General features: G+C 67.2%; 44 protein-coding genes (2 of these 44 cut by a window edge). 29 read left to right on the forward strand and 15 right to left on the reverse strand.

Annotated elements, in window-relative coordinates:
* The 15 genes from fabD to SPHPH_RS0103770 form a co-directional block, all read left to right on the forward strand.
* Positions 1–389, forward strand: the 3' end of a protein-coding gene (gene fabD / locus SPHPH_RS0103700) for an ACP S-malonyltransferase (RefSeq protein WP_028965471.1). The gene continues 571 nt to the left of window position 1, outside the view; only the last 389 of its 960 coding nucleotides appear in the window; its start codon lies off the left edge, out of view; it ends in the stop codon at positions 387–389.
* Positions 390–423: 34 nt separating this feature from the next.
* A complete protein-coding gene (locus SPHPH_RS0103705) occupies positions 424–849 on the forward strand; it encodes a GxxExxY protein (RefSeq protein ID WP_028965472.1) in 426 nt (141 codons plus the stop codon).
* Positions 850–852: 3 nt separating this feature from the next.
* Positions 853–1,596: a 3-oxoacyl-[acyl-carrier-protein] reductase gene (gene fabG / locus SPHPH_RS0103710; RefSeq protein WP_028965473.1), complete on the forward strand. Its 744-nt coding sequence runs from the start codon at positions 853–855 to the stop codon at positions 1,594–1,596.
* Positions 1,597–1,705: 109 nt separating this feature from the next.
* The gene (locus SPHPH_RS0103715; RefSeq protein WP_028056834.1) at positions 1,706–1,942 is read left to right on the forward strand and encodes an acyl carrier protein; all 237 of its coding nucleotides are present in this window, start codon (positions 1,706–1,708) and stop codon (positions 1,940–1,942) included.
* Positions 1,943–2,107: 165 nt separating this feature from the next.
* Positions 2,108–3,364: a beta-ketoacyl-ACP synthase II gene (gene fabF / locus SPHPH_RS0103720; RefSeq protein ID WP_028965474.1), complete on the forward strand. Its 1,257-nt coding sequence runs from the start codon at positions 2,108–2,110 to the stop codon at positions 3,362–3,364.
* Positions 3,365–3,374: 10 nt separating this feature from the next.
* Positions 3,375–4,343, forward strand: coding sequence for an endolytic transglycosylase MltG (gene mltG / locus SPHPH_RS0103725; RefSeq protein WP_028965475.1), 969 nt, complete (start codon positions 3,375–3,377; stop codon positions 4,341–4,343).
* A 141-nt stretch (positions 4,344–4,484) separates the two neighbouring features.
* The gene (locus SPHPH_RS0103730) at positions 4,485–5,810 is read left to right on the forward strand and encodes a chloride channel protein (RefSeq protein ID WP_028965476.1); all 1,326 of its coding nucleotides are present in this window, start codon (positions 4,485–4,487) and stop codon (positions 5,808–5,810) included.
* A gap of 72 nt (positions 5,811–5,882) precedes the next feature.
* Entirely contained in the window at positions 5,883–6,788 is a 906-nt protein-coding gene (locus tag SPHPH_RS0103735; protein WP_037488030.1) for a dihydrodipicolinate synthase family protein, read from the forward strand.
* On the forward strand, positions 6,788–7,783 hold the full coding sequence (locus SPHPH_RS0103740) for a 4-hydroxyproline epimerase (RefSeq protein ID WP_028965478.1): 996 nt from the start codon (positions 6,788–6,790) through the stop codon (positions 7,781–7,783). Before SPHPH_RS0103735 ends, SPHPH_RS0103740 begins: the two co-directional genes overlap by 1 nt.
* A 146-nt stretch (positions 7,784–7,929) precedes the next feature.
* Positions 7,930–9,345, forward strand: coding sequence for an amino acid permease (locus SPHPH_RS0103745; protein WP_028965479.1), 1,416 nt, complete (start codon positions 7,930–7,932; stop codon positions 9,343–9,345).
* Positions 9,342–10,574, forward strand: coding sequence for an NAD(P)/FAD-dependent oxidoreductase (locus SPHPH_RS0103750; protein WP_028965480.1), 1,233 nt, complete (start codon positions 9,342–9,344; stop codon positions 10,572–10,574). Before SPHPH_RS0103745 ends, SPHPH_RS0103750 begins: the two co-directional genes overlap by 4 nt.
* 212 nt (positions 10,575–10,786) lie before the next feature.
* Complete coding sequence (locus SPHPH_RS0103755; RefSeq protein ID WP_028965481.1) at positions 10,787–11,452, forward strand: GntR family transcriptional regulator; 666 nt, start codon at positions 10,787–10,789, stop codon at positions 11,450–11,452.
* 254 nt (positions 11,453–11,706) lie between these two features.
* A complete protein-coding gene (locus tag SPHPH_RS0103760; RefSeq protein ID WP_238302868.1) occupies positions 11,707–14,583 on the forward strand; it encodes a TonB-dependent receptor domain-containing protein in 2,877 nt (958 codons plus the stop codon).
* A gap of 66 nt (positions 14,584–14,649) precedes the next feature.
* Complete coding sequence (locus tag SPHPH_RS0103765; RefSeq protein WP_028965483.1) at positions 14,650–17,742, forward strand: glycoside hydrolase family 2 TIM barrel-domain containing protein; 3,093 nt, start codon at positions 14,650–14,652, stop codon at positions 17,740–17,742.
* Positions 17,739–19,988, forward strand: a complete 2,250-nt coding sequence (locus tag SPHPH_RS0103770; RefSeq protein ID WP_238302870.1) for a S9 family peptidase — start codon at positions 17,739–17,741, stop codon at positions 19,986–19,988. The genes SPHPH_RS0103765 and SPHPH_RS0103770 overlap by 4 nt, the downstream gene beginning before the upstream one ends.
* Before the next feature lie 209 nt (positions 19,989–20,197).
* Here the strand turns inward: SPHPH_RS0103770 and SPHPH_RS0103775 are convergent, their stop codons facing one another.
* Positions 20,198–22,867: a DUF5695 domain-containing protein gene (locus SPHPH_RS0103775; RefSeq protein WP_028965485.1), complete on the reverse strand. Its 2,670-nt coding sequence runs from the start codon at positions 22,865–22,867 to the stop codon at positions 20,198–20,200.
* 80 nt (positions 22,868–22,947) lie between these two features.
* On the opposite strand from SPHPH_RS0103775, the gene SPHPH_RS0103780 reads away from it, so the two are divergent.
* The 5 genes from SPHPH_RS0103780 (at position 22,948) to SPHPH_RS0103800 (ending at position 30,403) form a co-directional block, all read left to right on the forward strand.
* A complete protein-coding gene (locus SPHPH_RS0103780; protein WP_028965486.1) occupies positions 22,948–25,314 on the forward strand; it encodes a glycoside hydrolase family 127 protein in 2,367 nt (788 codons plus the stop codon).
* Positions 25,311–26,336 carry an Ldh family oxidoreductase gene (locus SPHPH_RS0103785; RefSeq protein WP_028965487.1) on the forward strand — a complete coding sequence of 342 codons (1,026 nt, stop codon included), beginning with the start codon at positions 25,311–25,313 and terminating at the stop codon, positions 26,334–26,336. The genes SPHPH_RS0103780 and SPHPH_RS0103785 overlap by 4 nt, the downstream gene beginning before the upstream one ends.
* On the forward strand, positions 26,333–28,096 hold the full coding sequence (locus SPHPH_RS0103790) for a DUF885 domain-containing protein (protein ID WP_028965488.1): 1,764 nt from the start codon (positions 26,333–26,335) through the stop codon (positions 28,094–28,096). Before SPHPH_RS0103785 ends, SPHPH_RS0103790 begins: the two co-directional genes overlap by 4 nt.
* 163 nt (positions 28,097–28,259) lie before the next feature.
* Positions 28,260–29,630 (forward strand): Gfo/Idh/MocA family protein, encoded by a 1,371-nt coding sequence (locus SPHPH_RS0103795; RefSeq protein ID WP_037488038.1) that lies wholly within the window; start codon positions 28,260–28,262, stop codon positions 29,628–29,630.
* The gene (locus SPHPH_RS0103800) at positions 29,627–30,403 is read left to right on the forward strand and encodes a 3-keto-disaccharide hydrolase (protein ID WP_037488040.1); all 777 of its coding nucleotides are present in this window, start codon (positions 29,627–29,629) and stop codon (positions 30,401–30,403) included. The genes SPHPH_RS0103795 and SPHPH_RS0103800 overlap by 4 nt, the downstream gene beginning before the upstream one ends.
* A 74-nt stretch (positions 30,404–30,477) precedes the next feature.
* Here SPHPH_RS0103800 and SPHPH_RS0103805 read toward each other — a convergent pair whose 3' ends face one another.
* Positions 30,478–31,053: a DNA-3-methyladenine glycosylase gene (locus tag SPHPH_RS0103805; protein WP_028965491.1), complete on the reverse strand. Its 576-nt coding sequence runs from the start codon at positions 31,051–31,053 to the stop codon at positions 30,478–30,480.
* Positions 31,054–31,136: 83 nt separating this feature from the next.
* Between SPHPH_RS0103805 and SPHPH_RS0103810 the strand changes: the two genes are divergently transcribed.
* Complete coding sequence (locus tag SPHPH_RS0103810; RefSeq protein ID WP_028965492.1) at positions 31,137–31,958, forward strand: D-alanyl-D-alanine carboxypeptidase family protein; 822 nt, start codon at positions 31,137–31,139, stop codon at positions 31,956–31,958.
* A 42-nt stretch (positions 31,959–32,000) separates the two neighbouring features.
* Here the strand turns inward: SPHPH_RS0103810 and SPHPH_RS0103815 are convergent, their stop codons facing one another.
* Both SPHPH_RS0103815 and SPHPH_RS0103820 read right to left on the reverse strand, forming a co-directional pair.
* Positions 32,001–32,351: a response regulator transcription factor gene (locus SPHPH_RS0103815; protein WP_037488043.1), complete on the reverse strand. Its 351-nt coding sequence runs from the start codon at positions 32,349–32,351 to the stop codon at positions 32,001–32,003.
* A 130-nt stretch (positions 32,352–32,481) separates the two neighbouring features.
* On the reverse strand, positions 32,482–32,958 hold the full coding sequence (locus SPHPH_RS0103820) for a GAF domain-containing protein (protein ID WP_162143913.1): 477 nt from the start codon (positions 32,956–32,958) through the stop codon (positions 32,482–32,484).
* Between the two features lie 277 nt (positions 32,959–33,235).
* Between SPHPH_RS0103820 and SPHPH_RS18865 the strand changes: the two genes are divergently transcribed.
* The 4 genes from SPHPH_RS18865 (at position 33,236) to SPHPH_RS0103840 (ending at position 38,863) form a co-directional block, all read left to right on the forward strand.
* Positions 33,236–35,302 carry a putative bifunctional diguanylate cyclase/phosphodiesterase gene (locus SPHPH_RS18865; protein WP_156025815.1) on the forward strand — a complete coding sequence of 689 codons (2,067 nt, stop codon included), beginning with the start codon at positions 33,236–33,238 and terminating at the stop codon, positions 35,300–35,302.
* Between the two features lie 177 nt (positions 35,303–35,479).
* Positions 35,480–36,613 (forward strand): fumarylacetoacetate hydrolase family protein, encoded by a 1,134-nt coding sequence (locus tag SPHPH_RS0103830; RefSeq protein ID WP_028965495.1) that lies wholly within the window; start codon positions 35,480–35,482, stop codon positions 36,611–36,613.
* The gene (xylB, locus tag SPHPH_RS0103835; RefSeq protein ID WP_028965496.1) at positions 36,610–37,362 is read left to right on the forward strand and encodes a D-xylose 1-dehydrogenase; all 753 of its coding nucleotides are present in this window, start codon (positions 36,610–36,612) and stop codon (positions 37,360–37,362) included. Before SPHPH_RS0103830 ends, xylB begins: the two co-directional genes overlap by 4 nt.
* A gap of 58 nt (positions 37,363–37,420) precedes the next feature.
* Positions 37,421–38,863 carry a sugar porter family MFS transporter gene (locus tag SPHPH_RS0103840; protein ID WP_420329298.1) on the forward strand — a complete coding sequence of 481 codons (1,443 nt, stop codon included), beginning with the start codon at positions 37,421–37,423 and terminating at the stop codon, positions 38,861–38,863.
* 316 nt (positions 38,864–39,179) lie between these two features.
* Here SPHPH_RS0103840 and SPHPH_RS0103845 read toward each other — a convergent pair whose 3' ends face one another.
* From SPHPH_RS0103845 to SPHPH_RS0103875, 7 genes are all read right to left on the reverse strand, one after another.
* Positions 39,180–41,807: a M1 family metallopeptidase gene (locus SPHPH_RS0103845; protein ID WP_028965498.1), complete on the reverse strand. Its 2,628-nt coding sequence runs from the start codon at positions 41,805–41,807 to the stop codon at positions 39,180–39,182.
* 245 nt (positions 41,808–42,052) lie between these two features.
* Positions 42,053–42,868 carry a tryptophan 2,3-dioxygenase gene (gene kynA / locus SPHPH_RS0103850; RefSeq protein ID WP_028965499.1) on the reverse strand — a complete coding sequence of 272 codons (816 nt, stop codon included), beginning with the start codon at positions 42,866–42,868 and terminating at the stop codon, positions 42,053–42,055.
* The gene (gene kynU, locus SPHPH_RS0103855) at positions 42,865–44,058 is read right to left on the reverse strand and encodes a kynureninase (RefSeq protein ID WP_028965500.1); all 1,194 of its coding nucleotides are present in this window, start codon (positions 44,056–44,058) and stop codon (positions 42,865–42,867) included. Before kynU ends, kynA begins: the two co-directional genes overlap by 4 nt.
* A 130-nt stretch (positions 44,059–44,188) precedes the next feature.
* Positions 44,189–45,733: a DHA2 family efflux MFS transporter permease subunit gene (locus SPHPH_RS0103860; RefSeq protein WP_028965501.1), complete on the reverse strand. Its 1,545-nt coding sequence runs from the start codon at positions 45,731–45,733 to the stop codon at positions 44,189–44,191.
* Between the two features lie 342 nt (positions 45,734–46,075).
* Positions 46,076–47,239 carry an HlyD/EmrA/EmrK family protein gene (locus SPHPH_RS0103865; RefSeq protein WP_028965502.1) on the reverse strand — a complete coding sequence of 388 codons (1,164 nt, stop codon included), beginning with the start codon at positions 47,237–47,239 and terminating at the stop codon, positions 46,076–46,078.
* Positions 47,236–48,699, reverse strand: coding sequence for an efflux transporter outer membrane subunit (locus SPHPH_RS18870; RefSeq protein ID WP_081668491.1), 1,464 nt, complete (start codon positions 48,697–48,699; stop codon positions 47,236–47,238). The genes SPHPH_RS0103865 and SPHPH_RS18870 overlap by 4 nt, the downstream gene beginning before the upstream one ends.
* Positions 48,690–49,163 carry a MarR family winged helix-turn-helix transcriptional regulator gene (locus tag SPHPH_RS0103875; RefSeq protein WP_051272816.1) on the reverse strand — a complete coding sequence of 158 codons (474 nt, stop codon included), beginning with the start codon at positions 49,161–49,163 and terminating at the stop codon, positions 48,690–48,692. The genes SPHPH_RS18870 and SPHPH_RS0103875 overlap by 10 nt, the downstream gene beginning before the upstream one ends.
* A gap of 151 nt (positions 49,164–49,314) precedes the next feature.
* Here SPHPH_RS0103875 and SPHPH_RS0103880 point away from each other — a divergent pair, with 151 nt between their 5' ends.
* The 3 genes from SPHPH_RS0103880 to SPHPH_RS0103890 all read left to right on the forward strand — a co-directional run bounded on the left by SPHPH_RS0103880 (position 49,315) and on the right by SPHPH_RS0103890 (position 53,017).
* Positions 49,315–52,155, forward strand: a complete 2,841-nt coding sequence (locus tag SPHPH_RS0103880; RefSeq protein ID WP_037488050.1) for a M16 family metallopeptidase — start codon at positions 49,315–49,317, stop codon at positions 52,153–52,155.
* Between the two features lie 11 nt (positions 52,156–52,166).
* Entirely contained in the window at positions 52,167–52,466 is a 300-nt protein-coding gene (locus SPHPH_RS0103885) for a hypothetical protein (protein WP_028965505.1), read from the forward strand.
* A gap of 131 nt (positions 52,467–52,597) precedes the next feature.
* Entirely contained in the window at positions 52,598–53,017 is a 420-nt protein-coding gene (locus tag SPHPH_RS0103890) for a Dabb family protein (RefSeq protein WP_238302872.1), read from the forward strand.
* A 119-nt stretch (positions 53,018–53,136) separates the two neighbouring features.
* On the opposite strand, the gene SPHPH_RS0103895 is transcribed toward SPHPH_RS0103890, so the two are convergent.
* On the reverse strand, positions 53,137–53,898 hold the full coding sequence (locus tag SPHPH_RS0103895; RefSeq protein WP_028965507.1) for an ABC transporter permease: 762 nt from the start codon (positions 53,896–53,898) through the stop codon (positions 53,137–53,139).
* Complete coding sequence (locus tag SPHPH_RS0103900; protein WP_028965508.1) at positions 53,895–54,824, reverse strand: ABC transporter ATP-binding protein; 930 nt, start codon at positions 54,822–54,824, stop codon at positions 53,895–53,897. Before SPHPH_RS0103900 ends, SPHPH_RS0103895 begins: the two co-directional genes overlap by 4 nt.
* Positions 54,825–55,067: 243 nt before the next feature.
* On the opposite strand from SPHPH_RS0103900, the gene SPHPH_RS0103910 reads away from it, so the two are divergent.
* Entirely contained in the window at positions 55,068–55,841 is a 774-nt protein-coding gene (locus SPHPH_RS0103910; protein WP_028965509.1) for a PEPxxWA-CTERM sorting domain-containing protein, read from the forward strand.
* Between the two features lie 92 nt (positions 55,842–55,933).
* Here SPHPH_RS0103910 and SPHPH_RS0103915 read toward each other — a convergent pair whose 3' ends face one another.
* Complete coding sequence (locus SPHPH_RS0103915; protein ID WP_238302875.1) at positions 55,934–56,644, reverse strand: DsbA family protein; 711 nt, start codon at positions 56,642–56,644, stop codon at positions 55,934–55,936.
* A protein-coding gene (locus SPHPH_RS0103920) for a M48 family metalloprotease (RefSeq protein WP_028965511.1) crosses the window boundary here: on the reverse strand, positions 56,641–57,671 show its 3' portion. 319 nt of this gene lie beyond the right edge of the window; the window shows 1,031 of its 1,350 coding nt (coding positions 320–1,350); the start codon falls outside the window, past its right edge — the gene reads right to left on this strand; the stop codon is at positions 56,641–56,643. The genes SPHPH_RS0103915 and SPHPH_RS0103920 overlap by 4 nt, the downstream gene beginning before the upstream one ends.

A 57,671-nucleotide genomic window follows, 5' to 3' on the forward strand; every position in this document is an offset into this window, starting at 1 on the left:
GACTGGCCAAGGAGATGGGGGCGAAGCGGGCGGTGCTGTTGCCGGTGTCGGCGCCGTTCCACTGCGCGTTGATGGAGGATGCGGCGCGGGTGATGGAGGGCGCGCTGGCGGAGGCCGATCTGCGCGCGCCGCTGGTGCCGGTGTTCGCCAACGTCGATGCAGTGGCGGTGGCCGATCCGGGGGCGATCCGGCGGCTGCTGGTCGAGCAGGTGACCGGGCGCGTGCGGTGGCGCGAGTCGGTGCTGGCGATGGTCGAGGCGGGGGTGACCGAGTTCGTCGAGTTCGGCGGCAAGGTGCTGTCGCCGATGGTGAAGCGGATCGCGCCGGACGTCGAGGCGGTGAGCGTGGTGTCGATGGACGATGTCGAGGCGGTGCTGAAGAGGCTGTGATGTTCACGCGGAGGCGCGGAGACGCGGAGAAGAGGTGAGAGATATCGACGCCATCAGCGGTGACGTTCTCGATCTGGCGTTGCGGCTCCACCGTGAACTCGGCCCCGGGCTGCTGGAGAGTGTGTACGAGACCGTGCTGGCCGGACGCCTTGCGGCGATGGGCTATTCCGTCTCCCGGCAGCATTCGATGGACATTCGCTTTGATGGTCAGATTTTTCCGGCGGCGTTTCGGATCGACCTGTTGATCGACGACCGTTTGGTCGTCGAGGTGAAGTCGGTCGACAAGTTGCTGCCAGTGCATGGCAAGCAATTGCTGACGTATCTGAGGCTTACCGAGCAGCCCGTGGGGCTGCTCATCAATTTCGGAGGTGAGACGTTGAAGGAAGGCGTGCGACGGGTCGTCAACAACCATCGTCCCTCCGCGTCTCCGCGCCTCCGCGTGAACCAACCTACGGAGTAACCAATGTTCGACCTTACAGGCATGACCGCGCTGGTGACCGGCGCTTCGGGGGGGATCGGGTCGGCGATCGCGAAGGGGCTCGCGGCGCAGGGGGCGCGGCTGGCGGTGTCGGGGTCCAACGTCGCCAAGCTGGAGGCCTTCCTGACCGAACTGGGCGGGGAGGGGCATGTCGCGGTGCCGTGCGACCTGTCGGATGCCGCCGCGGTGGACGCGCTGGTGCCGCAGGCGGTGGCGGCGCTGGGCGGGCGGATCGACGTGCTGGTCAACAACGCCGGTGTCACGCGCGACAATCTGGCGATGCGGATGAAGGACGACGAATGGGATCAGGTGATCCGCGTCAACCTAGAGGCCGCGTTCCGGCTGATCCGCGCCGCGGCCAAGCCGATGATGAAGCAGCGCTTCGGCCGCGTGATCTCGATTACCTCGGTCGTCGGGCAGACCGGCAATCCGGGGCAGGCGAACTATGCCGCGTCCAAGGCCGGGCTGGTCGGCATGTCCAAGGCGCTGGCGCAGGAGCTGGCCAGCCGCAACATCACCGTCAATTGCGTCGCGCCCGGCTTCATCCGCTCGGCGATGACCGACGGGCTGCCCGAGGCGCAGAAAACGCAGTTGACGGCGCGCATCCCGGCGGGCGATCTGGGGACGGGCGAGGACATCGCCGCCGCGGTCGTGTATCTGGCGTCGAAGGAGGCCGGCTACGTCACCGGGCAGACCATCCACGTCAACGGCGGGATGGCGATGGTTTGAGCCCCTCGCCCGGCAGGTGCCGCACGCGCGGACTTGTCAGGCGGGTTAACGGGCTCTACCTGCGTTCAGGAAATTTAAATCACCCCCCCAAATCGAAAGAGGGAAAGTTATGAGCGAGACCGCCGACCGCGTGAAGAAGATCGTCGTCGAGCATCTCGGCGTCGAAGCCGACAAGGTGACCGAGGACGCCAGCTTCATCGACGATCTGGGCGCGGACAGCCTCGACATCGTCGAGCTGGTCATGGCGTTCGAGGAGGAATTCGGGGTGGAAATCCCGGACGATGCCGCCGAGAAGATCTCGACCGTCAAGGACGCGATCACCTATATCGACGAGCACAAGGGCTGACGCCCTGATGCGCCGGGCGGCGGGGCTTCATGCCCGTGCCGACGCCCGGCCGTCGAACAGATTTGAGCGGCTTCCCGTCCTTCGCTAGAGGATGGGGAGCCGTTTCGTTTATGAAGACCGCCGGATGCGTGGGAGAGGCGCAAGGGGCGGGAAGAAGGGAAGCCTATGCGTCGCGTCGTCGTCACCGGACTTGGCCTCGTCACCCCGCTCGGGGCGGATGTAGAAACCGCCTGGGCGAACCTTATTGCCGGGAAGTCGGGTGCCGGCCCGATCACGCGCTTCGACACCACCGGGCAAAAGTGCCTGATCGCGTGCGAAGTGAAGCCGAAGGACCATGAATATGGCTTCGATCCCGACAAGCGCGTGGACCACAAGGTCCAGCGGCAGGTCGACCCGTTCATCGTCTATGGCATCGATGCCGCGGGGCAGGCGCTGGAAGACGCCGGGCTGACCGAGATGGACGAAGAGATGCGGATGCGCGCGGGCGTATCGATCGGTTCGGGGATCGGCGGCTTGCCGGGGATCGAGATCGAATCGGTCAACCTGCACGAGCGCGGTCCGGGCCGGGTGAGCCCGCATTTCGTCCACGGTCGGCTCATCAACCTGATTTCGGGTCAGGTTTCGATCAAGTACGGCTTGATGGGGCCGAATCACGCGGTGGTCACCGCCTGTTCGACCGGCGCGCATTCGATTGGCGACGCCGCGCGGATGATCCGCGACGACGACGCCGACATCATGCTGGCGGGCGGTGCGGAGAGCACGGTCAATCCGCTCGGCGTCGCCGGCTTCGCGCAGGCGCGCGCGCTCAACTGCAGCATGAACGATCGTCCCGAGCAGGCCAGCCGCCCCTATGACAAGGATCGCGACGGCTTTGTGATGGGCGAGGGCGCGGGCGTGATCGTGCTCGAGGAATATGAGCACGCCAAGGCGCGCGGCGCGAAAATTTATGCCGAGGTGGTCGGGTACGGCCTGTCGGGCGACGCCTATCACGTCACCGCGCCGCACCCGGAGGGCAAGGGCGCGGAGCTGGCGATGCGGATGGCGCTGCGCAAGGCCGGGATGACCCCGGCCGACATCGATTACATCAACGCGCACGGCACCTCGACGATGGCCGACACGATCGAGCTGGCGGCGGCGAAGCGCGTGTTCGGCGACGATCTGTCGGGCGCGTCGATGTCGAGCACCAAGTCGGCGATCGGGCATCTGCTGGGCGGCGCGGGCGCGGTGGAGAGCATCTTCTGCATCCTTGCGCTGCGCGACCAGATCGTGCCGCCGACGCTGAACCTCGACAATCCCGACGAGGGGACCGAGGGCGTCGATCTCGTCCCGCATCAGGCCAGGAAGCGTGAGGTGCGCGCGGTGCTGAACAATTCGTTCGGCTTCGGCGGCACCAATGCGTCGCTGGTGATGAAGGCGATCTGAGGCGTCGGTCATGCGCAGGCTCGGCTGCTTTGCTCTTGTCGCCGGCCTGCTGCTGATCGCGGCCGGCTTCTGGGTCGGATACGGCTGGAAGGGCGCGGGGCCGTTGCCGCGCGCCGCCAATGTCGAGATCGCCGAGGGGTCGAGCCTCGCCGCCGCGGCGCGGACGCTGGAGAAGGCCGGGGTGATCGGTTCGGCGCGGAAATTCCGCGTGCAGGCGCGGATCTTCGGGTCGGACGCGCCGATCAAGGCGGGCGAATATGCCTTCCCCGAACACGCCAGCGCGGCGCAGGTGCTCGCGATCTTGCAGGGCGGCAAGGCGGTGCAGCGGCTGGTGGTGGTGCCCGAGGGGCTGCCGTCGGTGATGGTGCGCGATGCCTTGATGAAGGCCGAGACGCTGACCGGTGACGTCAAGGTGCCCGCCGAGGGATCGGTGCTGCCGGACGGTTATGCCTTCGAGCGCGGCGAGCCGCGCGCGGCGGTGCTGGCGCGGATGCAGGCGGCGATGAAGACGTATCTCGCCGCGGCGTGGAAGACGCGCAAGCCGGCGGCGGTCGTCACGACCCCGGCACAGGCGATCATCCTCGCCTCGATCGTCGAGAAGGAAACCGCCAAGCCCGAGGAGCGGCGGACGGTCGCGGCAGTCTATGGCAATCGCTTGCGGCTGGGCATGCCGTTGCAGGCCGATCCGACCGTGATCTACCCGATCACCAAGGGGCGGCCGCTGGGGCGGCGTATCCGGCAGTCGGAACTGCGCGCGAAGAACGGCTATAACACCTATGCTTCGCCGGGGCTGCCGGTCGGGCCGATCGCCAATCCGGGGCGGCTGTCGATCGATGCGGTGCTGAACCCGGCGCAGACGAAGGCGCTGTATTTCGTCGCGGATGGCAGCGGCGGGCATGTGTTCGCCGACACGCTGGCCGAGCATAACGCCAATGTGAAGAAATGGTACGCGATCCGCCACGCGCGCGGGGAGATGTAGGCGGGCGCTTCCTTCGCAACGACGGAGAGCGGAAGCGAGACCCCGGGGTGACGGATCGGGCGTCGCGCCCACGCCTTAAGGGAGAGCTGCCGTCCGGCTTCACGCTGGCCTTTCCGCGTGACTGGCGTGTAAGGCGTCGGGATGACGGAGCAATCTTCATCGCGCGGCGGGCCATTCGGATGGACGCCGACGCGGATGCGGGCGTTGCTCCGCTCGCAACGGCCGCGGGCGCGCCGGTTGCGCGCGCGACTGGCGATCCTCGCCGGGGCGGTGGCGATCGGGCTGGCGGCGACGGTGTTCGCGCTGGCGGCGGATGCGTGCGGCGAATTGTTCGCAGGACTGGCGCGGCGCTATCGGTGGTTGCCGCTGGTGACGACGCCGCTGACGTTCGGGGCGCTGGTGTGGCTGACGCGCCGCTACGTGCCGCTGGCGCGCGGGTCGGGGATCCCGCAAGTGATGGCGGCGCAGGCCGATCCCGAAGCGGCGACGCGGTCGCTGGTGTCGCTGCCGACCGTGATCGGCAAGGCGGCGCTGACGCTGGCCGCGGTGCTTTCCGGCGCGTCGGTGGGGCGCGAGGGACCGACCGTGCAGATCGCCGCTGCGGTGATGGGCTTGACGCACCGTATCCTGCGCGTGCCGTTGCGCGCCGGGGTGTTGATCGCCGGCGGCGCGGCCGGGGTCGCGGCGGCGTTCAACACGCCGCTGGCGGGATTGCTGTTCGCGATCGAGGAACTCGCCTCCGCCTATGAGCAGAAGGTGACGCTGCTGGTGGTCGGCGCGATCGTGATCGCCGGGATGGTCGCGCAGTCGGTGCAGGGCGACTACCTGTATTTCGGGCTGGTCGGCGCGCACATGCCGATCGGATCGGCGCTGGTCGTCGCGGGTGTCGCGGGGTTGGTCGGTGGGCTGTCCGGCGGGGCGTTCGCGCGCGTCATGCTGATGCTCGCCAATGGCGCCCATCCGCTGGCGGCTTGGAGCAAGCGCCGGCCGGTCTGGTTTGCGGTCGGGTGCGGCATGGTGGTCGCGGTGCTGGGATGCGGCACCGGGCTGACCTGGGGCACCGGATATAGCGCGGCGCGGGCGATGATCGGAGGGGTGGATGCGCCGCTGTGGTTCGGACCGGCCAAGCTGCTGGCGACGCTTGCTACCGCTATCGCCGGGTTGCCGGGCGGTATCTTCGCGCCGTCGCTGGCGGTGGGGGCGGGGATCGGCAATCTGCTCCGGCCGATCTTCGCCGACTCGCCGGCCTCGGCGGTCGTGATCCTGGGGATGGTCGGCTATTTCGCCGGCGTGGTCCGGGCGCCCTTGACGGCGGTCATCATCCTGGCCGAGACTACGGGCAGCCGGGGGCTGATGCTGCCAATGTTCGCCACCGCCTTCGTCGCCGACGGCGCTAGCCAATTCATCTGCCCTGAGAAATTGTACCACGGCCTCGCGCGCACCTTCGCGCTGCCCCTGCACAAATAGCTTGGTGAACCTGACTTTATATCGTATACGAATACCATTGATCAGGAGGATGATGTGGTTTCAGGTTCGAGCATGTGGACAGGCGTCTATCCGGCAGCGACGACGCAGTTCGCGGCTGATGGTTCGGTCGATATCGATGCAACGCAGCGCGGTCTGGTAGCGCTGGTCGAGGACGGCGTGGACGGGCTGATCCTGCTCGGCACCTGCGGCGAGAACAACTCGCTGGACGTCGCGGAAAAGCATGCGGTGCTGCGCGCAGGCGTCGAGGCGGTCGGCGGGCGCGTGCCGCTGGTGTGCGGCGTGTCCGAATTCACGACGCATCGCGCGGCGACCTTCGCGAAGGAAGTCGAGGAGATCGGCATCGACGCGCTGATGCTGCTGCCCGCAATGGTCTATGTCCCGACGCCGAACGAGCTGGCGACGCATTTCCGCACCGTCGCCGAGGCGACCGGGCTGCCGATCATGCTCTACAACAACCCGCCCGCGTATCGCGTGTCGGTCGACTTCAACACGCTGGAGCTGCTGGAGCCGGTCAAGAACATCGTCGCCGTCAAGGAAAGCGCGCCCGATCCGCGCCGCTTCACCGACGTCATCAATCGTTTCGGCGATCGCTATATCGTGATGGCGGGTCTGGACGACGTCGCGCTGGAGGGCATGTTGCTCGGTGCGAGCGGCTGGGTTTCGGGGCTGACCAGCGCCTTCCCGCAGGAGTCGGTGGCGCTGATCGCGGCGGTCTATCGCGGCGACTGGGAAGAGGCGCGGCGCATCTATCGCTGGTTCATGCCGCTGCTCCACCTCGATGCCGAGCATGATCTGGTCCAGTCGATCAAGCTGGCCGAAGAGATCATGGGCCGCGGGTCCGAGCGCGTGCGTCTGCCGCGTCTTCCGCTGGAAGGCGCACGCCGGGCCGAGGTGATCGCGATGGTCGAGAAGTGTGCGGCGACGCGGCCGGTCCTCAAGGAAGCAGTCGCGGCCTGATGCGCCACACGTTCTTCTGCATCGACGGCCACACGGCGGGCAATCCGGTCCGTCTGGTGGCCGGGGGCGCCCCGCTGCTGCGGGGTGCCAGCATGGCGGAGCGGCGGCAGGATTTCCTGGCGCGGTTCGACTGGATCCGCACCGGCCTGTGCTTCGAGCCGCGCGGGCACGACATGATGTCGGGCGGGTTCCTATACCCGCCGTGCGGCGATGCGGATGCGGCGATCCTGTTCATCGAGACCTCCGGGTGCCTGCCGATGTGCGGGCACGGGACGATCGGGATGATCACCTTCGGGCTGGAGAACGGGCTGATCACCCCGCGCGAGCCGGGACGGCTGCGCGTCGAGGTGCCTGCCGGGGTGATCGACATCGATTATGTCGCGGAGGGCAATCGCGTCCGCTCGGTGAAGATCCGCAACGTGCCGGCCTATCTGGCGACACAGGGGTTGGAGATCGACGTGCCGGGGTTCGGTGCGCTGTCGATCGATGTCGCGTACGGCGGCAATTATTATGCGATCATCGAGCCGCAGGGGGCGTACACCGGGCTGGACGATCTGGGCGCGGCGCGGATCGTCGAGCTGAGCCGCACGATCCGCGAGCTGGTGCGTGCGGTCTATGAGCCGGTCCATCCGGTCGAGCCGACGATCCGCGGGGTCAGCCATGTGCTGTGGGCCGACAAGCCGAAGGGCGAGGGCGCGGACGGACGCAACGCGGTATTCTACGGCGAGCGCGCGATCGATCGCAGCCCGTGCGGCACCGGCACCTCGGCGCGGCTGGCGCATCTGGCAGCGACCGGGCGGCTGAAGGTGGGCGATCGCTTCGTGCATGAGAGCTATATCGGCAGCCGCTTCATCGGGCGCGTCGAGGCCGAGACGATGATCGGCGAACAGCCGGCGATCGTGCCGTCGATCGAAGGCTCGGCGATCGCGACCGGGTTCAACACGATCTGGATCGACCGTGAGGATCCGTTCTGGGGCGGGTTTACGGTGGTGTGACCGTCACTACCCTCCGTCATTCCCGCGAAGGCGGGAATCCAGACGCGCTGGTCTTCGCAAATGCCGAAAGGTCAGAGGTTCTGGATCCCCGCCTGCGCGGGGATGACGGTCGGGTAAAAGAATAAACGTCGGTAAGGGAGAGGCATTTGGCACGAGGATTGTTGGGCCCGCTCAAGCCGCTCGACGCACGCGAAGCCGATCCGGATCGCAAGCTGCGCAAGACGCTGAGCTGGCCGCATCTGATCGCGCTGGGGATCGGCGCGATCGTCGGCACCGGCATCTACACGCTGACGGGGGTCGGTGCGGATCGCGCCGGGCCGGCGGTGATCCTGTCGTTCGCGATTGCCGGTGCGGTGTGTGCGTGCGCTGCGCTCGCCTATGCGGAGATGGCGACGCTGATCCCGACCGCGGGTAGTGCGTACACCTATACCTATTCGGCGATCGGCGAGAGCATCGCGTGGATCGTCGGGTGGAGCCTGATCCTCGAATATTCGCTCGCTTGCTCGACGGTGGCGGTCGGCTGGTCGGCCTATCTGGTCGGCTGGTTGCAGAGCGCGGGCGTGCATCTGCCGGCGGTGCTGCTGTCCGGGCCGCACGGCGGCGGGATCGTCAACCTGCCCGCGGTGCTGGTCGCGCTGGGAATCGCGGGGATGCTGGTCGCGGGCACCAAGGAAAGCGCGACGTTCAACATCGTGCTGGTCGCGATCAAGATGGTTGCGCTGGCGGTGTTCGTGTTCGTCGCGCTGCCCGCGTTCAACGGCGGCAGTTTCGAACCCTTCATGCCCTATGGCTTCGGCAGCCATGTCGAGAATGGCGCGACGCGCGGGGTGATGGCGGCGGCGGCGATCGTGTTCTTCGCTTTCTATGGCTTCGACGCGGTCGCGACCTCGGCGGAGGAAGCGCGCAATCCCGGGCGCGACCTGACGATCGGGATCATCGGGTCGATGGCGGCGTGCACCCTGATCTATATGGGCGTCGCGGTCGCGGCGATCGGGGCGGTGAGCTACATCGACCTCGGCAAATCGGCCGAGCCGCTCGCTTATGTGTTGCGCACGCTCCAGCATCCGTTCGCGGCCTGGGCGATCGGGCTGGCGGCGTTGATCGCGCTGCCCTCGGTCATTCTGGTGATGATGTACGGGCAGAGCCGGATCTTCTTCGTGATGTCGCGTGACGGGCTGCTGCCGCGTAGCCTCAGCCGGGTGTCGGCGCGCACCGGATCGCCGGCGCTGGTGACGATGGTGACGGGCGTATTCGTTGCGGCGGTGGCGGGGTTCTTCCGGCTCGACGAGATCGCCGAGCTGGCGAATGCGGGCACGTTGCTGGCGTTCATCGCGGTGGCGGCGTGCATGATGGTGTTGCGCAAGCGCGCGCCCGAGCTGAAGCGCGTATTCCGCTGCCCGGCGCCGATGCTGGTCGGGGCGCTGGCGATCCTCGGCTGCATCTACCTGCTGGTCAGCCTGCCGACGCATACGCTGGAGCGGTTCGCGTTGTGGAACGTGCTCGGCGTCGTCTTCTATCTGGCGTACGGTCGCACGCGCAGCCTGGTGCGGGCGCACGGATGATCCGCTCGGCGATCGTCGTCGGCGACGGGGTCGTCGCGCTGAACGTCGCGCTCGCGCTCCAGCGGCGCGGGACCGAGGTGACGATCGTCGCGCCCGATGCGCCGTGGCGCGGCGCGTCATGGGGCAATGCCGGGCATATCGCGGTCGAGCAGGTCGAGCCGCTCGCATCACGGGCGACGGTAAAGACCGTGCCGAAGCGGCTGTTCTCGCGCGGCGGGGCGCTGGCGCTGCCGATTCGGGCAATCGGCGCGTGGCTGCCGTTCACGATGCGGCTGTTGCGGGCGAGCGCACCGGCGCGGTTCGCGCGCGGCAAGGCGGCGCTGTCGGCGATGCTCGAAACCGCAATCCCGGCGTGGCAGCGCGTGCTGGCGGATGCGGGGGTGCCCGAGTTGCTGCGCGTCGACGGGCATTTCGTCGTCTGGGAGACGCCGCAGAGCGCTGCGCGCGGGCGTGCGGCGTGGCTGGCGGCGGATACCGGCACGGCGACGGTGCGCGAGGCGAGCGATGCGGAGCTGGCGCGGCTGCGCACGCTAACCACCGCCCCGATCGCCGGGGCGGTCCGGTTCGAGGGCAGCGGACAGATCACCGATACCGGTGCGCTGGGCGCTGCCTTGATCGATCGCTTCGTCGCCGCAGGGGGAGCGAGGGTGCACGACCGGGCCCGTTCCGTCCTGGAACGCGATGGTCGCGCGCGCGTGACCCTGGACGAAGGCGCGCCGATCGACGCCGATGTGGTGGTGGTGGCGGCGGGTGCAGCATCGGCGCCGCTGGTCGCTCCGTTGGGGCTGCGCGCGCCGCTGATCGCCGAGCGCGGCTATCATATCGAGGGCGATCCGGGCGACTGGCCCGCCGACCAGCCGCCGGTGGTGTTCGAGGATCGCTCCATGATCGTGACGCGCTTTGCCGGTCGGCTGCGGGCGGCGAGCATCGTCGAGTTCGCCCGCGTCGACACGCCGGCCGATCCGCGCAAATGGGCGCGGCTGCGCGCGCATGTCGCGGCACTGGGGCTGCCGCTGCGCGAACCGGTTGCGCCGTGGATGGGCGCGCGACCCACATTGCCCGATTATCTGCCCGCGATCGGGCGGCGCGGCGCAGTGGCCTATGCGTTCGGGCATCAGCATCTGGGACTGACGCTGTCGGCGACGAGCGGCGAGGCGCTGGCGGCGCTGCTGCACGAAGAGGCACCGGCCTTTGACCTGTCTCCGTTCGATCTGGGGCGGTTCGGGTAAACCCCGTCCGTCCGCTGCCTCAGCGCGCGGGCGTCCGAGCGTGAAATGGCGGGACAACCATCGGGCATTACAGTCAAAGTGGGTAGCATCGCCGCCGCAGCATGTTAGCATTTGTACTATTAATAAGAACACGCGCTTATGAGGCATTGCGTCGCGCGTCGTACGCGGTTTAAGTTGATTTACCGGTACATCTCTGCCGGTTGGGACTTTTCATGACCGGTATTATCGTCCGCAATCTTTCCGAACAGCTGGTGGATCTGGTCCGCGATCGTATCCTCGCGGGTCAGGTGGATGTGGATCGGGCGATCCGGCAGGACGCGCTTGCCGCGGAACTGGGTGTCAGCAAGATCCCGTTGCGCGAGGCGCTGACCCGGCTGGAACAGGAAGGTCTGGTTCGGTCGCGTGCGAACCGCGGTTATTTCGTGCGCGAACTGACGATCGCCGAGGCCGAGGAAGTCTATGCGCTGCGGCTGAAGCTGGAGCCGGAAGTGGCGGCACAGGCGTCGGCCCGCGCGACCGATCAGGAACGAAAAGCGGCGAAGCAGACGCTGGCGCAGCTCGACGAGGCGACCAACGCGCACGGCGATGGCGTTGGGGCGTTCAATCGCGCGTTCCACCTCGCGCTGCTGCGCCCGTCGCAACAGCCGATCACGACGACGATGCTGGAGCGGTTGCACGTCCTGGGCGAGCGCTATGTCCGCAAGCACCTCGAGCCGCTGGGGCGTGACCAGCGCGCCAACGACGAACATGCGCAGTTGCTGGAGAGCTGGCTGGCGCGCGACGTGGAGGCCGTACGTGCGCGGATGTTCGCGCATATCGAGCAGACCGTGCTCGATTTACGCCGCGAATTTCGAGGCGTTGGCAACGTGGACAGTTGATGCCCGGAATTTAGGCATATTCGCTACCGAACTGCTGTTTTGCCCGCGATCTAGACACGTTTCTGTCTCCCAGTAACCTCACCGCGTAATTTTTCACGGTCTGTATCGTATAATATATTTGTTACGTTGTGTCTTTCGTGTATCCACGCCCTTGTCAAACAAGCGAAAAGATGGGGGTAGACGTGGTTGGAGCGAAGAGGTGGCTGGTTTCGGCCGCGATCGGTGCGTTAGTGCTCGGCGGAGCAACGCCGGCGATGGCGCAGGTAACGGCAGACAATCAGGCGACGGCCGCAGGGTCCGATGTCGAAGGGGAAGGTGTCGTCGTAACCGGCACCCGCCTCGCGCAGCCGGGCGTGATGAGCAACAGCCCGATCACCACGGTCGACGCGGGCGAAATCCGCCTGCAGGGCGCCACCAACATCGAGAGCGTGCTGAATCGCCTGCCGCAGATCACGCCGGACGCCAACGAGAACGTCTCGAACGGTTCGGACGGCACCGCCAAGGTCAACCTGCGCAATCTCGGCGCCAATCGTAACCTGACGCTGGTCAACGGGCAGCGCCTGTTGCCGATCCAGGCGACCGACCTGAACTTCATCCCGTCGTTCATGGTCAAGCGGATCGACGTGGTGACCGGCGGCGCGTCCGCGGTATACGGCTCGGACGCGGTATCGGGCGTCATCAACTTCGTGCTGCGCGACGATCTGAACGGCGTGCTGGGCAACGTGCAATACGGTTTCTCCGCCCATCACAACGACAACACCACCAATCGCGACCGGGTGGCCGGCGCCGGCTTCAACCGCGCGCCCGACACGCCGGTCGATGGGCAGCGCTTCGACGCGAACATCGCGATGGGCGCGAATTTCGCGGACAATCGCGGCAATGTGACCGCCTATTTCGGCTATCGCGACGTGAAGCCGATCCTCCAGTACAATCGCGACGTTTCCGCTTGCGCGCTCGATCCGAACGGCGATCGGACCGCGTTGATTTGCGGTGGCTCGTCGAACAACGAATTCGGCCGTTTCACACCGCAGCGCGACGGTGCCGGCGACTTCAACAACACCAAGGACGGCCAGAAGACGTGGGTGCCGTATGACAACAGCTTCCGCTACAATTATTCGCCGCTGAACTACTTCCAGCGCAACGACACGCGGATCACCGCCGGTGCGTTCGCGAAATATGAGGTGACCCCCGCCGTCGAGGTGTACGGCAGCTTCATGTTCATGGACGACCGCACCAATTCGCAGGTCGCGCCATCGGCGCTGTTCTACGGCTATGGCTATTCGGTGAATTGCGACAATCCGCTGATGAGCGCGCAGCAGGCCGGATTGCTCTGCGGCGACAATGCCGGAAAGAGCGTCAATCAGGACACCTATATCGGTTACCGCCCGGTGGCCGCGCCCGCGCAGCCGCGGCGCGACGACCTGCGTCACACCGATTATCGCGTGACCGGCGGCGTGCGTGGCGAGATCGCCAAGGGTATCCGCTACGACGCGAACGCCTTGTTCTCGACCGTGATCTATAACGAGACCTATCAGAACGACATCGACCCGGCGCGTGCCAATCGCGCCCTGAAGGTCAGCCTGGTCAACGGCGTGCCAACCTGTCAGTCGGTCATCGACAAGTCGGACCCGAGCTGCGTTCCGCTCAACGTCTTCCAATATGGCGGGCCAACCGCCGAGGCGCTTGGCTATATCTACGCCCCGACAAGCACCGAAGGGCTGGACAAGGAGACGGTGCTGTCCGGCACGGTGACGTTCGACGGCGGCGAATATGGCGCGAAGCTGCCTTGGGCGGACACCGGCATCGGCGTGGTGGTCGGCGTCGAGCATCGCCGTGAAAGTCTTGAGTTCAAGGCCGATGCGCTGGCGCTCGCCAAGGGCACCAAGGAGAATGCTGGCGCCTTCAACGTGACCGAAGGCTTCACAGAAGTGCGCGTGCCGTTGGTTGAGAACCGACCGTTCTTCGAGGAATTGTCGCTGACCGGTGGCTATCGTTTCTCCAAGTACAGCATCAATTCCAAGGGTATCTCGACCTACAAGGGCGAACTGGCATGGGCGCCGACACGCGATCTGCGCCTGCGTGGCGGGTATAATCGGGCGATCCGCGCGCCGAACATCACCGAGCTGTACTCGCCGCAATACCCGGGCAACGTCGGAACGCAGGACCCGTGCGCCGGCGTCGTGGATAATGACCCGAAAACCACCTCGCCGACGGCAACCGCCGCCCAGTGCGCCCTCACTGGCGTGACGGCGGCGCAGTACGGCCGCATTCCGGAATGTCCGAGCGAGCAGTGCACCGGCTTCTTCGGCGGCAATCCGGCGCTGAAGCCCGAGGTGGCGGATACTTATACCGCCGGTGTGGTGCTGACCCCGACCTTTGTGAGGGGGCTGACGCTGTCGGTCGATTACTACAACATCAAGGTGAAGAACTACATCAACTCCATCCCGATGCAGTTGACGATCGACCAGTGCATCGGAACCGGCAATCCGTTCTTCTGCTCGCTGTTCAACCGCAATCCGCGCAACGGGGTGTTGTTCTCGGGAGACGCCAACACGGCGGGTTACGTCCTGTCGACGACGCAGAACACGGGCTCGCTGGCGACCAGCGGCATCGACTTCACCGCCGACTACACGTTCCGCACCGGCATCGGCGCGCTGAGCACGAGCTTCGTCGGCACGTGGCTGCGTGACCTGACCACCGAACCGCTGCCGGGTCTCTCGTCCTATGACTGCAAGGGGCTATTCGGTGGCACCTGCGGCCAGCCGAACCCCGAATGGCGTCACCAGGCGCGCTTCACCTGGACCTCGCCGGACGACAAGGGGTCGATCTCGCTCAACTGGCGTTACATCGGCCCGACCAAGGTGTCGTTCAACGACAAGGCGCAGTTCCCGGGCAGCGCCACCTACGTCATCAACTCGCGCCTGCCGGTCGCCAATTACTTCGATCTGGCCGCCACGGCGACCGTGACGAAGGAGCTGACGTTCCGCATCGGCGTGAACAACCTGCTGGATCGTGACCCACCTGCGATCGCCCAGGGCGTTTTGGCGTCGTTCGGTAATGGCAACACTTATCCCGGCGTGTACGACGTCGCCGGGCGCACCTTCTTCGTCGGCCTGTCGGCCGAGTTCTGAGGACGGTGAAATGAAGGGGACGGCCGGCGCGCGTGCGCGTCGGCCGTCGTCGTGGGAGGAATGACGATGACGGGTCGGGTCGCACTTGCCGTGCTGGTATCAACGCTGGCGATCGCACAGGCGACCGCCCAGACTGCGACACCCGCCGAATGGGAGCGGCCCGAGGTGATCCGCATCGGAGCCGAGCCGATGCACGCGACCTTCGCCGGGTTCGAGAACAGCAAGGCGGCATTGCGCGACGATGTGGCGCGCTCGCGCTATCATCTGTCGCTGGACGGGCAATGGTCGTTTCATCACTCGCCGACGCCCGAAGAGCGGCCGGTCGGGTTCGAGCAGCCCGGCTATGACGTCAGCAAATGGGGCAAGGTGGCGGTGCCCGGCATCTTGCAGGCTGAGGGGCAGGGGACGCCGGTGTTCGTCGGCGCGGGCTATCCGTTCCCGCGCAACCAGCCGTGGATCGATCACAAGATGAACGAGGTCGGCTCGTACCGGCGCGACGTGGTGGTGCCGGCGGAGTTCGCGGGACGGCGGCTGTTGCTGACGGTCGGCGCGGCGGGAGCGGCTTACTATCTGTTCGTGAACGGTGAGCGGGTCGGCTATTCCGAGGACTCGAAGCTGCCCGGCGAATTCGACGTGACGAAGGCGATGCACGCGGGGCGCAACACGGTTGCGATCGAGCTATATCGCTATGCCGATGGCAGCTATCTGGAAGATCAGGATTTCTGGCGGGTCAACGGAATCGAGCGCAGCGTGACGCTCTATGCCGCGCCCGCGACGCACCTGCGCGATGTCGATGTGCGCGCGGGGCTGGCGAACGATTATCGCGACGGGACGCTGGCGCTGAACGTCGCGGTCGGCGGCGGCACTGCGCCGGTGCGGGTGCGCGCGACCGTGCTGGATCAGGGACGCGTGCTGCTGAAGCGTGAGGGGGCACCGGACGCGGCGCGCAATGTGCGGCTCGACGGCGACATTCCGGCGGTGCGCGCGTGGAGCGCGGAGACGCCCGAGCTTTATACGTTGCTGGTCGAGTTGCTCGACGCGAAGGGCAAGGTGGTCGAGGCGACCGCGCGCAAGATCGGCTTCCGCACCGTCGCGATTCAAGACGGCGAGATGCGCGTCAACGGGCGGCGCGTCACGATCCGCGGCGTCAACCGCCACGAGCATGATCCGCATACCTTCCACGTCGTCTCCGACGCGACGCTGCGCCGCGATCTGGAGCTGATGAAGGCCGCGAACATCAACGCGCTGCGGCTGTCGCACTATCCCAACGATCCGCGCATCTACGATCTGGCCGACGAGTTCGGCCTGTATGTGATGGACGAGGCCAATATCGAGAGCCACGGCTATCTGGCGGAGGCGCAGCAGAACGGCGATCCCGAACATACGCTGCTCGGCTACAAGCCCGAGTGGAAGGCCGCGCATCTCGACCGCGTCGAGCGGATGGTCGAGCGCGACAAGAATCATCCGTCGATCATCTTCTGGTCGCTGGGGAATGAGACCGGGATCGGCAGCAACTTCGAGGCGGCGGCGAAATGGGTGAGGGCGCGCGACAATACGCGGCTGATCAATTTCCTCGGCTATAGCATGAGCGGGTGGCGGCACCCGACCAATGCCTATGTCGATATTTTTGCGCCGATGTATGACGATGTAGAGAAACTGGTCGATTACGCCGAACGGCCCGAGTTCACTCAGCCGCTGATCCTGTGCGAATATGCGCATGCGATGGGCAACAGCCTGGGCAATTTTCAGGATTATTGGGACGTCATCCACGCGCACAAGAAGCTGCAGGGCGGGTTCGTGTGGGACTGGGTGGACCAGACGATCATCAAGAAGGATGCGCAGGGCCGCGAATATTGGGCGCAGGGGCGCGACTTCGTGCCGGATGGCGACGACAGCCCGGTCGGCGACGGGGTGATCCAGTCCGACCGGACGCCCGACCCCGAATATTACGAGCTGGCCAAGGTCTATGCGCCGATCCAGTTCGAGCCTGACGGCGCGGGCTATACGGTGGTGAACCGCCACGACCATATCGATCTGTCCCGCTTCACGCTCGATTATGCGGTGCTGGAGGACGGGCGCGAGGTGGCGCGCGGATCGGTGGCGATGCCGCAGGTCGCGCCGGGCGCGCGTGCGCCGCTGTCGCTGGCGCTGCCGGCGGCACGCGATGGCGGGGCGGAGCGGATGCTGGTGCTGCGCGCGCGCGCGACTAGGGGGGCGATCCCGCTAGTCGAGGCGGGGCATGTCGTCGGATACGAGCAATTCGCGCTGTCGCCGCCGCGCGTGCTCGCTGCGCCGGCCGGCAGCGTCGCGCCGGTCGATGGCGGCGACGCGTGGCGGCTGGCGGCGGGCGATGCGGTGCTGGAGATCGACAAGGCGACCGGGCTGGTGAAGCGCTATGCGCGTGGTGGTGCGACGTTGTTGACCGGCGGCGCGCCCGATTTCTGGCGTGCGCCGACCGACAATGACGTCGGTACCGGCGTGACCAAGACGCACAAGATGTGGGAGCAGTTCAGCAACAGCCGTCGGCTCGACGCGCTGGCGGTCGATGGTGATGCGATAGTCGTGACGCACGACATGGGCGTGGGTTCGGTGAAGGTCATCACGCGCTGGACGATGGACAGCAAGGGGCAAGCGCGTGCGGCGGTGCGCTTCGCACCGATCCGTGACGACCTGCCCGATCCGCCGCGCGTCGGGGTGCAGTTCCACATGACGCCGACGCTCGACCGGCTGCACTGGTACGGGCGCGGGCCGTGGGAGAATTATGCCGACCGCAAGACCGCGGCGCTGATCGGCGAGTGGCGCGGCGCGCTGGCCGCGCAATATCACGATTATGCGCGCCCACAGGAATCGGGCTTCAAGCAGGACGTGCGCTGGCTCGACGTGACCGGGGCGACCGGCGCGGGGGTGCGGGTGAGCGGCGACCGGCCGCTGGCGATCAACGCGCTGCCGTTCCCCTACGCCGACCTGATGGAGAAGCCGCCCGCCAAAGCGCATAGCAGCGACATCCGCGCGCATGGCGACGGCACGCTGTTGATCGACGCGGCGCAGAGCGGGGTTGGGGGTGATACGGGCTGGAGCCTCGATGGGCGGCCGCACATGAAATATCGCGTGTCGCTCGCACCGCTCGAATGGACCTATACGCTGGGGGCGGCGCAGTGAGGCGCGCGCTGCTGACGCTCGCGCTGCTCGCCACCCCGGCGCTGGCGCAGACCGATCCGCGCGTCGCGCGTTCGATCGCGTTGCGTGATCAATGGCAATGGCTGACGCGTGACATCGCCTTCCCGGCGGAGTGGGACGCGGACGGGCGGCACTTCCATTATCGCAAGACCGTCGAGGGCGGGTTCGCGTTCGTCGATGTCGATGCCGCGACGCGTGCCAAGGCAACGGCGTTCGACACGGCGGCGGTGGCGAAGGGACTCGGCAAGGCGCTGGGGCAAACGGTTGATCCGAAGCGGCTGCCGTTCGAGCATTTCGCGTTCGAGGGCGAGCGGCGTGCGATCGACTTCGCGATCGATTATGTGCCGTGGCGCTGCACGCTGACCGATTATGTCTGCGCGCCGGCCAGCGGCGAGGGGCTGCGACCGCGCGGATTCGGGGTGGTGCGTGACCTGAAGGTACCCGCGCTCAACGTGCCACACCGCTCGCCCGATGGCGCGCGTGAGGCGCTGGTCATCGACGACAATCTCGTGCTGCGCGCGACGGACGGTGGCGCGGAGGCGTGGCGCAGTCAGGACGGCAGCCCCAGCGACTTCTACGATCCCGAGACGATCAGCTGGTCGCCGGACGGCAAGTGGATCGCACTGTATCGCGTGCGGCCCGGTTATCGGCGGATCGTGACGCGGGTGGTGTCCTCGCCGAAGGGACAGGTGCAGCCGGTGCTCGCCGAGCAGCTCTATCCCAAACCCGGCGACGCGATCGATCAGGAACGGCCGGTGCTCTTCGAGGCGGCGACCGGGCGGCGGATCGAGGTGTCGGACGCCTTGTTCCCAAATCCGTGGCAGCTCGGCACGATCAGCTGGCGCAAGGACGGAAGGAGCTTCGCGTTCGATTACATGCGACGCGGATTTCAGCACGCCGCGGTGATCGCGGTCGACGCCGCGACCGGCGCGGCGCATGAGGCGGTGCGCGAGGATGCGAAGACCTTCATCTTCAACGAGCGGCGCTATGCGCACGATATCGGCGACGAGGGACGAGAGTTGATCTGGGCGTCGGAGCGCGACGGGTGGCGGCACCTGTACCTGATCGACGCGGCGACTGGGCGGGTTAAGCGACAGATCACGCGCGGTTCGTGGGTGGTGCGTGACATCGCGCGTGTCGATGACGAACAGCGCCGCATCTGGTTCTCGGCGAGCGGGGTGACGGCGGGCGAGGACCCGTATCACAAACACTGGTTTCGCGTGGACTATGACGGGCGCAACCTGACGCGGCTAACCGATGGCGACGAAACGCACGACGCGAGCTTCGCACCCGACGGGCGGACCTTCGTCGACGTGCATTCCCGCACCGACGTGCCCGAGGTCGCGGATGTGCGCGATGCGATGAACGGCAAGGTGCTGGCGACGCTGGAGCGTGGCGACGTGCGCGCGCTGACCGCCGCCGGCTATCGTCCGCCCGAGCCGTTCGTGGCGAAGGGGCGCGACGGCACGACCGACATCTACGGGCTGGTGGTGCGGCCGCGCGATTACGATCCGGCGAAGCGTTATGCGGTGATCGAGAACATCTATGCCGGGCCGCACGACAGCTTCGTGCCCAAGGGCTATTGGCCGTTCGGCGCTTTCTCCGGCGGCGACAAGGCGATGGGGATGCAGCAGATCGCCGATCTCGGCTTCATCGTCGTGATGATCGACGGGATGGGGACGGCGAACCGCTCGAAGGCGTTCCACGACGTCGCGTGGAAGAACCTCGCCGACAGCGGCTTTCCCGATCGCATCGCGTGGATGAAGGCGCTGGCGGCGAAGGACGCGGCGGTCGATCTGTCGCGGGTCGGCATCTATGGCGGATCGGCGGGTGGGCAGAGCACGCTCAACGCGTTGTTGTTCCACCCGGAGTTCTACAAGGCCGGGGTGGCGTTCGCGGGGTGTTTCGACAACCGCATGGACAAGATCGACTGGAACGAACAATGGCTCGGCTGGCCGGTCGACGCGAGCTATCTGGCGGCGTCGGGAGTGGTCCATGCCAGCAAGTTGCAGGGCAAGTTGCTGCTGGTGGTCGGCGAGCAGGATTCGAACGTCGATCCGGCCTCGACGATGCAAGTGGTCGACGCGCTGGTGCGCGCGGACAAGGATTTCGAGTTGCTGGTGGTGCCGAACGGCGAACATGCCGTCGGGCGGTCGACGGGGCCGGTCGCTTATGGGCAGCGGCGGGAATATGACTTCTTCCTGCGCGCGCTGGGTGGGGCGCGGTAGGCTCGCGGACAACGTCCTCGTCATTCCCGCGGAGGCGGGAATCCAGACGCGCAGCTTTACGCTTGAGCCGCGGAGGTCAGAGGTTCTGGATCCCCGCCTCCGCGGGGATGACGGTCCATTATCGTCATCCCGGACTTGATCCGGGATCCCGCTTTACCTGATCGGTCGAGAAGAAGCGGGCCCCCGGATCAAGTCCGGGGCGACGGTGGTTAGCGGGGCGTGAGAGTCACGGTGGTGGCGGCCGGGGAAAGCGCGATCGTCGTGAAGCCGGCTTCCGGCTTGCCCTTGTCGATCGTGTAGGGCGCGCCGCCTGCCGGTGCTTCCACCGACACCTGCGCGGCCGGTGTCGTCGCGGTCGCCGGGTCGAGCGTCAGTTCGATGCGGCGGGTCGCCGGCACCCAGCGCGCCTTCGCGATCGTGCCCGCCGCCAGCGTGATCCACTGCCCGGCCGGCGCGACGAACAGTCGCGTGCGTGCGCCGTCGTGGGGTGCGATCTCGACCGCCGCACCGTCCTCGCGCACCGTGCCGCCGAAGCCGAGCCAGCCGAACGTGGCGTCCTTCACCAGATAGGTCGCCGCGGCATAGGCATGGCCGAAATAGCCCATGCCGTAGTCGCCGGTGTACGCGTCCCAGCGCATCATATCGGGTTCGGAGTGGAACGCCGCCGAGGCGAAGCCCTCTCGGTCAATGTTGGTGATGCCGCCCATGAAGCCGCCATAGGCGACGCGCAGCAAATGGAGGTCGGCGGGATCGCGGCGATAGGCGTCGAACAGCGGGACCGCGTTCAGCGCCGAGCCGTAATGGTGGATCTGCCGCTCGATCCTTTTGACCTTGCCGCCGTACAGGAAGTCCCAATAACGGCGCGCATTGCCGTTATAGCCCCAGTGCGGGATCGTCGGATCGTAGCCGAGGATCACCTCGCGCGTGACCGCCGCCTCCTTAGGATGGTTGAAATAGCGCATCCACGCATAGACTTCGGGCTGGCCGGTCGAATCCCACGCCATCTCGCTGCCGAACGGATAAGCGAGCGTGCGCCAGTGATCGGCGCGCGCCTTCATCAGCCCCTCGACTTCGTTCGCCTGCGCGGTCAGCCCCTCGCGCTTCAGGTCCAGCAGGATTTCGAGGAAGATCTCGCCCTCCATCTGCCCGAATTGCGCATAATGCGGCGCGTCGCGCATCATCGCGACAGTCGTGCGATAGGCATGGTCGAGATAGAAGCGCCAGTCGTGGCGCGTGACGAGGCCGGCGTGATGGCGCGCGAGCCGGTACAGCACCCAATGGCCGATCGCGACGTGCGGATAATTGTACGAGCGGCCGAGATCGTCGGCTTGCTTCTTGTCCCACGACGCCCAGGTCGACCAGTCGATGCCCTTGTCGTAATAGGAACCGAACGTCTTGGGATCGTAGTAGAACAGGCTCTTCTTCACGCCGCCGTCCGAGGACTGCAACTTGGGCAGCACGGTCTCGTCGACCATCCGCTCCAGCTTGGCAACCTCGCCGGCATCGGGATTGTCGAGCTGCTTCATCGTCGCGGCGACCCACGCCCCGCCGCCGCCCTCGTCGCTCATCCCCGCGATCCAGACGCGCTGGTCCTGCGAGACGATCTTGTTCGCCTCCCGGTCATAGGTGAGGATCGAGGGTGCGCGGTGGAACGGGTCGGCGGCGTCGTCGAACCATTGCCGCGTGGTGCTGAAGCGGCCGAGGTCGGCGGCAACCTGCGCGAGCGGCTTGGTGACGTAGTAATGAACGCTCTGCACGCTGCCATCGGCATAAGTGATCGCAACCCGCGCGCGGCCCCAGCCGGTGCCGGTGACGCGCCAGCGGTTCCAGCCCGGCGGCCCCGCCACCTTGGTGAGCGTCAGCGCATCGGCAGGCGTGACCTTGACGTCGCGCACGGCTTGTGCGGCGCGGACGAACAGGTCGGCCGGGCTGTCGTTGGGGACGACATAACCGGGGATCCCGACCGCGACCGGGCGGCGCTCGGCTTGCAGGGTCGCCTCGATCCCACGGATCGACGGCGCGGCGACCAGGCGCACGCCGAACGTGCGCTGTTCGCCGGGCGCGAGCGTGAAGCCGGTGGCGGGGTTCCACGGTTGCCCCTTGTCGGCCATGGCGCTGCTCGCGACCATCCAGTCGTAGAAGCCCTCGAACGTCTGCTGGCGCTGCGTGCGATCGGTGAAGACCGGGCTGGCGGACTTGCGCCGCGCGTCGTCGAGGATGCGATATTGTTCGAGCGGGGTGCGGCCGTCGGGGAGCACTAGCAGCGCCGGTCCCTTGCCGTTGAGCCGCGTGACCTGAAGATAGCCGGCGTCATTGCCGATATACGGATCGACGAAGCTCGCCTGTGCGTGCGCCTGTTCGAGCGAGCGGTCGGTGATGATATTGTCGAACACCATCGGCATTCCGAGCGCGCCGATCTCGACCGGCGTGGTGCCGCGGTTGGAGAGCGTGAAGCGCAACACCGGCGCGCCCTTGTCGCGCAGCCATGTGCGTTCGACGGTGAGCGGGAAGCCCTCGCCCATCGTCGCGGTGATGTCGGCGCGCGCGATGACATTGCCGGTGGCGGCGAGTGCGCGAACGGGCACGCGGTGCTGCGCCGAGGAGAAGTCGCGCCATGCGCCGTCCGTCCCGCGCACGCGCAGGTGGAGGTCGCCGATCTGGTTGAAGCCATCGCCGCTGCGGGTCGCGGCGCGGCCGCTCGGCACGAAGTCGAAGCCCGGCTCCGCGCGGGGCGACAAGGTGCGCAACGTCTGGCTCGCCGGATCGAGCGTGAGCGTCAGAGCGCCACCCGTGTCACCGGTTTTACGCGCCGGTGCCGCATGGAGCAGCGCGCCGCTCGCCAGCGCAGCGCCCGCAAGATAGAAAGCCAGCCGTCGCATCGCTCACCCTTTTTTTGTCGCGGTTCGATTGACTTCGTACCAGCGAGACGTATCGTATACAATATTCCGGGGAGATGGAAATGATTGTTGGCCGTCGCGCGTTCCTGATGTCCTCGGCGACGTTGCCGATGCTGGCCGTGCCGGCTGCGGCGCAGGCGGGGGCGGGGCTGCCCGCCACGGCCAAGGCGTTTCCGCTGTCCGCGGTGCGGTTGCGGCCATCGGACTATGCGCGCGCGGTCGAGGTCAACCGCGCCTATCTGCTGCGACTATCACCGGATCGGCTGCTGCACAATTACCATCAGTTTGCGGGGTTGTCGCCGAAGGGCGAGGTCTATGGCGGGTGGGAGAGCGATACGATCGCGGGCCACACGCTGGGCCATTATCTGTCCGCGCTGGCGTTGATGCACGCGCAAACCGGCTGCACCGACTGTGTCGAACGCGCTAATTACATCCTCGGTGAACTGGCGCGCTGTCAGGCGGCGCATGGCGACGGCTATGTCGCGGGCTTCTCGCGCAAGCGCAAGGACGGCACGGTTGTCAACGGCAAGGAGATCTTCCCCGAGATCATGCGCGGCGAGATCCGCTCGGCCGGGTTCGATCTCAACGGCTGCTGGGTGCCCTATTACAACTGGCACAAGCTCTACACCGGGCTGTTCGACATCGTCGACCATATCGGTCCCAACGAGCAGGCGATGGCGATCGCGGTTGGGCTGGGCGGCTATATCGAGCGCGTCTTCGCCAGCTTGAACGACGAGCAGGTGCAGGTGATGCTGGCGTGCGAATATGGCGGGCTCAACGAGAGCTTCGCCGAGCTGCACGCGCGCACCGGCGATGCGCGCTGGCTGCGGCTCGCCAAGCGCATCTACGACAAGCGGAACCTCGATCCGCTGACCCAGAAGCGCGACCAACTCGCGAACTTCCACGCCAATACGCAAGTGCCCAAGCTGATCGGGCTGGCGCGGCTGCACGAGATCACGGGCAAACCCGAGCAGGCGACCGCGGCGCGCTTCTTCTGGGAGCAGGTGACGCGGCATCACAGCTATGTCATCGGCGGCAATGCCGACCGCGAATATTTCAGCGGTGCGGACACGATCGCGCAGCACATCACCGACCAGACGTGCGAGAGCTGCAACACCTATAATATGCTCAAGCTGACGCGGCATCTGTTCGCGTGGCAGCCCGATGGCGCGCTGTTCGATTTCTACGAGCGTGCGCACCTCAACCACATCATGGCGCATCAGGAGCCGGTCAACGGCGGTTTCACCTACATGATGCCGCTGATGTCGGGGGCGAAGCGCGCCTATTCTGAGCGCGAGGGTGAGGAATTCTGGTGCTGCGTCGGGACGGGCATGGAGAGCCATTCCAAGCACGGCGAGAGCATCTTCTGGAGCGGCGACGACACGCTGATCGTCAACCTCTACATCCCCGCCGACGCGACGTGGAAGGAACGCGACGCGACGCTGGGGCTCGACACCGTCTATCCGTTCGACGGCGAAGCGACGCTGACCTTTACGAAGCTGGGCAAGGCGGGACGCTTCCCGGTCGCGCTGCGCGTGCCGGGCTGGGCAAAAGGGCATGAGGTGCTGGTCAACGGCAAGCCCGCCGACGCGACGCAGGCGGGCGGCTATGCGATCGTCACCCGCCGCTGGAAGGCGGGCGACAGTGTGACGATCCGGCTGCCGCTCGATCTGCGGCTGGAAGCTACGCCGGGTGACGAACAGACGATCGCGGTGCTGCGCGGACCGCTGGTGCTCGCCGCCGATCTGGGGCGTGCCGATGGAGACTGGGATCATCCCGAGCCGGCAATGGTCGGGCAGGATCTGCTCGCCGCCTTCCATCCGGTGGATGAGGAGAGCGCGCAATATGCGACGACCGGGCTGATCCGTCCGGCCGACCTGTCCTTCGTGCCGTTCTACCGCCAGTACGACCGGCGCAGCGCGGTGTATTTCAAGCGCTTCACCGATGCGCAGTGGAAGGTGGAGGAGGCCGCGTTCCTCGCCGAGCAGGTACGGCAGAAGGATCTGGCGGCGCGTTCGGTGGACGTGATGCACCTCGGCGAGATGCAGCCGGAGCGCGATCATAACCTGACGTCGGAGATTTCTTACCCGCTCGCCTATCGCGGACGGAACGGGCGCGACGCGCGGACGGGCGGGTTCTTCGAGTTCACTATGGCGGTGAAGCCGGGTCCGCTGGTGTTGCAGGCGACCTATTGGGGGGACGAGCGCAAGCGGACATTCGACATTCTGGTCGACAATCAGCGCATCGCCACGCAGACGCTGGATACCGACAAGCCGGGCGCGTTCTTCGATGTCGACTATCCGGTTCCCGAGGCGCTGACCAAGGGCAAGTCGAAGGTCCGGGTACGCTTCGTGCCGCATGACAAGAACACCGCCGGGCCGGTGTTCGGGGTACGGCTGTTCACCGCAAAGCAGGAGCCGCGTGCATGAGTGACGGACAGGTCCGGATGACGCTCGACGAGGTGCGCGATTATGCGCGTGCCACGCTGACGCGCGTCGGGCTGGCGCCGGCGCATGTCGCGGCGGTCGCGGAGACGATCGTCGCCGGGGAGCGCGACGGGTGCGGGGCGCATGGCCTGTACCGGTTGCTGGTCGCGGCGCATTCGGTGGCGACCGGGGTGGTGGTGCCCGATGCGGTGCCGGTGCTTGAGCAGCGCGCGAGCGGCGTGGTGCGGGTCGACGGCAAGGGCGGGTTCGCGCAACTAGCGTTCGAAACCGGACGCGCGGCACTGGTCGCGGCGACACGCGCCAACGGCATCGCCGCACTCGCGATCAACAATGTCGTCCATTTCGCGGCGCTATGGCCCGAGATCGAGGCGCTGGTCGAGGAAGGGCTGGTCGCGCTGGCGGTGACGCCCAATCATGCGTGGGTCGCGCCGGCCGGGGGCACGCAGCCGGTGTTCGGGACCAACCCGATCGCGTTCGGCTGGCCGCGCACGGACAAGGCGCCGTTCGTGTTCGACTTCGCGACCAGCGCGGTGGCGCGCGGCGAGATCGAATTGCACCGCCGCGCGGGCAAGCCGGTGCCGGCCGACTGGGGCCATGCGCCGGACGGCAGCGACACGACCGACGCCGCCGCGGTGCTGGCGGGCGCGATGCGGACGTTCGGCGGGCACAAGGGTTCGGCACTGGCGCTGATGGTCGAATTGCTTGCCGGGCCGCTGATCGGTGATCTGACCAGCGCGGAATCGATCGCCTGGGATGCCGGGCGCAAGGGTTCGCCGCTTGGGGGCGAGTTGATCCTCGCGCTCGATCCGGCCGGGTTCCTCGGCGCGGCGGCGGCCGACCATCTCGCGCGTGCCGAGACGGTGTTCGCGGCGATCGAGGGGCAGGAGGCACGGGTTTCGGGCGCACGGCGGCACAAGCTGCGCCCCGTCAGCGCGCGAGAGGGCGTATTGATCTCGCGCCAATTGCTCGACGATATCGACGAAGTGACGAAGGAGAAGGCATGACGATCACGCTTGCGCTGACGCTGTTGATGGCCGCGCCCGCCGCGGCGCAGCCCGCCACGCCCCCGGCAACCGCGGCGGTGCCGGCGAGCGACGCGGCGTTCCGCAAGCTCTCCGAGAGCGAATATGCGTGGCGGCGGACGCTGAACGGCCCCGACGAGGACGCGCCCGCCAGTCAGAATGCGACATTGCCCGACGTCGGCCCGGCGGCGCAGGCGGCGATGACCAAGCGATGGACCGAGACGATGGCCGCGCTCGACCGGATCGATCCGGCCAAATTGTCGCCGCAGGCGCGCGACGATTATACCGTCTATCGCGGGCAGATCAGCGCCTTGCTTGCGGAACAGCAATATCGCGAGTTCGAGAAGCCGCTGAACGCCGACACCAGTTTCTGGATGAGCATCGGCGGGATGGCGCGCGAAACGTATCGCGACGAGCCGGCGCTGCGCCGTTATCTGTCGCAACTTGCCAGCCTGCCGCGCTATTATGACCAGCAGATCGTCAACATGCGCGCCGGGCTGAAGCGTGGCTTCACGCCGCCGAAGGTGACGCTCGACGGGCGCGACAAGGGCGTGGCTGAGATCGTCGCAGCGGGGAGCGGCGAGGGCTCGCCCTTCTACGCGCCATTCAAGACGCTGCCCACGACCATTCCGGCCGACAAGCAGGCGGCACTGCGGGCCGAGGCCAAGCGCGTCATCGCGACGGCGGTGGTGCCCGCGCACCAGAAGCTGCAGGCGTTCCTGCGCGACGAATATATCCCAAACGCGCGCGTATCGCTGGCGGCATACGACCTGCCCGACGGTCGCGCTTATTATCAGTCGAAGATTCGCGAATTCGTCACGCGCGACCTGACGCCCGAGCAGATCCACGCGATCGGGCTGGCAGAGGTCGCCAAGATCCGGGCGCGAATGCAGGATGTCATGCGCGAGGTGAAGTGGCAGAAGGACCTGCCCGCCTTCCTGAACTATCTGCGCACCGATCCGCAATTCTACGCCAAGACCCCGCAGGACCTGCTCAATCGCGCGGCGTGGATCGCCAAGACCTTCGACGGCAAGGCGGGCACCTATTTCGGGCGGCTGCCGCGGATGCGGTTCGCGATCAAGCCGGTCGCGCCCGATATCGCGCCGTTCTATACCAGCGGGCGCGGCGGGCCGGGCATCTATCTGGTCAACACGTACGACCTGCCGTCGCGGGGGCTGTACTCGCTGCCGGCACTGACACTGCACGAGAGCGCGCCGGGGCACGCGTTCCAGATGCCGTTCGCGATGGAGCTGACCGACCTGCCGGCCTATCGTCGCGACGAATATATTTCGGCCTTCGGCGAGGGCTGGGCGCTGTATTGCGAGGCGCTGGGCGAGGACATGGGGATGTACGAGACGCCCTATGAGACGTTCGGGATGCTGTCGTACCAGATGTGGCGTGCGGCGCGGCTGGTGGTCGATACCGGCATCCACGCCAAGGGCTGGACGCGCGAGCAGGCGCAGAACTACCTGCGTGATAACACCGCCTTGTCGAACCACGAGATCACCACCGAGGTCGATCGCTATATCGCGTGGCCGGGGCAGGCGTTGAGCTATTACATGGGCGAGCTGGCGTTCCTCGACGCCAAGGCGAAGGCGCAGAAGGCGCTGGGCGAGAAGTTCGACATCCGCGCGTTTCACGACGCGATGCTCAGCCTCGGTTCTGTGCCGTTGCCGATGATCGACCAGCGCGCCGATCGCTTCATCAAGGATGGCGGCAAGGGGCCGTATCCGCTGCCGTGAAGTGACCTGATCCGTCATTGCGAGCGGAGCGAAGCAATCCAGAGCCGGACCAGGACGCCCTGGATTGCTTCGCTCCGCTCGCAATGACGGACTGGCGTTTCAATGGGTTGTGTTCACTGTCCTTTCCGATCATCGTGCCGCCGACAAAGCGGGAGAGGCATGGATGACGATCGACCGGCGAAGCTGGCTGGGCGGGGCGGCAGCGACGGCGGCGGGGCTGGGCGCGTCGCCCGTCTCTGCCGCTGTACGCACGCGGCGGCGTGGCGCGAACGACCGTGTCAATCTGGCGGTGATCGGCGCCGGCGGAATGGGCGCGTCGAACATGGCGAACCTGACCTCGCAGAACATCGTCGCGATGTGCGACGTCGATCTGGCGCATGTCGCGAAGTCGGTATCCGATCCCAAGCGCGCTGCGCTCAAGGTCGCGTACGACAAGGCCGATAAGTATAGCGATTATCGGCGGATGCTCGACATCCGCAAGGATCTGGACGCGGTGGTGATCGCCGCGCCCGACCATCATCACGCGGTGGCGGCGAAATGGGCCATGCAGCGCGGGTTGCACGTCTATGTGCAGAAGCCGCTGACCTATACGGTGCGCGAGGGGCGCGTGCTCGCCGGACTGGCGCGCGACAATGCCAAGCTCGTCACGCAAATGGGCAATCAGGGCCATTCGGGCGACGACGGGCGGCGCGCGGTCGAGATCCTGCGCGGGGGCGCGATCGGGCGCGTGCGCGAGGTGCAGGTGTGGACCAATCGTCCGATCTGGCCGCAGGGCGTGGCACGACCCGAGGCGGTGGCCGCGCCTGCCTCGCTCGACTGGGAGGCGTGGCGGGGGCCGGCGCCGGTCGACTGGGGCTACAACCCGATGTACGCGCATTTCAACTGGCGCGGCTGGGCGCCGTTCGGGACAGGCGCGCTGGGCGACATGGGGGCGCATCTGGTCGACTTTCCGGTTTGGGCGCTCGAACTCGGGCTGCCGACCCGCGTCGAGACGCGGCACAGCGTGTGGGGCAGCCCCAAGAACCCTGGCGACGGCAGCTATCCGCTGGCGACCGTCACCTATTTCGACTTTGGCAATGCCAAGGGCGCGCCGATCCGCATGACGTGGTATGACGGCGGGCTGATGCCGCCGACGCCCCCGGGGATGCCGGCAGGCGCGCGGATGGATCCGGGCGGGGGCGTGCTCTACATCGGCGAGCAGGGCATGTTGATGCACGAGACCTATGGCGAGAAGCCAACCTTGATCGGTGACGGCGTCGCCGAGCGCGCGCAGGCGGTGGCGCAGACGCTGCCGCGCATTAAGGGCGGGATGGGCGGCCATGAGATGAACTGGATCCGCGCGATCCGCGGGGAGGAGGCGATCTCCAGCCCGTTCGCGACCGCGGTGCCGCTGACCGAGACGATGTTGCTAGGCGTCGTCGCGCTGAAGGCCGGACAGCCAATCGACTATGACGGGGCGGCGTCGCGCGTTACCAACGTCGCGGATGCGAACCGCTATCTGGATCGGGAATATCGAAAGGGATGGGAGCTATGAAGGGTATCGTGCTGGGCGGCGGGCTGTTGCTTGCCGCGTCCGCCGGGATCGCACAGGCGCCGCAGGGCGATCCGAAGGCGACCGAGCAATGGTCGCCCGCCGTGCCGGTGGTGACGCCGGGCGCGTTCGCGGGCTGGGCCGCGCCCGCCGATGCGGTGGTGCTGTTCGACGGCAAGAACCTCGACAAATGGTCGGCGGTCAACACCGGTGGGGCGGCGGGATGGACGGTCGCGGACGGCGCGTTCACGGTGAAGAAGGGCACCGGCAACATCCAGACGAAGCAGTCCTTCGGCAGCTATCAGCTGCACCTCGAATATCGCATCCCCGCCAACATCACCGGCGAGGGGCAGGCGCGCGGCAACAGCGGGCTGTTCCTGGCGTCGACCGGCAAGGGCGACGACGGGTACGAGATGCAGATCATGGACAGCTACAATAACCAGACCTACGTCAACGGACAGCTGGGCGCGATCTACAAGCAGACCCCGCCGCTCGCCAATCCGGCGCGCAAGCCGGGTGAATGGCAGACGGTAGATGTTACGTGGTCCGCGCCGCAATTCGGTGCAGATGGCAGGGTGACGCGGCCGGCCTATGTCACCGCCTACATCAACGGCGTGTTGACGCAGAACCATACCGAGGTTCGCGGCGGCACGGTCTATATCGGCCAGCCCAAATATGTCGCGCACGGACGCGCGCCGATCAAGTTGCAGGATCACGGCGATCCGAGCCAACCGATCAGCTATCGCAATATCTGGATCCGCGAACTGAAGGATTGATATTTCAAGTGTCGCCCCGGACTTGATCCGGGGCCCCGCTTCTTGACGACATAAAGAAGTGGCGGAATATCGGATCAAGTCCGGGATGACCGGTAATTGCTCGTAGGCGCCGGACGGCTCAGTGAGGGGGAGCCGTCCAGGACGAAGCGCCACGGCACCGCGGCGGCGCGGGTGATGCCGATCCGCGCGCCGGCGATGATCGGCGGCTCAGCGATGCGGTCGCGCCACGCGAACGGTGGCGCATCGAGCGGTGCGTTGTTCAGCGACTGGTCGACGCCCAGCGCCTTGCACAGCCGGCCGGGGCCGGCGCACAGCAACGCCTCGGCTTGCGTCATCGCGCGGCGGGCGCGCATCACCTCCACTCCATCGGTCGGCGCGAGCGCGCGGATCAGCACCGCCGCGCCGTCGCCGCAGGTGACGTTGAGGCAGTGGTGCAGCCCGTAGATGCGATAGACATAGGCTGCGCCCGCCGGGCCGAACATCGCGGCGTTGCGCACCCCCGGCCCGGAAAAACTGTGCGATGCCGGATCGTTGGCATCATAGGCTTCGGTTTCGACGATCGTCCCGCCCACGCCGTCGATCGTGAGCGTCACGCCGATCAGTGCGCGAGCGACCGTTTCGACATCGCGGGAGAAGAAGGCGCGGTTCATTTGGTCGATATGGTGGCTCGCGACGGCGTGTGAACCGCCGCGCGGCGTTGTCGTATGCCAGGCGAGCGGTTAGGTCTGCGCGCATGTCGAAAGTGTTGCGTATCGCGATGTCGGGGCTGGCGCTGTTCGCCGCCACACCGATGGCCGCCGCCCCCCGCGCTCCGGTGTCCGAGATCGTGATCGATGCCGGCACCGGACAGGTGCTGGAAGAAGACAATGCCGATCGCGAGCGGCCGCCGGCCTCGCTCGCCAAGATGATGACGCTGCTCCTCGCGTTCGAGGCGATCGACGCTGGGACGCTGAGGCCGGGGGAACTGCTGACGATGACCGCGGCGGGCGAGCGCCAGCAGCCGTCGAAGCTGGGGCTGCGGCGCGGGCGGACGATCCGGGTCGACGCGGCGCTGCGCGCGATCGCGGTGATTTCCGCCAACGACATTGCGGTGGCGATCGGCGATCGTCTGGCGGGCAGCGAGCGCGCGTTCGTGACGCGGATGAACGCGCGCGCGGCGGAGATCGGGATGACGCACACCCGCTTCGGCAACGCGACCGGGCTGGCGCCGAGTGCCGGGCGCAGTACCGCGCGCGACATGGCGACGCTGGCGCGGCATCTAATCCGCGCGGAGGCGAAGCATTACGGGCTGTTCAAGACGCGCTCGATCACCTGGGAGCGGCAGGTCCGGCCCAATCACAACAAGTTGCTCGGTAAAGTCGAGGGAATGGACGGGCTGAAGACCGGCTACACCGTCGAGGCGGGGTTCAACCTGGCCGCGTCGGCGCGGCGTGGAAGCAAGCGGATGATCGTGGTGGTGATGGGCGCGCCGACCAGTGCCGAGCGCGATCTGCTGGTCGCCAATCTGATGGAGGCGGGCTTTACCGAGCCGCGCTTGCGCCGCCCGCGGCGATGATCGGGTGCCCTTCGTCACGTTTGGCGAAGGGCGCGGCAGGGTTCAGGCGAGCAGCGTCGCGATCCGATCGAGGAAGGTCGCGATCCGGTCGGGCTTCGTCACGAACACGTCGGCACCGGCATCAAGGCAGGCCTGACGGTCGGTCTGGCTGTCGAGCACGGTCAGCGCCATGACCGGGATCGCGCGGGTGCGCTCGTCGCTCTTCAGCCCCTCGATCACGTCGAGCCCGCTGACGTTGGGCAGGCGAATGTCGACGATGATCGCAGCGGGGCGAACGTCCTCTACCACCTGCTGAACGGTGCGTTCGTCGGCGAGTACATGCGGATCATAGCCGCCGATCCGTAGCCACGATGCGTACAATTTACGATGGCTGGCCGTGTCTTCGACCAGCATGATGCGTTTTCGTTGCGGCACCCGTCCTCCGATGCCCGTCCGTGGAGCCTTCCGCGTCGAGCTTCGCGCTAGCTGCCCGCCCCGTCCCCGCGCCGCAAGCGAGAAAAAGACCAATTTCGCGGTGGGTGGATCAATTCGGCTGGGTAAAGATCCGCTCTGCCTGACGGGCCAGCGCGCCGAGTTCGTAGAGATCGGGCATCCGGTCGCGCGGCTTGTGGTCGATCACGCACAAGGCGCCGAGCGGGTAGCCGGCACGATCGACCAGTGGAATGCCGACGTAGAAGCGGATCGCGGGCGAGCCGCAGACGAACGGGTTGGAGGCGAAGCGCGGATCATGCGCGGCGTCCGGCACGATCATCGCCTCACCGGGGCGGTGGATCGCTAGCGCGCAGAACGACAGGGCACGCGGCACTTCGTCGTCGACCGGACCGCGCTTGGCGATCATCCACTGACGATTGCGATCGACCACGGAGATGGCCCCGATGGGCGTTTCGGCGAGATCGGCGGCCCGCTCGGCGATCTGCTGCAAGCGTTCATCCCAACGCTTGGCCGGAAGATCGAGCCGGTCCACCGCAGCTTGCCGCGCGGCTTCGTCGGCGATCATCATCTGGCCTCCCATGAACATTCTTTCGTAAGTCCTTGTTTACACGCCTTTTCCGCGAGTCGGACAGGGTAAAGAAGGCGACATTAATGTTACAATCCCGTTAATGTCACGTACATTAGGTGCGGCAGGCTGCCAAATCTCTGATGCAAGTTACTTGCACCGCCTTTGATATCGCTCATAAACCGGTAAGACTTCGTCGGGTACGCCAGACGACCGCGGAGGTTGTGTGCTGCCGACATCCTTATCGACTCGAGTCGCTGCTGCCTTTGGCGCCGTTTTGGTGCTGGGGTTGGCGTTGCTCGGCGGCGGGCTGGTGTTGGGACGCGCGATCTACGCCGAGAACGTCACGCTGGGACAGTTGACCGCGTTGCTGCAACTGGAGGAGCGGCAGGATCGCTTGCAGCGTCAGTTGCGCCTGGGCGTCGGCGAAGTGACGCGGATGGCCGAGCAGGGCCGCGCCATCCCAGAGCCGAAGTGGCGATCGGTCGGCATCGCGCTGTTGAAGTTCCACCGCGGCAATGCGCATCTCACGCCACGTCTGTCCGTGCCTGTGGACCTGCAGGGCCCGGTGGCGGCGCGGCGGGCGGCGGAGGCCGAATTCGCGACGCTTAGCCTGCGTCTGTTGCAGGGTGCGCGCAACGCCCCGGAGACGATCCCACGCCAGATGCCAGCCTTCCTTGCCGCGCTGCGCACGCTGGAGACGTCGCGCTCGGCGGTGCGGCGCCTGTTGATCGAGCGGATCGACACCGAATTGACGCGCAGCGCCAGCGGGCTGGCCTCGAACCTCGATCGCGCGCTGATCGGGGCGATTGCGGTGCTCGTGGTGGTGCTGCTCTGCATGGCCTGGCTGCGCCGGCGCGTGATCCGTCCGATCGTCGCGATCGCCGATGGTGTCCGCCGGCTGAGTCGCGGCGAGGATGCCGCCGTCGACCTGCCCGGCGCGGGGCGCGGCGACGAACTGGGCGATCTGGCGCGCGGGATCGCCGCCTATCGCAGCGCGGTGGAGGAACGCCGCCGCGCCGAACAGCATATCGACTTCCTTGCGCATCACGACATGCTGACCGGGCTGCCCAACCGCCTGCTGTTCGAGGAAAGGCTGGCGCAGGAGCTGCTGCGCGCGCCGCGCACGGGCGAGCGGGTGGCGGTGTTCGCGATCGATCTCGATGACTTCAAGTCGATCAACGATCGCTTCGGCCATGCCGGCGGCGACGAGGCGTTGCGCGCCGCCGCACAATTGTTGAGCGCCTGCGTCCGGGCGAGTGACATGGTCGCGCGGCTCGGCGGGGACGAATTCGCGATCGTGCAGGTTAGCAGCGACCAGCCCGCTCATGCCGAACTGCTGGTCCAGCGCATTCTGCGCGCCTGCGAGGCGACCGCGGGCGATGCGGTGCCGGTGCAGATGAGCATCGGCGTCGCGCTGTCGGGCGTCGAGCAGGAGGGCGAGGAGCTTTACAACCTTGCCGATATGGCGATGTATCGCGCCAAGGCGGAGGGGCGGCACACCGCGCGCTTCTTCGACGATCAGTTCAAGGAAGAGGTGCGGCTGCGCTGGCGGCTGTCGCGCGATCTGGAAGGCGCGGCCGAACGCGGCGAGCTATACCTCGCATTCCAGCCGATCGCCGATGCCGATACTTTGCAGGTGGTTGGGCAGGAGGCGCTGTTGCGCTGGGCGCATCCGGAGCTGGGTGAGATCAAGCCGGATCAGTTCATTCCGCTCGCCGAAGCGAGCGGGCGGATCGACACGATCGGGCTGTGGATGGCCGATCAGGCGATGGCCGCGGCGAGCCGCTGGCCCAATCATATCACGCTGGCGCTTAACCTGTCGGCGATCCAGTTCCGCCAGCCGGCGCTTGCGCACGAGTTGCTCGCACTGGCGCGACGCCACCGACTGGCGCCGACGCGGCTGGAGTTCGAGGTGACCGAAAGCGCGACGCTGCTCGACAAACGCCGTCAGCCGGTGCTGACCGTCCTGCGCACGCTTCAGCACCACGGTGCCGCGATCGTCATGGACGATTTCGGTACGGGCTATTCCTCGCTCGGCAACCTGCGCGATTTCCGGTTCGACAAGCTGAAGGTCGATCGCAGTTTTGTGGCGACGATGCTGGATCATGCACCGTCCGGCTCGATCGTGCGCAGCATCGCGGCGTTGGGCGCGAGCCTGGGTATCCCGATCGTCGCCGAGGGGGTGGAAGAGGCTGCGCAATTGGCACGGCTGCGTGAATGGGATATCCCGCAGGTGCAGGGCTTCCTGATCGGTCGCCCCTCACGCGAGGCAGTCCATTGCGCCGATCCCGCCGCCACCTTGTCCGCGCGCGCCATCGCGCCGCAATGGGTTGCGCGATCCTAGCGTCGTCGATCTGAAAATTGCTGCGGCAGAACGATGCGGCAGCATGTCATGACTGTTGACGCCGTGGGGGGTGGCGCTACCCATAGCCTCCGCGCGCCGTGCTGTTGCGGCGGCCGCTTGACTCGCGCCGCGATGCGGTGTTGTTAGCGCTATCAGGCTAAGAAGGTGGAGGGGATGATGGCGCAGCTTCACGACGCAATCGCGTCGGGCTTGCCGCAGGATTGGCGTTCGGGGCGATTTTTGGGGCGTGCGACCACGCCGGCCGGTCCGATCCCGCTGCTGGTGATCGACGGCGAAGCCTTTGATATGTCGGCGATAGCGCCGACGGTGTCGATGCTGGTCGAGACGGACGATCTGTCGGGGGCGGGCGGGAAGTCGCTCGGCGCGCTCGATACGGCTGAACTCGAACTACTTAGCCCGGTCGATCTGCAATGCGTGAAGGCGTGCGGCGTTACGTTCGCGGTGTCGGCGATCGAGCGCGTGATCGAGGAGCGCGCGCGCGGTGACTGGTCGGCGGCGGCGGAGATCCGCGGGCGGCTGGAGGCGCGCATGGGCGGGTCGATCCGCTCGGTGGTGCCCGGCACGCCCGAGGCGGCCGAGCTGAAGCGTGCGCTGATCGAGGACGGACTTTGGTCGCAATATCTGGAGGTTGCGATCGGTCCTGACGCCGAAGTCTTCACCAAGGCGCCCGTTCTGGCGACGGTCGGCGCGGGGGTTGACATTGGGATCCGGTCCGATTCGCACTGGAACAACCCCGAGCCCGAGGTCGCGTTGCTGGTGAACAGCCGTGGCGACGCGATCGGCGCGACGTTGGGTAACGACGTGAATCTGCGCGATTTCGAGGGGCGTTCGGCGCTGCTGCTCGGCAAGGCGAAGGACAATAACGCGTCCTGTTCGCTGGGGCCGCTGGTGCGGTTGTTCGACGACGGGTTCACGATCGATGACGTCCGGCACGCCGAGGTGCGACTGAACATTCACGGCGAGGACGGCTACGACCTCGACGGGGTCAGCAACATGGCCGAAATTAGCCGCGATCCGCTCGACCTGGTGCGCCAGACGTTGTCGGAACACCAGTATCCGGACGGCTTCGTGCTGTTCCTGGGCACGTTGTTCGCGCCGGTGCAGGATCGCGACGAACCGGGCCGTGGATTCACCCACAAGGTCGGCGACGTCGTCACGATCGAAAGCGCGAAGCTGGGCCGGCTCACCAACCGCGTCGTGACGTCGAAGGACGCCGCGCCGTGGACCGACGGAATCGGTGCACTGTTCCGCAACCTCGCGCAGCGCGGGTTGCTGGAGAGCGCCAAGTGAGCGGTCGCGCGAACTATCCGTCGCTGGCGGGCAAGCGGGTTCTCATCACCGGTGGCGCGACGGGGATTGGCGCGGGGCTGGTCGAGGCGTTCGCCGCGCAGGGGTCGCATGTCGCGTTCGTCGATGTGGCGGAGGAAGCGGGGCAGGCGCTTGCAGCGCGGCTCGGGGCGCAGACGCGTTTCATGCGTTGCGACCTGACCGATGTCGCGGCGCTGCCGGGGACGATCGGCGCGTTGGTCGAAAAGCTCGGCGGGCTCGACGTGCTCGTCAACAATGCCGCCAACGACGACCGGCATACGATCGCCGAGGTCACGCCGGCATACTGGGACGACCGGATGGCGGTGAACCTGCGCCACCTGTTCTTCGCCGCGCAGGCGGCGGTGCCGCATCTGAAGGCGGCGGGCGGCGGCGCGATCGTCAATTTCGGGTCGATCAGCTGGCATCTCGGGCTGCCCGAGCTGGTGCTGTATCAGACCGCCAAGGCGGCGATCGAGGGAATGACGCGCAGCATGGCGCGCGATTTGGGGCGCGACAATATCCGCGTCACCACGATCGTGCCCGGCAACGTCCAGACCCCGCGGCAGGAGAAATGGTACACCCCCGAAGGCGAGGCGGAGATCGTCGCGGCGCAATGCCTCGACGGGCGTATCCAGCCCGCCGACGTCGCGGCGCTGGCGCTGTTCCTCGCCTCCGACGACGCGCGGATGTGCACGGGGCACGAATATTTCGTCGATGCGGGCTGGCGCTGAACCGACCGGCGGCACTGACAAGAAACAAAACACGGATGGGAGCGGGACTGGGATGGCGATGGTGATGATGGAGCCGGGCGGACCGGCGGATCGCGAGGCCGCAATGGGGCAGGTGAACATGGGCTTCATCGCCGCGATCGTCGCGGTGGCGACGATCGGCGGCTTCATGTTCGGCTATGACTCGGGCGTCATCAACGGGACGCAGAAGGGGCTTGAGAGCGCCTTCGACCTCGGCAAGCTGGGGATCGGCGTCAATGTCGGCGCGATCCTGATCGGCTCGTCGATCGGTGCGTTCGGCGCCGGGCGGCTCGCCGACCGGATCGGGCGGCGCGGCGTGATGATGGGATCGGCGTTCCTGTTCCTCGTCAGCGCGCTGGTTGCAGGTGCGGCCTCGTCGTCGGTCATCTTCATCCTCGCGCGCATCGTCGGTGGGCTGGGTGTCGGCGCGGCGAGCGTCATCTCGCCGGTCTACATTTCCGAAGTGACGCCGGCGGCGATCCGCGGGCGGCTGTCGAGCTTGCAGCAGGTGATGATCATCACCGGGCTGACCGGCGCGTTCGTCGCGAATTTCGCGCTGGCGCGCTATGCTGGCGGGTCGACCGCGAGCTTCTGGTTCGGCTTTACCGCATGGCGGTGGATGTTCTGGCTGCAGGCGATCCCGGCGTTGGTGTATCTGCTCGCGCTGCTCGTGATCCCGGAAAGCCCGCGCTATCTGGTCGCGCGCGGGCGCGATGACGAGGCGCACAAGGTCCTGACGCGGCTGTTCGGCACCGCCGAAGCCGATCGCAAGGTGGGCGAGATCCGCGGCAGCCTCGCTGCCGATCAGCACCGCCCCAAGCTGTCGGACCTGAAGGACCGTACCACTGGCCGGATTCGCCCGATCGTCTGGGCGGGGATCGGGCTGGCGGTGTTCCAGCAGCTCGTCGGGATCAACGTCGTCTTCTATTATGGCGCGACCTTGTGGGAGGCGGTCGGCTTCTCCGAGGATTATGCGTTGCAGACCAACATCCTGTCGGGTGTGCTGTCGATCGCGGCGTGCGTGTTCACGATCTTCACCGTCGACCGGATCGGGCGCAAGCCGCTGCTGCTGATCGGCTCGGCGGGCATGGCGGTGACGCTGGCGGTGGTCGCCTGGGCGTTCTCGACCGCCGTCACCGACGCGGCAGGTGCGGTGAGCCTGCCGGGCAACAACGGCGTGATCGCGCTGATCGCGGCGAACCTGTACGTGATCTTCTTCAACGCCAGCTGGGGCCCGGTGATGTGGGTGATGCTGGGCGAGATGTTCCCGAACCAGATCCGCGGTTCGGGGCTGGCGGTGGCCGGGTTCGCGCAGTGGATCGCCAATGCGGCGATCTCGGTGAGTTTCCCGGCGCTGGCGGTGTCGCCGGGGCTGGCGGTGACGTATACCGGCTATGCGGTGTTTGCGGCGATCTCGTTCTTCTTCGTGCGCAAGATGGTGCACGAGACGCGCGGGCGCGAGCTGGAGGATATGCAGGGGTGAGGTTGCGGTTTTTGCGGTGAGAAGGGGGCGGTCGCTGCGGTGGCCGGCCCCTTTTTCTTTGGCTGGTCGATGGTTCGTCATTGCGAGCGTAGCGAAGCAATCCAGGGCCGGATCAGGGCGCCTTGGATTGCTTCGCTACGCTCGCAATGACGATTGATTTGCCGTTATCCCAGACCCTTCGGCGAAGCTCAGGAGAGCCTTGATCCGGGATCCCGCTTCTTCTGTTGCGTCGGAGAAGAAGCCGGGCCCCGGATCATGTCCGGGGCGACGAAGGAGGGGCGACGGGGCGACGAAGGAGGTTATGACGGACGGGGGCTCAGCCCGCCTTGGTCAGCTCCGCTTCGATTTCCGCGCCCTTGGCGGCTTTCAGCGCGACGCACTGGTTGATCGCGTCGAGCGTCTGGCCGAGTTCGAGTGCGCCGCCGCCGAGCACCGCCAGCTTCGGCCGGAACAGCGCCTCGACCGCCGCGGCCTTGTCGGCGCTGCAATAGCCCGCGAACGACAGCGGCAGGCGTGGGCGGCTGAAGGCGGGGATGCTGCCTGCGACCGCGTCGAAATTCTGCTGTAGCCGCGCGAACACCGCGTCGCGCCCGGCCGGGCGGATGGGCAGGGTACGCAGGATCGCGACGCGCTCGCTCGATTGCAGCGCCTGATCCTCGGTCAGCGACAGCGCGCGCGTCACCGCGGCGGGGGCGTCCGCCGCGCCCAATGCGCGCACCGCCTGCTGGCGGAACAGTGGATCGTTGCTGGCGAGCAGCGCGGCGCGGAGCTGGTCCATGAACGGCACGCCGAGGTCCTGCACCGCCGCGACGAACGCGACCGCGCGGTAGCTGGGGTCGAGCGCCTGGGCGTTGCCGGCCAGCGATGCCTGTGCGGCGGCGGTCAGCTGGCGGCGAACCTCGGCGTCCTTCGCGACGAAGGCGGCGTAGGAGACGAGCGACTGGCGCAACTGGCTCTGGCCGGTTTCTTCGCCAGTGTACCCGCCGGTGGTGAGCTTGAGTGCGCCGAGGCTGCGCAGCCGGGGCAGCGACAATTCGCCAGCGAGGCGACGCAGCCCGGCATCGGCGGCGGGGGTGAGCCCGAAGCGTTCGACGCCATCGATCGCCGAGGGCAGCAGCAAGGTTGCCGAGCGCTCGCGATGGTCGGCGAGTATCCGCGCGCTCGACACGACGCGCGCGAAGCTGGCGTTGCCGGCGGTGAAATCCGACCACAGGCTATCGGCCGCCGCCATCGCCTCGCGCGCCGGCAGCGCGGCGGCGCCGGCCATCAGCGTCTGCCATCCGGCATCGTCGAGGCTGTAGCGCCAATAGCCCGCGCCATCGGCGTTGGGAACCGCGAGGCCGTTGCCCTTGAGCGCGAGCGTGCCGGTTGCGCCGGTCAGCAACGTGCAGCTGCGCACCTCGCCCTGCCGCGCGCAGACCGGCACGTTCCATGTCTGCGGCGCGACGGCGGCGACGCCGATCGGACGGTAGCGCGCCTGCGCGATGCGCCAGCCGGCGCCGTCCTGACGGATGCTGATGACGGGGACGCCGGTCTGTTCGACGAAGCTGCGGAACACCGGCACGACGCCGGCATCGCCCGAGCCCTTGGCCATCGAGGCGAAGAAGTCGTTGGCGTCGGCATTGCCGTAGCGGAAGCGGTTGAGGTGATATTGCACGCCGCGGCGGAAGCGGTCGGGGCCGAGATAGCGTTCGACCATCGTCAGCACCTGCCCGCCCTTCTGATAGGTGATCGAGTCAAAGGCGCTGGACACCTCGTCGCTGCGCGTGATCTCCTGCCGGATCGGGCGGCCGACCGACTGGCTGTCGGTGTCCATCGCCGCGAGCGCCTCGGCGAGTTGGCCGACTTCGGTGCCGAGGCCGGGCTGCCACAGCTCGCCGACGCGGTTGCCGGCCCATTCGGCGAAGCTCTCGTTGAGCCAGATGTCGGTCCACCATGTCGGAGTGACGAGATCGCCGAACCATTGGTGCGCCAGTTCGTGCGCGACGACCATGCCGAAGTCGCTGCGCTGGCGCGCGGGGGCGTCGGGCGAGAGCAGCAGCAGCGTATCGTTGTAGGTGACGAGCCCGGCATTCTCCATTGCGCCGCTCATCACCGGCGAGGCGATCTGGTCGAGCTTCTCGAACGGATAAGGAATGCCGAAATAGTCTTCGTGGAGCGCGAGGATCTTCGGCCCTTCGCTGGCGGCGAGTTGCAGGCGTGCGGCCTGCCCCTTGGTGGCGATCGCGCTATAGGGGAGCGCGGTCTTGCGCACCGCATTGGCGGGGGCGTTGCCGGGGACGACGTCGAACGCGCCGACCGCGACGGCAACCAGATAGGTGGGCAGCGGCTTCGACGTGGCGAATTTGTGGACGGTCAGCCCGCCTCCGGCAGTGCCGTGCGCGATCTCGGGGGTGTTGGCGAAGACCTTTTGCGTGGTCGGCGCGGTGATGGTCAGCGTGAAGGGGGTTTTGAAGCCCGGCTCGTCGAAAGACGGGAACATGCGGCGCGCGTCGATCGGCTCGAACTGCGTCCAGGCGTACCATTCGTCGCCGACCTTGGCGCGGTACAGTCCTTCGCTGCCGGTCATGAACGGCGCGTCATAGTCGAAGGTGAGCGTGATGCGGCCGACGGGCAGTTCGCCGTCGAAGTCGAGCCGCGCGACGCCCGAGGCATCGACCTGCGTATAGCGCGCGGTCAGCGTGCGGCGGCCGGCGGTGGCGGTGACGTGGGTGACGTTGAGGTCGTTGCCGTGCAGGTACAGCGCGCGGGTGGCGCGGGCGATTTGTGTGTCGATCTCGGTATGGCCGGTGAAGCGCGGCTGCGTCGGGTCGATCGTGAGCGCGAGGCGGTAGGCGGTCGGGCGCGCGGCGTCGGTCAGGCGGCCGAGCGGGACGTCGGCGGTCTGCGCGGCGGCGGGCACGGTGAACAGCAACGCCGCGGAGGCGAGCAGCAAGGTTTTCATTGGATCAATCCCCTTCTCGGGTGAGATCGTAACAGCGGCGACGACCGGAGGGTAGCGGGTTGCTGGCAACGATCGTCGTTCGGGTGTTTATGCCTGATCGGCGCGATTTCGATCGACCGCCTCACCCGTTCGTCGCCCCGTACTTGATCCGGGGCCCCGCTTCTTCTTGGCGATCGTGGTAAAAGCGGGATCCCGGATCAAGTCCGGGATGACGAAAAGGGCGGGTGCCGGCGAATGTAGATCGCCTACAAGTGCGTGCGGACCGCCCATAGCTCGGGGAACAGCTCGACCTCCAGCATCCGGCGCAGGTAGGACACGCCGGCGGTGCCGCCGGTGCCGCGCTTGAGCCCGATCACGCGCTCGACGGTGGTGACGTGGTTGAAGCGCCAGCGGCGGAAATAATCCTCGAGATCGACCAGTTTCTCGGCGAGTTCGTAGAGCGGCCAGTGCGCTTGCGGATCGCGGTAGACGGTCGCCCAGGCGGCGGTGATCGCCTCGCTGGCGGCGTGCGGCGTGCGCCAGTCGCGCGCGGGGTCGGCGAGCAGTCCGGCGGCGTGGAGGCGGGTCAGCGCGGCGTCGTAGATGCTCGGCGCGGCGAGGATCGCCTCCAGTCGCGCGAGCGTCGCCGGGCGGTGGCGATGCGGGCCGAGCGTCGCGGCGGTGCGGTTGCCGCACAGATATTCGATCGCGCGATACTGCCACGATTGGAAGCCGGACGACTGGCCGAGCGCATCGCGGAAGGTGGTGTAATCGCTGGGCGTCATCGTGCGCAGCACGTCCCACGCGCCGTTGAGCTGTTCGAGGATGCGCGACACGCGCGCCAGCAGCTTGAACGCCTGTGGCAGCGCGCCGGACAGGATCGCGTCGCGCGCGCTTTCGAGTTCGTGGACTGCCAGCTTCATCCACAATTCGCTGGTCTGGTGCTGGATGATGAACAGCAGTTCGTCGTGCGCGTCGCTCAGCGGATGCTGCGCATCGAGCACGCGGTCAAGCGCGAGATAATCGCCATAGCCCATGCGGTCGGCGAAGTTGAGTTCGGCGTCGTGGTGGGTGTCGGTCATGTCACGTTCGCGCGCTGGTGGAAGTGCGGCTGGTCCCATGCGCCGGTGGTGAGGATGTCGGCGAGGATGGCGGCCGCCTGTGCGACCTCGTCCTCGGTCAGGTACAATGGCGTGAAGCCGAAGCGGAGGACGTCCGGCGCGCGGACGTCGCCGATCACGCCGCGCGCGATCAGCGCCTGCATCACCGCATAGGCGTGCGGGTGCGTGAAGCTGACCTGGCTGCCGCGCGCGTGCGGGTCGCGGGGGGAGGCGAGCGTGACCTGCGGGCAGTGCGCCTCGACCTCGCGGATGAAGCGTTCCGACAGGCGGATCGAGGCGGCGCGCAGGTCGGCCATGTCTACGTCGTCCCAGGCGTCGAGCGCGGCGTCGAGGATCGACAGCGCGACGATCGGCGGGGTGCCGACGCGCATCCGCGCGACCCCGGGGGCGGGGCGGTAGCCGCGCTCGAACGCGAACGGCGCGTCATGCCCGAACCAGCCGGCGAGGATCGGCTGCGCGACATCGGCATGTTCGGGCGCGACGTGGATGAAGGCCGGCGCGCCGGGACCGCCGTTGAGATATTTGTAGGTGCAGCCGACCGCAAAATCGGCACGCGCTGCGGTGAGGTCGATCGGTAGTGCGCCCGCGGAATGCGCGAGGTCCCAGACGGTCAGCGCGCCCGCCGCGTGCGCGCGGGTGGTGAGCGCGGGCATGTCGTGGAGGCGGCCGGTGCGGTAATCGACCTGCGTGAGCATCACGACCGCGACGCTGTCGTCGATCGCCTCGGCGACCTGCTCGGGGGCCACGACCTTTACCTCCAGTCCGCGGTTCAGCGCCTGCGTCAGTGCATCGGCGATATAGAGGTCGGTCGGGAAATTGCCGGTGTCGGACAGGACCACACGCCGCTCCGGGCGGAGTGCCAGCGCTGCGGCGAGCGCCTGAAAGACCTTGATCGACAGCGTGTCGCCGGTGGTGACGGTGCCGGGCGGCGCGCCGATCAGTCGCGCGATCCGGTCGCCGACGCGCGCGGGGAGGGTGGTCCAATCGGCGTCGTTCCATGCGCGGATTAGGCGGTCGCCCCACTCGGCGCGCAGTACGTGAGCGGCGCGCGCCTCGGCGGCGAGCGGCAGCGGGCCGAGCGAGTTGCCGTCGAGGTAGATCACGCCTTCCGGCAAATGGAACAGCGCGCGGGTGGCGGCGAAATCGGTCATGCGGGGAGGGTAGGGTTGTTACGGGGGATACGGAAGCCCCCCTCCCGTCATCCCGGACCTGATCCCAGATCCGCTATTCCTTCTTCTAAGAAGAAGCGGGGCCCCGGCTCAAGGCGGAGGCGACGACGGGTTAATCCGCCGCGACCGGCCCGTGCTGCGGTTTGGGGCGACGGCAGAGCCAGATTGGGACGATCAGCACCGCGGCCAGCCATGCCGATAGGCGGAACAGATCGGTCGAGGACAGCAGATACGCCTGCCCGACCATCTGGCGCGTCACCGCGGCGGCGGCCTGTTGCGTGGTCATGCCGAGCTTCTGCAAATTCTCCGCTGCCATCTGCCAGCCCATGCCGTTGCCGATCGCCTCCGCCAGCCGCGACTGGTGGAGCGCCTCGCGGCGGTCCCATGCGGTCGAGATCAGCGAGGCGGCGAACCCGCCGGCGACGATCCGGCCGAAGTTGGAGATGCCGGTCGCCGACGGGATCTTCTCGGGCGGGATGCCGTCGAGCAGGATCGTCAGCATCGCGAGGAAGAAGGTCGCCATCGACACGCCCTGCACCAAGAGCGGCAACATCAGGTCGAAGAACGTCGCCTGCGTCGTGAAGCCCGAGCGCATCCAGTAACTGATCGCGAAGCCGGCGAAGGCAATGGTGGCAAGGATGCGCGCGTCGACCTTGCCCGACAGCCGCGCGATGAGCGGGGTCAGGATCACCGCCACCAGCCCGCTGGGTGCGGCGACCAGCCCGGCCCAGGTCGCGGTATAGCCCATCTGGGTCTGCAGCCACAGCGGCAAGATCAGGATGTTGGCGAAGAACACCGCATAGCCGAGCGCGAAGGCGAGGTTGCCGATCCAGAAGTTGCGGCGCGTGAACAAGGTCAGGTCGACGGTCGGGTTGGCGTCGGTCAGTTCCCAGATCACCCAGGCGACGAAGCCGATGATCGCGACGATCGACAGCACGACGATCAGCGGATCGTTGAACCAGTCGGCATTCTTGCCGAGATCGAGCATCACCTGCAACGACCCGACCCACAGCACCAGCAAGCCGAGCCCGACGGTGTCGATCGGCAATTGCGCGGTCGGCGTCTCGCGGTCGCCCAGCCGCGTCCAGCAGATGAAGGCGGTGATGATGCCGAAGGGGACGTTGATCAGGAAGATCCACGACCAGTGATAATTGTCGGAGATATAGCCGCCGAGGATCGGGCCCATGATCGGCGCGACCAAGGTGGTCATCGACCAGATGCCGAGCGCGGTCGAGCGTTTGTCGGACGGGAAGATCGCGATCAGCAGCGCCTGGCTGCCCGGCATCATCGGCCCCGACACCGCGCCCTGCATGACGCGGAACAGAATCAGCGACGGCAGGTCCCACGCGATCCCGCACAGGAACGAGGCGAGCGTGAACAGCGCCACCGAGGTGCAGAAGACGCGCACCACGCCGAAGCGGCGCATCAGCCACCCGGTGAGCGGCACCGCGACCCCGTTTGCGACCGCGAAGGCGGTGACCACCCAGGTCGAATTGTCGCTGGAGACGCCTAGATTGCCGGCGATCGTGGGAAGGGAGACGTTGGCGATCGTCGAATCGAGCACCATCATGAAGGTGCCGAGCGCGAGCGCCAGCGCGGTGACGCCGAGCCGCGCGCCGGTGAGTGGCGGCGGGCCGGCGGGGGGTGCGCTAGCCATTCATGATGCTCCCACCGCTTGCGTCACTCACCACCGTCATTCCCGCGGAGGCGGGAATCCAGAACCTCTGACGCTGCGCCTCTTGCCGAGGGCTCCGCGGGTCTGGATCCCCGCCTTCGCGGGGATGACGGAGGGAAGCGGCGGTAAGCGGCGGCGGGCCGGGTCGTGATGAGCTGGCCATTTATAATGTTCCCACGCTGCGGCCATTCGTCACCGTCATTCCCGCGGAGGCGGGAATCCAGACCCGCTGACGTCGCGCTTCCAGCTGAGCCCTCCGCGCGTCTGGATTCCCGCCTTCGCGGGAATGACGAGGAGGGCCGGGGGAATGACGAAGAGGGCTCATTACCGGTTCGCCGCCACGATGCGGCGGATCGCGGCTTCGACCTGCGGGTCGCTGCCGGTGGTCGTGTCGCCCTGATAGGGCGTCGTCGCGGCCTGCGCGAGTTGCGGGCCGCCGAGGTTGGCGGTGTCGATCGTCGCCTTGACCGACAGGCCGACACGCAGCGGATGCGTGCGGAGTTCGCGCGGGTCGAGCGCGATGCGGACGGGGAGGCGCTGGACGATCTTGATCCAGTTGCCGCTGGCGTTCTGCGGCGGGAGCAGCGCGAAGGCGTTGCCGCTGCCCGCCGACAGGCCGACGACGCGGCCGTGGAACTTGACGTCGCCGCCGTACATGTCGGAGGTCAGCTCGACCGGCTGCCCGATGCGGACATCCTTGAGTTGCGTCTCGCGGAAGTTGGCGTCCACCCACACGCGGTCGAGCGGGACGATCGCCATCAGCGGCGTGCCGGCGTTGACCTGCTGACCGACCTGCACCGTGCGCTGCGCCACCACGCCCGCGATCGGCGCGGTCATGTGCATGTGGCTGCGCGTGATCGCGGCGCGGCGATAGGCGGCGATGGCGCTCAGCACCGCGGGGTTGGTGTTCACGTCGGTACCCTGCACGGTCGCCTGCGCCTGCTGCCGTTGTTCGCGTGCGAGGCGGAGGTTGGCCTGCGCGACCTTCACCGCATCGGCGGCGTGCGACAGTTCCTCGCCCGACACCGCGCCCTGCGCGGCGGCGGAACGACGGCGTGCGTAATCGGCCTGGGTGCGCGACAGTTCGGCCTGCGCCTGGACGATCCCGGCATCGCTTTGCCCGACGCGCGTGAAGTCGGCGCGCGTGCTGCGGACCGCGCGCGCCAGCTCGGCGGCGGCGGCGGCGACGTTGACGTCGGCGGTGGTCGGATCGAGGTCGATCAGCGGCTGCCCGGCCGTCACCGCCTGCGTGTTGTCGGCGCGGAGCGCGGTGACGGTGCCCGGATCGCGCGCAGTGATCGCGACCACGTCGCCCGCGACATAGGCGTCGTCGGTTTCCTGTTCGGGCGGGCTGAAGAAGAAGTGCATGACCGCCCAGACGATCGCGGCGATCGCGACCAGCACCGCGAGGATGGTGAGCGCACGGCGACGCGCGGCTGGCTTGCCGGTGGGAGCCGGGGCGGGAGCGGGAGTGGCGGTGTCGGTCATCGGGCAGCGTCCTGAACGGGGTCGAAGCCGCCGCCGAGCGCGGTGGCGAGTTGCGCGCGCGCGGCGAGCGCGTCGATGGAGAGGCTGGCATCGGCCAGCTCGGCATCGAGCAGGCGGACGTCGTTGTCGACCAGATCGAGCCGGCTGTTGAGCCCGCTGGCGACGCGGATCGTGTTGAGGCGGTTGGTCTCCGCGAAGCCGGCGGTCACCTGACGCTGGCTAACCCGCGCGGTGTCGGTGGCGCGGACCTGTGCGATCGCGTCGGCGACCTGTCGTGCGGCGGTGACGACCGCGTCATTATACTGCGCGGTTGCGACGTCGAGCGCCGCGGTGGCGCCGGCCAGATCGGCACGGCGGCGTCCACTGTCGAACAACGGCAGGTGGAAGGCCGCGCCACCACCTGCAGTGCCGGATTCGAGATCGACGAAATTGCCGAAACCGATCGCCTGCAGCCCGACCAGCGCCGACAGGTTGATGTTGGGATAGAAAGCCCGCCGCGCGACCTGTCGCTCGGCCCCGGCGGCGGCGATCCGCGCCTGCGCCGCGGCGATGTCGGCACGGCGCGCGAGCAGGTCGGCGGGGATCGCGGCCGGCACCGGCAGCGCGGTGTCGGTGGCGAGATGCGTCACGCCGATCGTCGCGGCATAGTCGCTGCCGCGCCCGGCGAGCGCCGCCAGCGCGTTGGTGGCGAGCACGCGCGCCGCCTGCGCCTGCACCAGCGCGAGCCGTGCCTGGGCGAGCAGCGTGCCGGCGGCGGTGACGTCGATGCGGCTGGCGAGCTGGTTGCGCTCACGCACCTGCACCAGCGACAGCGAGCCCTCGCGCGCCTTGATCGTGCGCGCGGCGATCGCGGCGCGGCGTTCGGCGCGCGCGACCTCGACGTAATTCTGCACTACCGCCCCGGCGAGCATCAGCCGCGCGGCGGCGACATCATAGCCGGCGGCGCGCGTCTGCGCCGCGGCGGCCTCGATCGCGGCCTTCTGTCGCCCGAACAGGTCGAGGTTCCACGACAGCCCGGCCTGTGCGGTGCCGAGCGCTCGGACGGTGCCGGCATAGGGCGGCGGGATCGTGTAATTGCCTGACAGTCGCGTGCCCTGCACCTGCGCATCGGCATCGACCGACGGGCGGCGCTCGGCATCCTGTCGCTCCAGCGCGCCCTGCGCCTGACGGACCCGCGCCGCAGCGATGTCTAGCGACGGATTGCCGGCGAGCGCGTCGGCGACCAGTCGGTCGAGCTGCGGATCGCCGATCGCGTGCCACCAATTGGGGGCGAGCTGCACCGACGGTCCGGCGAGCGCCAGCGCGGCCGGCGTCTTCATTTCGACGGCGGTGTGCGAGGCGGGGGCGGCGCAACCGGCGAACAGCAGCGCCACCGCCGCGGCGAGCCCGGCGCGGGCGCGCGCAAGGCTGCACAACGCGCGCGGCGGGGCGGCGCGATGGGCGGACGGGATCAGGGGCATGGCACATTGTCCTCCAGCGTGCGGCGCAGCTTCTGCATCAGCGCGATCAGCGTTTCGACCTCGGCGTCGGTCCAGCCGTTGAAACAGCGGTTCCAATGTTCGATCACGATGTCGCGGCAGCGAAAGGTGGCTTCGCGTCCGGCAGGGGTCAGCGACAGATGCACCACGCGGCGATCGTCGGCCGAGCGCGTCCGCTCGACCAGCCCCTTCTCCTCCAGCGTGTCGATCAGCCGGGTCATCGCGCCTTTATCGTGCGCCATTCCGCGCGCGAGCGTGGCACAGGTAGGCGCCGGGCAATGGTGGATCGTCATCATCGCCGACCATTGCGAGGTGTTCAGCTCCTCGTCCGCCAGCATGCGGTCGAGCAGCGCGGTCATCGTCTGGTTACACGTCTTAATGAGGTACCCGACCGATCGATCCGGCGTGTAGGTCTCGGGATCGTAGAAGCTCATGACCGTTGCCATGGCAACCATTGCCGGGGCAGTCAATGACTTTGTTTCGTAACATTGCTGGATTTGAATGGTATCGAAAACGGGTCAGTCGTCGCGCTTGCGGCGGATGCGGCTGTCGCTATGGTTTCGACCGACACTTCATTTCCCCGGGGGAGCATCAACGTTGGCTTATCGCGCATTCCTGGCTGCCGGATCGGCGCTGGCGGCTTTGACGACCCCCGTTCTGGCCCAGAATACACCGGCTGCCGCCCCCGCGCCGGTATCGCAACTGGTGAAGGCGGTCGACATTCCGTATCAGCAGTTTACGCTGAAGAACGGCCTGCGCGTGATCGTCCATACCGACCGCAAGGCGCCGATCGTGGCGGTCAGCGTCTGGTACGATGTGGGGTCGAAGCACGAGCCGCAGGGCAAGACCGGCTTCGCGCACCTGTTCGAGCATTTGATGTTCAACGGCAGCGAGAACGCGCCGGGCGACTTCTTCGAGCCGCTGCAACAGGTTGGTGCCACCGACTTCAACGGCACGACCTATTTCGACCGCACCAATTATTTCGAGACGGTGCCGACCGCGGCGTTGGCGCGCGCGCTGTTCCTCGAGTCGGACCGGATGGGCTATCTGACCGGCGCGATCACGCAGGGCGTGCTGGATGAGCAGCGCGGCGTGGTGCAGAACGAGAAGCGTCAGGGCGACAACCAGCCGTACGGACTGCTCCGCTACAAGGCGACCGAGGGGCTGTTCCCGGCGACGCACCCTTATGGGCACACCACGATCGGCTCGATGGCCGATCTCGACCAGGCGAGCCTCGCCGACGTCAAGAACTGGTTCAAGAGCCATTACGGGCCGAACAATGCGGTGCTGGTGCTGGCCGGCGACGTCGATGTCGCGACCGCCCGCCCGCTGGTCGAAAAGTATTTCGGTTCGATCGCCGCCGGGCCGAAGAGCGTCGCGCCGCCTGCGCCGATCCCGGCATCGCTGCCCGGGCCGGCGAAGGAAGTGATGAAGGACCGCGTCGCCGCGACCCTGATCATGAAGGAATGGGCGGTGCCGGGCCTCAACGACAAGGATTCGGCGTCGCTGGAGGTCGCAGCAGGCGTGCTCGGCGGGCTGGCCAGCTCGCGGCTGAGCAACGTGCTGGTCAAGGGCGAGAAGCTCGCGGTGCAGACGCAGGCCGAATATGAGTCGTTCGCGCAGGTCGGCACGTTCCAGATCACCACGCTGGTCCGCCCCGGCGTCGACCCCGCGACCGTCTCGGCGCGGATCGACCAGCTCGTCGCCGACTTCATCAAGAACGGGCCGACCGCCGATGAGGTGAACCGCTACGTCACCAGCACCGTGTCGGGCCGCATCGACGGGCTGGAAGCGGTCGGCGGGTTCGGCGGCAAGGCGGTCGCGCTGGCGGAGGGCGCGCTCTATTCGAACGATCCGGGCTTCTACAAGAAGCAGCTCGCCGAACTGGCGGCGCAGACCCCCGCGACCGTGAAGGCGGCGACGGCCAAATGGCTGACGCGGCCGTCCTATCAGCTCGACATCGTCAACGGCGACCGTGACGCTTACGCCGAATCGAAGGCGGTGCCGCCGGCCAAGGTGGTCGAGGCGCCCGAGCAGCCGGCGAAGGGCACGCGCGGCCCGATCCCGGCGGTCGGTGAGGTTGCCGGCCTGTCGTTCCCGACGGTCGAGCGCACCCGGCTGTCGAACGGGATCGAGCTGGTCTACGCCAACCGCGCGGTCGTGCCGATCACGCAGGCGGTGCTGAGCTTCGATGCGGGCATCGCCGCCGATGTCGCGGACAAGCTGGGCACGCAGCAGCTGACGCTGGCAATGATGGACGAGGGCACGAAGCGGCTGAACTCGATCCAGATCGCCGAGGCGCGCGAGCGGCTGGGCGCGTCGATCTCGAGCGGGAGCAGCCCGGATCGCACGACGCTGTCGCTGCGCGTCCCGAGCGCGAACCTCGAAGCGGGTACGGAATTGTGGGCGGACATCGCACGGACGCCCGCCTTCCCGGAAAGCGAGCTGGCGCGCGTCAAGTCGCAGCAGCTGGCCGAAATCGCGCAGGAGCTGACCAGTCCGCAGGGGCTGGTGCAGCGCGTGTTGCCGAAGCTGGTGGGGCCGGGTTCCCCTTACGCCAAGGCGCAGGGGGCGGGCGATGCGGCGGCGGTGCAGGGGCTGACCCGCGCGGAGCTAATCGCGTTCCAGCAGGCGTGGCTGCGGCCCGACAAGGCGAAGATCTTCGTCGTCTCCGACCGCCCGCTCGCCGAGATCCGGCAGGTGATGGAGGCGCGGTTCGGCGACTGGAAGCCGGCCGGCGCGGCCGGTGCGAAGACGTTCCCGCCCGCGGTCACGTCGGTGTCGCCGCGGATCGTGCTGGTCGACCGTCCCGCCAGCCCGCAGTCGATGATCGCGGCGGGGGTGCAGACCGGGCTGAAGGGCACCGACGATCTGCTTCCGGTGCAGGTCGGCAACGATGCGCTGGGCGGCAGCTTCCTCGGCCGGCTCAACATGGACCTGCGCGAGGACAAGCATTGGTCCTACGGGGTGCGCGGGAGCTTCAGCCGCAACGCCGAGGCGGCGCCCTATGTCATGTATGCGCCGGTGCAGGCCGACCAGACCGGTCCTTCGGTCACGGCGCTGCGCAACGACGTGACGCAATATCTGTCCAGCAAGCCGATGACGCAGGACGAATTCACCCGCGCGATCAACGCCGGCACACGCTCGCTGTCGGGCAATTTCGAGACGTCGGAGGACGTGCTGTCCGCGATGCAGTCGAACGACCTCTACAAGCGTCCCGACGATTATTATGCGACGATCACGCAGAAATATCGCGCGCTGACGTTGCCGCAGGTGAATGCGGCGACCAAGGCCGCGATCGATCCGGCGAAGTTCGTATGGGTCGTGGTCGGCGAGGCCGCCAAGGTGAAGCCGCAGCTTGACTCGCTGGGCCTGCCGGTCGAGGTCATCCCGGCTGCCGCGGTGGCCGGAACGCCTCCGGCGCCCGCCGCCAAGTAAGGAGTAACACGATGGCCGGAGTGGATGGTACCTACGATTGCACGGTGAAGTCGCCGCTCGGCGATCAGAAGCTGACGCTGACCGTCACGCAGTCGGGCAATGCGTTCACCGGGCAAGCATCGGGCGCGATGGGGGCGTCGGACGTCAACGGCACCGTCGACGGCAACACGCTGGCCTGGAAGCAGCAGATGACGGTGCCGATGCCGATGACGCTCGACATTACCGCGACGGTGGATGGCGACACGATCACCGGCAGCGTCGGCGCGGGCGCGTTCGGCAGCTTCCCGCTGTCGGGGACGCGTACCGCCTGACCGCGGGCCGGCCTTTTCTGGGCTGACGGACGGCGCGGCAGGAGCGATCCTGCCGCGCCGTACGACTATTTGGCGCTGGCAACTCCTTGTCACGCGAGGCACATCCCGCCGCGACACAAGGGAGACAGGCCGTGGATGCGGGACGCAGGGAGATGATGGCGATGATGGCGATCGGTGGCGCGGGGATGGTTGGCGCTCTTTCGGGTGGCGAGGCGCGGGCGGCCGCCGCGCCGGTGCCCGCCAAGGTGGTGCATCACGTGTTCTTCTGGCTGAAGGATCCGACCTCGACCGCCGATCGCGACCGGCTGATCGCCGGATTGCGCACGCTGGCGGCGATCCCGGTAATCCGTGCGCTGCATATCGGCGTGCCGGCGGATACCGAGGCGCGCGATGTGGTCGATGGCAGCTATCAGGTATCGGAGCTGATGTTCTTCGACAGCGTGCCCGACCAGAAGGCCTATCAGGATCATCCAATCCACCGCCAGTTCGTCGCCGATTGCGAGCCGTTGTGGCGCAAGGTGACGGTGTACGACACCTTGCGGGCCGACTGACCGGCACGGCCGGTTGGCGGCGACACGACCGGCCGACGTAGATTCAACACCCTTCTTGTCGCGTCATCCCGGGCTTGATCCGGGATGACGGCTCTTGCGGCGGTTGATGGCGCGCGCGGTCAGCTCTTCAGCCGCCAGCCGGTGCGGAAGATCGTGACCACCGCGGCGAGGCACAGCGCCGCGAACCCCAGCGTCACCGCGACGCACAGCGCGAACGACACGTCGCTCTGTCCGAAGAAGGTCCAGCGGAAGCCGTTAATGAGATAGGCGACCGGATTGAACAACGTCACCGTCCGCCACGGCTCGGGCAGGACGTCGAGCGAGTAGAAGGCGCCGCCGAGGAAGGTCAGCGGGGTAACGACCAGCAGCGGGATGATCTGCAACTGCTCGAACCCGTTCGCCCAAATGCCGAGGCAGAAGCCGAACAGTGCGAAGCTGGCCGTGACCAGCAGCAGGTAGAGCAGCATCAGCAGCGGATGCGCGACGTGCAGGTCGACGAACAGGTGCGCGGTGGCGAAGATCACCATCGCGATCACCATCGACTTGGTCGCCGCCGCGCCGACATAGCCGAGCACCGTTTCGATCGGCGACAGCGGGGCCGATAGCAATTCGTAGATCGTGCCGGTGAATTTCGGCATGTAGATGCCGAGGCTGGCGTTGAAGATGCTCTCCGAAAAGATCGTCAGCAGCATCAGTCCGGGCACGATGAACGCGCCATAGCTGATGCCGTCGACGCCGCGCATCTGCGACCCGATCGCCGCGCCGAAGACGATGAAATAGAGCGTGGTGGTGATGACCGGCGTCGCGAGGCTGGTCCAGATCGTCCGCCCGAACCGCGCCATCTCGAAGCGATAGATCGCCCAGATCCCGTGCAGGTTCATGCGCGCTCTCCCACCAGATCGACGAAGATGTCCTCAAGGCTCGACTTGCGCGTTTCGAGGTCGCGAAAGGCAATATGTTGCTGCGCCAGCCGTTCGAGCAGCCGTGGGATGCCGGTATCCTCGGCCTTGGCATCGAAGATGTAGCGCAGTGTATGCCCCTCGTCCTCCAGCGTCAGCGGCCAGTCGGATAGCGCCGCCGGGATCGCGGTCATCGGTTCGACCAGCGTCAGGTCCATCTGGCGCTTGCCGAGCTTGGCCATCAGCGCGTTCTTCTCCTCCACCAGCAACAACTTGCCGCCAGTGATGACGCCGACGCGATCCGCCATCTCCTCGGCTTCCTCGATATAATGCGTGGTCAGGATGATGGTCGCGCCCTGTTCGCGCAGCCGGTGAACCAGCTTCCACATGTCGCGGCGCAGCGCGACGTCGACGCCGGCGGTCGGCTCATCGAGGAACAGGATCTGCGGCTCGTGCGCCAGCGCCTTGGCGATCAGCACGCGGCGCTTCATCCCGCCCGACAGGTCCTTGATCTTCGAATGCCGCTTTTCCCACAGCGACAGATCACGCAGTACCTGTTCGATATAGTCGGAATGGCCCGAGCGCCCGAACAGCCGGCGCGAGAAGGTGACGGTGGCGAGCACGCTTTCGAACTGGTCGGTCGCCAGCTCCTGCGGCACCAGCCCGATCGCGCGGCGGGCGGCCTTGTAGTCGCGGGTCACGTCGTGGCCCGCGACAGTGACGGTGCCGGCACTGGGGGTGACGATCCCACAGATGATGCTGATGAGCGTCGTCTTGCCCGCGCCGTTCGGCCCAAGCAGCGCGAAGATTTCGCCACGGTTGACGGTCAGGTCAACGGTGCCGAGCGCGGTCGGGCCGTTCTTGTAGGTCTTCGACACACCCGCGACGGTGAGAATCGGTTCCGGCATTGCGCCCCCTGAACAATGATCGAGATCGTTACGCCGATGGGGGGCAATCGTTCCGCCATCGTGCCGCGGGCGCTTGCCGGCAACTGCGTCGGCGTCGCGCATTTCGCCACAATCGTTTGAACTTAACCACGATCCTCAATCTGTATCATTATGGGGCGCGCGGAAAGCGATCGGCCTTGGAGCCCGGCCGCTAAGCGCTTCTAACCCATTGTACCGACAGGATTGTCGGAATGGGGAGGACGTATGAAAGCGCTTTACAGCCTGACCGCGGCGGCATTGGTCGTCGTGGCGGCACCGGCTTCGGCCGCCACTGTCATCGTATCCAATGTCGCGGGTTTGCCGAGCAAGACGGCGTGGGGCACCTATCCCGGCGAGAACAATGCCGGCAGTACCGCGGCGGTGACGAGCACCGTTGCATACAATGGGAACGGCTCGCTTGAAATGCGCGGCGACCGGACCCGCACGCAGCTCGGCATCCAGTTCACGCTCGGTCGCACCGACATCGGCGCGCTTGCCGACGTCAGCGCGCTGACGTTCGACTGGCGGGTCGCCGCGGATTCGACCAATCCGTACAATGCCGATTATACTCCGGCGCTGCGGCTGCTGATCCTCGACGGCAGCACGCGCAAGGAGCTGATCTGGGAGGGTGCGTATAACGGCACCTATGGCAAGACCACGCGCGATACCTGGTACAGCACGACCAGCGCGGACAAATTCTACATCACGGGCGGTAACGAGAACGATGGCCAGATGATCGCCAGCTGGGCGTCGCAGCTCACCGGCGCGCGGGTGCTGGGGATGTCGGTCGGCGTGGGCGGCGGGCTGGGGAAAGGCTATCACGCCTTTGCCGACAACGTGACGCTGACCACCAGCACGGGCAGCACCACCTACAATTTCGATCTCAAACCGACGGCGACGGTGCCGGAGCCGGGGACGTGGCTGATGATGATGCTCGGCTTCGGCGTGGTCGGCGCGGCGTGCCGCCGGCGGACGCGTGTGCGCGTGGCTCTGGGCTGATCTGCCGTCCCGGGCCTGATCCGGCTACCGCTTCTTGCCCTGTGGTCGGGAAGCGGGGCCCCGGATCAGGTCCGGGGCGGAGGCGAGCTGGTCTAGGACGCGCGAGCTTTCGCGATCGCGTCCTGCAGGCGGTCGAGCGGGAGTGCGCCGCTGAGCAACTGATCGCCGACCACCCACGCGGGGGTGCCACTTATTCCAAGCTTTTGAGCGAGTTCGAGGTTGCTGTTTAGTGCTTCTTCGGTGTCGGCGGGCGCTTTCGACAGGTCGACGCCGCTGGCGCGCGCGGCTTGGGCGATCGTCGCGTCGCTGACCGGGCCGGCGGCGTAGAGCGCGTCGTGGAAGCCCTTGAATCTGCCCTGTGATGCGGCGGCGAGCGAGGCGCGGGCGGCGGTGCGGCTGGTGTCCGCCAGCACCGGCAGTTCCTTGAAGACGACGCGCAAATTCTTGTCGGCGGCGACCAGTTTCTCGATCGTGGGCAGGCTGGCGCGGCAGAAGCCGCAATTATAGTCGTAAAATTCGACGAGGGTGACATCGGCGTTCGGGTTGCCGATCCACGCGTTGCCATAGGGTGCCTCGATCGCGCCGCGATTAGCAGCGATCGCGCGGGTCGCGTCGCGCTGTTGCAGCCGTTCGATCGCCTCCGGGATCAGTTCGGGATGCGCCAGGACATATTCGCGCACGACGCGGCCGATGCGCGCCTCATCGGCTGCGCCAACCGGCGCCGCGCGATCCGCGAGCCACATGCCGCCGGCGCCGAACAACAGCCCGATCGCGACCAGCGCCAACACCATCAACCGGTTCAACGGCGCTTCTTCTTTCCATTCTTGTCGACGGCGTTCTGCGCGGTCATCGCAATGTCCTGCGCGCGGATCCAGTCGGGGGTGTTCTTCGGGATGCCCGCCATCGCGAAGCGGGCGCGGTCGGCGGCGGTGCGGTCGTCGCCTATCATGCTCGCGCGCTCGGCGCTCGCCAGCGCGGCGCGCGCCTCGTCGCCGGTCAGTTCGTAGACGGTGCCGAGCTGGAACCACGCGAACGGATTTTCGTCGTCGCGCGCCACCGCGGTGCGCAGCACGCGCTTCGCCTCGTCGTAGTTCGCGGCGTCCTCGGTCGCGATCAGCGCGTGGCCATAGGTGGTGGCGATCAGCGGATTGGCGCGCGAGCCCTCCGTGGCGCGCTTGAGTGGGGCAAGCGCGAGCTTGGGCTTGCCGGCTTCGAGCAGGATTTGCCCCATGATCTCCTGGAAATAGGGATCGTCGGGCTCTTTGGCGACGAGCGCCTCGGCCTCGGCATCGGCCTTCTCGGGATAGCCGGCGCGGTGATAGGCATAGGCGCGCGCGTAATGGGCGTAGACCGTCTGGTCGCTGTCGGGATATTTCTGGAGCGCCTGCGGTGGTGGCATCAGATAGCCGTCGAGCTTGGCGCGGACGCGCAGGAAGCGTTCCTGAAGCGCGCTGTTGGGTGGCTTGCTCCACGCCTTCGACGCCTGCACATCGGCGGTCAGCGTCTGGACGCGCGTGCCCGACAGCGGGTGCGATTGCATGAACGGGTCGATGTTCTTCGTGCCGTAGCGATATTCCTGCTGTTGCAGCTTCTTGAAGAACTCGAGCATCCCCTTGCCGGTGATCCCGGCGGTGTCGAGATAGCGAACCGCCGAGGCGTCGGCGGTTGCTTCCTGTACGCGGCTGAAGGCGAGATATTTGCCCATCGCCACCTGTTGCCCGGCGGCGAGGATGCCCGCGCCGGCCTCGCCGCCGCCCGCCGCCATTGCCGCGAGCCCGAGCACCATCGAGAGCAGATAGACGCCCATCGCGGGCTTCTGGCCCTGCGCGC

Source organism: Sphingomonas phyllosphaerae FA2 (assembly GCF_000427645.1).
Taxonomy (GTDB): domain Bacteria; phylum Pseudomonadota; class Alphaproteobacteria; order Sphingomonadales; family Sphingomonadaceae; genus Sphingomonas; species Sphingomonas phyllosphaerae.

What these genes read in the sequence shown, in the direction of transcription:
- SPHPH_RS0103785 (WP_028965487.1), top strand. Translation starts at nt 25,311, where the DNA reads ATGAGTGACGGACAGGTCCGGATGACGCTCGACGAGGTGCGCGATTAT.
- SPHPH_RS0103765 (WP_028965483.1), top strand. Translation starts at nt 14,650, where the DNA reads ATGACGGGTCGGGTCGCACTTGCCGTGCTGGTATCAACGCTGGCGATC.
- SPHPH_RS0103730 (WP_028965476.1), top strand. Translation starts at nt 4,485, where the DNA reads ATGACGGAGCAATCTTCATCGCGCGGCGGGCCATTCGGATGGACGCCG.
- SPHPH_RS0103865 (WP_028965502.1), bottom strand. Translation starts at nt 47,239, where the DNA reads ATGACCGACACCGCCACTCCCGCTCCCGCCCCGGCTCCCACCGGCAAG.
- SPHPH_RS0103780 (WP_028965486.1), top strand. Translation starts at nt 22,948, where the DNA reads ATGATTGTTGGCCGTCGCGCGTTCCTGATGTCCTCGGCGACGTTGCCG.
- SPHPH_RS0103800 (WP_037488040.1), top strand. Translation starts at nt 29,627, where the DNA reads ATGAAGGGTATCGTGCTGGGCGGCGGGCTGTTGCTTGCCGCGTCCGCC.
- SPHPH_RS0103805 (WP_028965491.1), bottom strand. Translation starts at nt 31,053, where the DNA reads ATGAACCGCGCCTTCTTCTCCCGCGATGTCGAAACGGTCGCTCGCGCA.
- SPHPH_RS0103760 (WP_238302868.1), top strand. Translation starts at nt 11,707, where the DNA reads ATGGCGCAGGTAACGGCAGACAATCAGGCGACGGCCGCAGGGTCCGAT.
- SPHPH_RS0103845 (WP_028965498.1), bottom strand. Translation starts at nt 41,807, where the DNA reads ATGAAAACCTTGCTGCTCGCCTCCGCGGCGTTGCTGTTCACCGTGCCC.
- SPHPH_RS0103755 (WP_028965481.1), top strand. Translation starts at nt 10,787, where the DNA reads ATGACCGGTATTATCGTCCGCAATCTTTCCGAACAGCTGGTGGATCTG.
- SPHPH_RS0103790 (WP_028965488.1), top strand. Translation starts at nt 26,333, where the DNA reads ATGACGATCACGCTTGCGCTGACGCTGTTGATGGCCGCGCCCGCCGCG.
- fabF (WP_028965474.1), top strand. Translation starts at nt 2,108, where the DNA reads ATGCGTCGCGTCGTCGTCACCGGACTTGGCCTCGTCACCCCGCTCGGG.
- SPHPH_RS0103885 (WP_028965505.1), top strand. Translation starts at nt 52,167, where the DNA reads ATGGCCGGAGTGGATGGTACCTACGATTGCACGGTGAAGTCGCCGCTC.
- SPHPH_RS0103750 (WP_028965480.1), top strand. Translation starts at nt 9,342, where the DNA reads ATGATCCGCTCGGCGATCGTCGTCGGCGACGGGGTCGTCGCGCTGAAC.
- fabG (WP_028965473.1), top strand. Translation starts at nt 853, where the DNA reads ATGTTCGACCTTACAGGCATGACCGCGCTGGTGACCGGCGCTTCGGGG.
- SPHPH_RS0103775 (WP_028965485.1), bottom strand. Translation starts at nt 22,867, where the DNA reads ATGCGACGGCTGGCTTTCTATCTTGCGGGCGCTGCGCTGGCGAGCGGC.
- SPHPH_RS0103740 (WP_028965478.1), top strand. Translation starts at nt 6,788, where the DNA reads ATGCGCCACACGTTCTTCTGCATCGACGGCCACACGGCGGGCAATCCG.
- SPHPH_RS0103795 (WP_037488038.1), top strand. Translation starts at nt 28,260, where the DNA reads ATGACGATCGACCGGCGAAGCTGGCTGGGCGGGGCGGCAGCGACGGCG.
- SPHPH_RS0103715 (WP_028056834.1), top strand. Translation starts at nt 1,706, where the DNA reads ATGAGCGAGACCGCCGACCGCGTGAAGAAGATCGTCGTCGAGCATCTC.
- SPHPH_RS0103815 (WP_037488043.1), bottom strand. Translation starts at nt 32,351, where the DNA reads ATGCTGGTCGAAGACACGGCCAGCCATCGTAAATTGTACGCATCGTGG.
- SPHPH_RS0103810 (WP_028965492.1), top strand. Translation starts at nt 31,137, where the DNA reads ATGTCGAAAGTGTTGCGTATCGCGATGTCGGGGCTGGCGCTGTTCGCC.
- SPHPH_RS0103910 (WP_028965509.1), top strand. Translation starts at nt 55,068, where the DNA reads ATGAAAGCGCTTTACAGCCTGACCGCGGCGGCATTGGTCGTCGTGGCG.
- kynA (WP_028965499.1), bottom strand. Translation starts at nt 42,868, where the DNA reads ATGACCGACACCCACCACGACGCCGAACTCAACTTCGCCGACCGCATG.
- SPHPH_RS0103900 (WP_028965508.1), bottom strand. Translation starts at nt 54,824, where the DNA reads ATGCCGGAACCGATTCTCACCGTCGCGGGTGTGTCGAAGACCTACAAG.
- SPHPH_RS0103830 (WP_028965495.1), top strand. Translation starts at nt 35,480, where the DNA reads ATGGCGCAGCTTCACGACGCAATCGCGTCGGGCTTGCCGCAGGATTGG.
- mltG (WP_028965475.1), top strand. Translation starts at nt 3,375, where the DNA reads ATGCGCAGGCTCGGCTGCTTTGCTCTTGTCGCCGGCCTGCTGCTGATC.
- SPHPH_RS0103860 (WP_028965501.1), bottom strand. Translation starts at nt 45,733, where the DNA reads ATGGCTAGCGCACCCCCCGCCGGCCCGCCGCCACTCACCGGCGCGCGG.
- SPHPH_RS0103875 (WP_051272816.1), bottom strand. Translation starts at nt 49,163, where the DNA reads ATGGCAACGGTCATGAGCTTCTACGATCCCGAGACCTACACGCCGGAT.
- SPHPH_RS0103840 (WP_420329298.1), top strand. Translation starts at nt 37,421, where the DNA reads ATGGTGATGATGGAGCCGGGCGGACCGGCGGATCGCGAGGCCGCAATG.
- SPHPH_RS18870 (WP_081668491.1), bottom strand. Translation starts at nt 48,699, where the DNA reads ATGCCCCTGATCCCGTCCGCCCATCGCGCCGCCCCGCCGCGCGCGTTG.
- kynU (WP_028965500.1), bottom strand. Translation starts at nt 44,058, where the DNA reads ATGACCGATTTCGCCGCCACCCGCGCGCTGTTCCATTTGCCGGAAGGC.
- SPHPH_RS0103735 (WP_037488030.1), top strand. Translation starts at nt 5,883, where the DNA reads ATGTGGACAGGCGTCTATCCGGCAGCGACGACGCAGTTCGCGGCTGAT.
- SPHPH_RS0103895 (WP_028965507.1), bottom strand. Translation starts at nt 53,898, where the DNA reads ATGAACCTGCACGGGATCTGGGCGATCTATCGCTTCGAGATGGCGCGG.
- SPHPH_RS0103820 (WP_162143913.1), bottom strand. Translation starts at nt 32,958, where the DNA reads ATGATGATCGCCGACGAAGCCGCGCGGCAAGCTGCGGTGGACCGGCTC.